This is a genomic window from Chloroflexus sp., assembly GCF_034431535.1.
Lineage (GTDB): Bacteria > Chloroflexota > Chloroflexia > Chloroflexales > Chloroflexaceae > Chloroflexus.
The window spans coordinates 1-40,880 of record NZ_DAOUDC010000010.1; the positions used below are offsets into that span (position 1 = coordinate 1).

The 40,880-nt window shown below is 59.8% G+C and carries 40 protein-coding genes; 12 read left to right on the forward strand and 28 right to left on the reverse strand.

What is annotated here, in order from left to right; genetic code table 11:
* Positions 1–915 (forward strand): methionine adenosyltransferase (gene metK, locus U9R61_RS02025; protein WP_322487157.1); only part of this gene is annotated, 915 nt, incomplete at its 5' end.
* A 107-nt stretch (positions 916–1,022) separates the two neighbouring features.
* Positions 1,023–1,889: a YitT family protein gene (locus tag U9R61_RS02030; RefSeq protein ID WP_322487158.1), complete on the forward strand. Its 867-nt coding sequence runs from the start codon at positions 1,023–1,025 to the stop codon at positions 1,887–1,889.
* Here the strand turns inward: U9R61_RS02030 and U9R61_RS02035 are convergent.
* From U9R61_RS02035 to nusA, 14 genes are all read right to left on the reverse strand, one after another.
* A complete protein-coding gene (locus U9R61_RS02035) occupies positions 1,873–2,124 on the reverse strand; it encodes a FeoC-like transcriptional regulator (RefSeq protein WP_322487159.1) in 252 nt (83 codons plus the stop codon). The genes U9R61_RS02030 and U9R61_RS02035 overlap by 17 nt on opposite strands.
* 35 nt (positions 2,125–2,159) lie before the next feature.
* Complete coding sequence (gene feoB / locus U9R61_RS02040; RefSeq protein WP_322487160.1) at positions 2,160–3,884, reverse strand: ferrous iron transport protein B; 1,725 nt, start codon at positions 3,882–3,884, stop codon at positions 2,160–2,162.
* Positions 3,881–4,414, reverse strand: coding sequence for a FeoB small GTPase domain-containing protein (locus U9R61_RS02045; RefSeq protein WP_322487161.1), 534 nt, complete (start codon positions 4,412–4,414; stop codon positions 3,881–3,883). Before U9R61_RS02045 ends, feoB begins: the two co-directional genes overlap by 4 nt.
* Positions 4,414–4,668 carry a FeoA family protein gene (locus U9R61_RS02050; protein ID WP_066788086.1) on the reverse strand — a complete coding sequence of 85 codons (255 nt, stop codon included), beginning with the start codon at positions 4,666–4,668 and terminating at the stop codon, positions 4,414–4,416. The genes U9R61_RS02045 and U9R61_RS02050 overlap by 1 nt, the downstream gene beginning before the upstream one ends.
* Positions 4,665–4,910 (reverse strand): ferrous iron transport protein A, encoded by a 246-nt coding sequence (locus tag U9R61_RS02055; RefSeq protein ID WP_322487162.1) that lies wholly within the window; start codon positions 4,908–4,910, stop codon positions 4,665–4,667. Before U9R61_RS02055 ends, U9R61_RS02050 begins: the two co-directional genes overlap by 4 nt.
* Before the next feature lie 525 nt (positions 4,911–5,435).
* Complete coding sequence (locus tag U9R61_RS02060) at positions 5,436–6,170, reverse strand: metal-dependent transcriptional regulator (RefSeq protein ID WP_322487163.1); 735 nt, start codon at positions 6,168–6,170, stop codon at positions 5,436–5,438.
* Between the two features lie 32 nt (positions 6,171–6,202).
* Positions 6,203–7,423 (reverse strand): alanyl-tRNA editing protein, encoded by a 1,221-nt coding sequence (locus U9R61_RS02065; protein ID WP_322487164.1) that lies wholly within the window; start codon positions 7,421–7,423, stop codon positions 6,203–6,205.
* 205 nt (positions 7,424–7,628) lie between these two features.
* Positions 7,629–8,507: a tRNA pseudouridine(55) synthase TruB gene (truB, locus tag U9R61_RS02070; protein WP_322487165.1), complete on the reverse strand. Its 879-nt coding sequence runs from the start codon at positions 8,505–8,507 to the stop codon at positions 7,629–7,631.
* Positions 8,500–9,504: a bifunctional oligoribonuclease/PAP phosphatase NrnA gene (locus U9R61_RS02075; protein WP_322487166.1), complete on the reverse strand. Its 1,005-nt coding sequence runs from the start codon at positions 9,502–9,504 to the stop codon at positions 8,500–8,502. The genes truB and U9R61_RS02075 overlap by 8 nt, the downstream gene beginning before the upstream one ends.
* On the reverse strand, positions 9,501–10,121 hold the full coding sequence (locus tag U9R61_RS02080; protein ID WP_322487167.1) for a class I SAM-dependent methyltransferase: 621 nt from the start codon (positions 10,119–10,121) through the stop codon (positions 9,501–9,503). The genes U9R61_RS02075 and U9R61_RS02080 overlap by 4 nt, the downstream gene beginning before the upstream one ends.
* Positions 10,108–10,491 carry a 30S ribosome-binding factor RbfA gene (gene rbfA / locus U9R61_RS02085; protein WP_322487168.1) on the reverse strand — a complete coding sequence of 128 codons (384 nt, stop codon included), beginning with the start codon at positions 10,489–10,491 and terminating at the stop codon, positions 10,108–10,110. The genes U9R61_RS02080 and rbfA overlap by 14 nt, the downstream gene beginning before the upstream one ends.
* 76 nt (positions 10,492–10,567) lie before the next feature.
* Entirely contained in the window at positions 10,568–12,790 is a 2,223-nt protein-coding gene (gene infB, locus U9R61_RS02090) for a translation initiation factor IF-2 (protein ID WP_322487169.1), read from the reverse strand.
* Between the two features lie 127 nt (positions 12,791–12,917).
* Positions 12,918–13,244 carry an RNase P modulator RnpM gene (gene rnpM / locus U9R61_RS02095; RefSeq protein WP_322487170.1) on the reverse strand — a complete coding sequence of 109 codons (327 nt, stop codon included), beginning with the start codon at positions 13,242–13,244 and terminating at the stop codon, positions 12,918–12,920.
* 4 nt (positions 13,245–13,248) lie between these two features.
* A complete protein-coding gene (gene nusA / locus U9R61_RS02100; protein WP_322487171.1) occupies positions 13,249–14,577 on the reverse strand; it encodes a transcription termination factor NusA in 1,329 nt (442 codons plus the stop codon).
* Positions 14,578–14,728: 151 nt separating this feature from the next.
* Here nusA and U9R61_RS02105 point away from each other — a divergent pair, with 151 nt between their 5' ends.
* The 3 genes from U9R61_RS02105 (at position 14,729) to gyrB (ending at position 17,791) form a co-directional block, all read left to right on the forward strand.
* The gene (locus U9R61_RS02105; RefSeq protein ID WP_322487172.1) at positions 14,729–14,992 is read left to right on the forward strand and encodes a hypothetical protein; all 264 of its coding nucleotides are present in this window, start codon (positions 14,729–14,731) and stop codon (positions 14,990–14,992) included.
* Complete coding sequence (locus U9R61_RS02110; protein WP_322487173.1) at positions 14,967–15,809, forward strand: hypothetical protein; 843 nt, start codon at positions 14,967–14,969, stop codon at positions 15,807–15,809. The genes U9R61_RS02105 and U9R61_RS02110 overlap by 26 nt, the downstream gene beginning before the upstream one ends.
* Before the next feature lie 71 nt (positions 15,810–15,880).
* A complete protein-coding gene (gyrB, locus tag U9R61_RS02115; RefSeq protein WP_322487174.1) occupies positions 15,881–17,791 on the forward strand; it encodes a DNA topoisomerase (ATP-hydrolyzing) subunit B in 1,911 nt (636 codons plus the stop codon).
* A gap of 56 nt (positions 17,792–17,847) precedes the next feature.
* On the opposite strand, the gene U9R61_RS02120 is transcribed toward gyrB, so the two are convergent.
* On the reverse strand, positions 17,848–18,861 hold the full coding sequence (locus U9R61_RS02120) for a DUF4349 domain-containing protein (protein ID WP_322487175.1): 1,014 nt from the start codon (positions 18,859–18,861) through the stop codon (positions 17,848–17,850).
* A gap of 180 nt (positions 18,862–19,041) precedes the next feature.
* Here U9R61_RS02120 and U9R61_RS02125 point away from each other — a divergent pair, with 180 nt between their 5' ends.
* Entirely contained in the window at positions 19,042–20,790 is a 1,749-nt protein-coding gene (locus tag U9R61_RS02125; RefSeq protein ID WP_322487176.1) for a DUF3352 domain-containing protein, read from the forward strand.
* A gap of 62 nt (positions 20,791–20,852) precedes the next feature.
* Here U9R61_RS02125 and U9R61_RS02130 read toward each other — a convergent pair whose 3' ends face one another.
* Both U9R61_RS02130 and U9R61_RS02135 read right to left on the reverse strand, forming a co-directional pair.
* Positions 20,853–21,221: an Ig domain-containing protein gene (locus U9R61_RS02130; RefSeq protein WP_322487177.1), complete on the reverse strand. Its 369-nt coding sequence runs from the start codon at positions 21,219–21,221 to the stop codon at positions 20,853–20,855.
* Positions 21,222–21,235: 14 nt separating this feature from the next.
* The gene (locus tag U9R61_RS02135; protein ID WP_322487178.1) at positions 21,236–21,739 is read right to left on the reverse strand and encodes a hypothetical protein; all 504 of its coding nucleotides are present in this window, start codon (positions 21,737–21,739) and stop codon (positions 21,236–21,238) included.
* A gap of 579 nt (positions 21,740–22,318) precedes the next feature.
* On the opposite strand from U9R61_RS02135, the gene U9R61_RS02140 reads away from it, so the two are divergent.
* On the forward strand, positions 22,319–24,589 hold the full coding sequence (locus U9R61_RS02140; RefSeq protein ID WP_322487179.1) for a xanthine dehydrogenase family protein molybdopterin-binding subunit: 2,271 nt from the start codon (positions 22,319–22,321) through the stop codon (positions 24,587–24,589).
* A gap of 96 nt (positions 24,590–24,685) precedes the next feature.
* On the opposite strand, the gene U9R61_RS02145 is transcribed toward U9R61_RS02140, so the two are convergent.
* Positions 24,686–25,261, reverse strand: a complete 576-nt coding sequence (locus U9R61_RS02145; RefSeq protein ID WP_322487180.1) for a DinB family protein — start codon at positions 25,259–25,261, stop codon at positions 24,686–24,688.
* 57 nt (positions 25,262–25,318) lie between these two features.
* A complete protein-coding gene (locus tag U9R61_RS02150; RefSeq protein WP_322487181.1) occupies positions 25,319–26,686 on the reverse strand; it encodes a dipeptidase in 1,368 nt (455 codons plus the stop codon).
* 79 nt (positions 26,687–26,765) lie between these two features.
* On the opposite strand from U9R61_RS02150, the gene U9R61_RS02155 reads away from it, so the two are divergent.
* The 3 genes from U9R61_RS02155 to U9R61_RS02165 all read left to right on the forward strand — a co-directional run bounded on the left by U9R61_RS02155 (position 26,766) and on the right by U9R61_RS02165 (position 30,052).
* A complete protein-coding gene (locus tag U9R61_RS02155; protein ID WP_322487182.1) occupies positions 26,766–27,539 on the forward strand; it encodes a TspO/MBR family protein in 774 nt (257 codons plus the stop codon).
* Between the two features lie 670 nt (positions 27,540–28,209).
* Complete coding sequence (locus U9R61_RS02160) at positions 28,210–29,196, forward strand: hypothetical protein (RefSeq protein ID WP_322487183.1); 987 nt, start codon at positions 28,210–28,212, stop codon at positions 29,194–29,196.
* 148 nt (positions 29,197–29,344) lie between these two features.
* Positions 29,345–30,052, forward strand: coding sequence for a PHP-associated domain-containing protein (locus U9R61_RS02165; protein ID WP_322487184.1), 708 nt, complete (start codon positions 29,345–29,347; stop codon positions 30,050–30,052).
* A gap of 93 nt (positions 30,053–30,145) precedes the next feature.
* Here U9R61_RS02165 and U9R61_RS02170 read toward each other — a convergent pair whose 3' ends face one another.
* The 9 genes from U9R61_RS02170 to U9R61_RS02210 all read right to left on the reverse strand — a co-directional run bounded on the left by U9R61_RS02170 (position 30,146) and on the right by U9R61_RS02210 (position 39,418).
* Entirely contained in the window at positions 30,146–32,044 is a 1,899-nt protein-coding gene (locus U9R61_RS02170; RefSeq protein ID WP_322487185.1) for a hypothetical protein, read from the reverse strand.
* 230 nt (positions 32,045–32,274) lie between these two features.
* Positions 32,275–33,102: an SDH family Clp fold serine proteinase gene (locus tag U9R61_RS02175; RefSeq protein WP_322487186.1), complete on the reverse strand. Its 828-nt coding sequence runs from the start codon at positions 33,100–33,102 to the stop codon at positions 32,275–32,277.
* A 21-nt stretch (positions 33,103–33,123) separates the two neighbouring features.
* A complete protein-coding gene (locus U9R61_RS02180; RefSeq protein ID WP_322487187.1) occupies positions 33,124–33,822 on the reverse strand; it encodes a rhomboid family intramembrane serine protease in 699 nt (232 codons plus the stop codon).
* Between the two features lie 40 nt (positions 33,823–33,862).
* Positions 33,863–35,464 carry a H(+)/Cl(-) exchange transporter ClcA gene (gene clcA, locus U9R61_RS02185; RefSeq protein ID WP_322487188.1) on the reverse strand — a complete coding sequence of 534 codons (1,602 nt, stop codon included), beginning with the start codon at positions 35,462–35,464 and terminating at the stop codon, positions 33,863–33,865.
* A 36-nt stretch (positions 35,465–35,500) separates the two neighbouring features.
* A complete protein-coding gene (locus U9R61_RS02190) occupies positions 35,501–35,962 on the reverse strand; it encodes an SRPBCC family protein (RefSeq protein ID WP_322487189.1) in 462 nt (153 codons plus the stop codon).
* A gap of 17 nt (positions 35,963–35,979) precedes the next feature.
* Entirely contained in the window at positions 35,980–36,867 is an 888-nt protein-coding gene (locus U9R61_RS02195) for a family 16 glycoside hydrolase (protein ID WP_322487190.1), read from the reverse strand.
* Positions 36,868–37,058: 191 nt separating this feature from the next.
* Entirely contained in the window at positions 37,059–37,238 is a 180-nt protein-coding gene (locus U9R61_RS02200; protein WP_322487191.1) for a hypothetical protein, read from the reverse strand.
* 114 nt (positions 37,239–37,352) lie between these two features.
* The gene (locus tag U9R61_RS02205; protein ID WP_322487192.1) at positions 37,353–38,615 is read right to left on the reverse strand and encodes a hypothetical protein; all 1,263 of its coding nucleotides are present in this window, start codon (positions 38,613–38,615) and stop codon (positions 37,353–37,355) included.
* 59 nt (positions 38,616–38,674) lie between these two features.
* A complete protein-coding gene (locus tag U9R61_RS02210; protein WP_322487193.1) occupies positions 38,675–39,418 on the reverse strand; it encodes a VOC family protein in 744 nt (247 codons plus the stop codon).
* Positions 39,419–39,529: 111 nt separating this feature from the next.
* Here U9R61_RS02210 and U9R61_RS02215 point away from each other — a divergent pair, with 111 nt between their 5' ends.
* On the forward strand, positions 39,530–40,522 hold the full coding sequence (locus U9R61_RS02215; RefSeq protein ID WP_322487194.1) for an MDR family oxidoreductase: 993 nt from the start codon (positions 39,530–39,532) through the stop codon (positions 40,520–40,522).
* Positions 40,519–40,880: N-acetyltransferase family protein (locus tag U9R61_RS02220; RefSeq protein WP_322487195.1), on the forward strand; the 362-nt coding region annotated here is incomplete at its 3' end. The genes U9R61_RS02215 and U9R61_RS02220, both read left to right, overlap by 4 nt.

The window sequence follows — 40,880 nt, forward strand, 5'->3', positions numbered from 1 at the left end:
CAGGTCGCCATTGCAGCGCAAAGCCCCGACATCGCCATGGGCGTCGATAAGGCGCAGGAGTTCAAGACCGGCGAGATGAGCGAAGATGAGATCGAGGCGATCGGCGCCGGCGATCAGGGCATGATGTTCGGCTTCGCCTGCGACGAGACGCCTGAGCTGATGCCGGCCAGCATTGCGCTCGCTCACCGGCTGATCCGCCGGCTCGAGCGGGTGCGCAAAGACGGCACCTTGCCCTACCTGCGCCCCGATGCCAAGTCGCAAGTGACGGTTGAGTACAGCTTCGGTAAGCCGGTGCGGGTGGATACGGTGCTGATCAGCAGCCAGCACGCACCCGATATCACCCAAGAGCAAATCCGGGCCGATCTGATCGAGCACGTGATCAAGACCGAAGTGCCGGAAGCGTGGCTTGACACGCAGACCAAGATCTTCATCAACCCGACCGGGCGCTTCGTGATCGGCGGCCCAATGGGAGACAGCGGCCTGACCGGACGCAAGATTATCGTTGATACCTACGGCGGCGTGGCCCGCCACGGCGGTGGCGCCTTCAGCGGCAAAGACCCCTCGAAGGTCGATCGCAGCGCCGCCTACGCCTGCCGCTGGGTGACCAAGAACATCGTCGCCGCCGGCCTTGCCCGCCGCGTCGAGCTGCAAGTGAGCTACGCCATCGGCGTTGCCCGCCCACTCTCGCTCAACGTCGAGACCTTTGGCACCGGCGCGGTGGCCGATGAGGTGATTCTGAAGGCGGTCAACGAGGTGTTTGACCTGCGGCCCGGCGCGATCATCCGCGACCTCGACCTGCGCCGCCCGATCTACCGCAAGACCGCAGCCGGTGGGCACTTTGGCCGCACCGACATTGATCTGCCGTGGGAGCGCACCAACCGCGTGGAGGAGTTGCGCCGCGCGGCTGAGTTGTAGTGCTGACAGGGAAAATTAACGCAAAGACGCAAAGGGTTGTTAGTGCGTAAAAGCGTGCTTTTACCCGCTTCCATCCCTTTGCGTCTTTGCGTGCATAAAGGTGTGACATGACCGCTTCATCGCACTGGCGGCGGATTGCCAGCACTATGTACGACTACGTTTTGCTTACGATTGGCGCGCTGCTCAGCGCCACTGCCGTGCGCTTCTTTCTAGTGCCGAATCAGGTGGTGAGCGGCGGCATTACTGGCGTGGCCCAGTTGCTGAACACCTTCCTCGGCACACCAGTCGGCGCGGTGGTGCTGATCCTCAACGCACCGTTGCTCATTGCCGGCTGGCGCTACCTCGGCGGGGCGGTCTTCGGCGTGCGCACGTTTTACACGGTGGTGGTGATGTCGCTGGCGATCGATGGCCTCGCCCCTTTTGCCCGCCCGATCACCAACGATCCGCTGCTGTACAGCCTCTACGGCGGCCTAATTGACGGCTTGGGGATCGGGTTGGTCTTGCGCGCACGCGGCACCACCGGCGGGAGCGATATTCTCGCCCGTCTGATCGAGCGGCGTTTTGGCATTCAACCGGGTCGCAGCTTGTTAGGCTTCGACACCATGGTCTTTACCGCGGCCCTGTTTAGCTACGGCCCCGAAAAGATTCTGTACGCGCTGCTGGTGGCGTTTACCTCTAGCCGGGCGATTGACACGGTGCTGGCTGCCGGCAAAGGCGCGCGGCAGGCGCTGATTATCACCTCTACCCCAGAACCGATCCGGCAAGCCGTGCTCCACCGGCTCGGTCGCGGCCTTACCCAACTCGAAGGTATTGGCGGCTACACCGGCATGACGCGGGCCGTGTTGCTCTGCGTGGTGGCCCGCACCGAAATTGGTGCGCTCAAGAATATCATTAGCACGGTTGACCCCGCCGCCTTCGTGATTGTCGGCGAGGTCGACGAGGTGATCGGCGAGGGGTTTAGTCGATCAACGTGATCATGCGTGGGCCGGCACTGCGAAACGGGCACCCCTGCGGATAAGCGTGGCACGTACAGCCGACCCCGCCCCCACTGCAACCTAGCACCGCTGTATCGCGCAACCGACCTTTGCGCACCCAAAACGCGATCATCCCCTCAAGCGCGCTCGGTTCGATCTGCAAGCGCTGGCTGAGTTCGGCCAGCGACAACGGTTGTTCGGCTTGTTCGAGCATTTCGAGGATTTGATAGAGCATTGACGCCTCACCCTAGTTGTTCGCGCAAGAGCGGTTTACACGCCGATCACGCGCCCGCCTTGGAACACGATCAACGCCACCAGCCACGCAATCGCAAACTGGCCCAGCAAACTGGTCAGCATCCAGCGCAAGCCGAACTCGTGCCGGCTAGCCGCTAGCGTCGCCACGCACGGCGTATAGAGCAAGACAAAGACGAGCAAGGCGAGCGCCGCCGCTGTCGCATGCCCGTTGCTGCTCGCAGCTAGGCCAGCTTGGATCGCCGCCGCTAAGCCGTCAGCCACCGGCTCAGCTTCCGCTACGCCGAGGTTGATCCCGATGATCCCCGGCAACGCGCGCAGCGCATCGCCCATCGCCGCGCCAAAACCGGTGACAATCGCCGCCGCATCTTCATCCAACGATGGCGGCGCTGCCGTCTCGGCGACCGCATCCTCTCCCACATACACCTGCGTCAGCGTGCCAACCACCACCTCTTTCGCGATCAGGCCGGTTACCAGCGCGCCGCTGCTTTCCCAATTGCCAAAACCGAGCGGCGCAAACACCGGCGCCACTGCGTGGGCCAGCGTAGCAAAGGCGCTTTGATCAACCGGCGTCGCGGCAAATTGGCCATTGCCGCGCGCCGGGATCGCCAGCAACAGCCAGATCACGACGCTCGTCGCCAAGATCACCGTACCCGCCTTGCGCACAAACGCCGCGGTGCGTTCCCACATCTGCCGCCAGATATTGCGCAGGGTGGGCACGCGGTACGGCGGCAGTTCGAGCACGAACGGGGTTGGCGGCTGGCGCGCGAACAGAGTACGGCGTGCCAGCGCCCCCACCCCCACCGCCACCACAATACCGGTGAGGTACAACCCGAAGATTACCTGCCCGGCGTAGGCGGGGAAGAAGATCATCGCAATCAGCACATAGACCGGCAGCCGCGCGCTGCAACTCATAAACGGCACCAGCAGACCGGTGAGAATGCGATCGCGGCGGCTATCGAGCGTGCGAGTGGCGTAGATCGCCGGCACCGAGCAGCCAAAACCGACGATCATGGGCAAAAAGCTCTTGCCGTGGAGGCCAAACAGCCGCATGACCCGATCCATCACAAAGGCGGCACGGGCCATGTACCCCGAATCTTCCAAAAGCGCTAGCGCAAAGTAGAGGCTCAACAGCACCGGCACAAAGGCCAGCACCCCACCCACCCCGGCAATCACGCCATCGATCAGCAGCGCCGCAAACCAGCCGCCGCCGGCACCAACCATACCCAGCAACGCGCTCACCCAACGGCTGAGCGGGCCGCTCACCACGCTATCGAGCCAATCAACAAACGGCGCCGCGACATCGGTGGTTAGTTTGAAGACCACCCACATGACGGCCAGAAAAATGGGAATGCCGAACCAGCGATGCGTCACGATGCGGTCGATCCGGTCAGAGAGCGTAGCAGGCGGGGTCGCCGGACGAGTCACGGCGCGCGTGGCCACCTCGTGGACGAAGCGGTAGCGCTGGTCAACCATCACGATATCGAGCTCATCGCCATAGATCGTGCGCAGCCGCTCAAGGCTGTCGTTCAGCACCGCAACCACGGCGCTGCCGCCGTGGGCCTCGATCGCGGCCAGCAGCGTTTCATCGCCTTCCAGCACCTGAATCGCCAGCCAGCGCGCCGGATAGACAGCCAACGCTGGCGTTTGGGCGAAGAGTGCCGCCAACTGCGCGATCTCGCGCTCGACCGGCGCAGGATAGGAAAAAGGAATCTGCAGCGCAAACCCGGCCACCGTCGTCATACTTCCACCTCACGCGCCAGCTCGTTCTTGGGCAGAGCAGCCAAACGCTCAGCCATCGCCACTTTCAGCGCCGGCAGACCATCGCCGCGACCAGCCGCTAGCGCCACCACTGGCACCCCCAAACCATCGGCCAGCGCCGCGGTATGAATGGTGATACCGCGCGTTTTGGCGATGTCGATCATATTCAACGCCACCAACAACGGTACGCCAGTTTCAAGCAATTGGGCCGTCATGTAAAGGTTGCGTTCGAGATTCGCGGCATCAACCACGTTCACCACCAGATCGGGCCGCTCGCGGACAATAAAATCACGCGCGATCTGCTCTTCGAGCGAACGGGCGGCCAGACTGTAAGCGCCAGGCAGATCGACCACCGTCACTGCCATTCCCTTCAGCGTCAAGCGCCCCTCTTTGCGTTCGACCGTCTTGCCCGGCCAGTTGCCGGTGTGCTGATTGAGGCCAGTCAGCGCATTGAAAATCGTACTCTTGCCCACGTTCGGATTCCCAGCCAAAGCCACCAATGCCGCCGCCATCAGCAAGCCCCCTGTTCAACCACCGTCACCAACAACGCATGGGCCAGCGGGTACTCCAGCGCCATCCGGGTATCACCGAGAGCGATCATCAAAGCACTACCGCTATCCGCCACTACCGACAGCTCAATACCGGGCACAAACCCCAACTCAGACAAGCGCCGGCTGATGCGCTGGCTGCTTTGAATCCCAACCAACTTCGCACGAACCCCGTGATTGACAAACCGCAACGGAATCGGATGGCTCGTCTGTTTCATTGCTTCAGCTCCACCTGAATCGAACGCGCATCGGCCTTGCGCAACGATAACCGATAGCCCTTCACCGTCACCTCCAGGGGATCGCCGAGCGGCGCAACGCCGCTCACGATCACCGTCTCGCCGGTAATCAGCCCCATATCGAGCAAACGGCGGCGCAGCGCGCGATCACCCTCGATCCGCACTATCACCGCCGGTCGGTCACGCGCCAGTTGGTCGAGGGTCATCGTGGTCGCGGTTACCATAACGTTTTGGTACTCCTGAGTATAAGTCGAGGAAAATTTATGGTACGCCTTAACTCTTATACCAGACGCGCCGGTGAGGAGAAAAGTGAGAAATCGGCAACTGTGGGGAAAGAAATATGACTCTGCGTGCGGTAACCCGCTTGCCCCCTGTCATTGCACGCCGCCGGAGGCGGCGAAGCAATCCCCTACAAGCACGGGAGCGCCTCCTTTCCGCCGAAGGAGGAGATTGCTGCGGGGGAGGGCATCCTGCACAGGATGCCTACGCGCCTTCGCAATGCCAGCAACACATCCCGTACAGCATTCGTAGGCACCGCAGCGGGAAATTGCTTCGGGCGCTGGCGCGCCCTCGCAATGACAAACGCACCCCCGCACAATGACAGCATGACGCGCCGCCGCTCTCCTACTGTCATTGCACGCCGCCGGAGGCGGCGAAGCAATCCCCCACGAGCACGAAAACGGCCCCTTTCCACCAGCGGAGATTGCTGTGGAGACGGGATGTCACGCTACACGGGCTTACCCCACCCCCTACCCAACCGGCGGGCACTCGTGGAGTTCACCGCGCACACAAGCCCAAAATGCGCTACACCGCCGCCAAGCGGCCCGCCGATCGGCGGCGGGGACCGCCATCATCACCCGCGCCGCGAGCAAGGGCGCAAGGGCGAGTTGGTGTTCGCCAGTTTGCACCAACACCGATTGATCGTCACTGACCGCCAATACCTCGACGGTAGCGCCGGGAGCCAACCCTTGCCGGGCGAGAAAGGCAGTGGCTGCCGGTTCCGCGTCAATTGCTGCGATCACGCCGTGCGTGCCGGCGGTGCAGGCAGCGAGCGGTTGCGGCATTGCTTCGGCATCGATCCGCGTCGCGGGGTCGCGCTCCAGAAATGCTTTCAATGCCGCATCGAGCCGCTCTGAGGTGATATGTTCGAGTTGGCACGCCAGCACATCGGCCTCTGCCGGATCGATGCCGAGGTTTTCGACCAGAAAAATCACCCACATCCGCCGGCGCGAGAGTATCCGCTGCGCCCATTCTTCACCATCGGGGGTGAGCGTGACGCCGCGGTAGGGCTGATAGCAGAGCAAGCCGCGTTCTTGTAAGCGATGGCACATTTCGTTGGCCGAGACTTGCGACACCCCGAGCCGGCTGGCCAGCACCGACAGCGGCACCGGCTGATCGGGCGCTTTGCGCAAGAGGGCCGTCATCACCAAATACATTTCGACACTTTCGCTCATCGCTTGCTCCGCCATGTTTAGGTTAGCCATAACACCTAGCCTTATTGTACCACAGAGCAATGCTAAGCGGCTTGTTCCGCCATCGCCGCGATTGCTGCGGCCAGCAGGGTCGGTTGGCCGCCGCCGCCTTGAGCTATGCGGGCATTGCCGCCGCCGCGCCCGCCCAACACTGCCATCCCCGCCGCGAGGATCGCGCGCGCGTCGGCGTTGGTGTCGGGGTGGCAAGCGACCACCACTTGCACTCGTTCTTCGCCGCCGGCCACGATCGCAATGCCTCCCGGCAGCTCGGCGATGACGTTGGCAATGGCGCGCAGCCGGTCAACGCTGGCGGTGGGCAGCGTGGCCGTCACGACCCGCCGCCCGTTGATCAGCGGCGCCTGAGTGTACCATTGCGCCGCGCGCAGCACATCGAGGTCGCGTTGGGTCTGCCTCAGTTCGCGTTGCAACGCCTGTTGCGCCTCTTGCAGGCGAGCCACCGCCGCCGGCAGTTCAGCCCAGCCCACGCTGAGCGTCGCCGCCGCAGCGCGGGCCACCGCATCACGTTCACGCAAGGCCGCGACGACGCGCCCGCCGCAAGCAAACTCCACCCGGATCATGCCGCGTTGCCGTGACCACCCTAGCACTGCAATCGCGCCGACTTCGCCGCTGCGAGCCGGGTGGGTGCCGCCACACGCCGAATGGTCAATGTCGCCGATGCTGACCACCCGCACCGCACCGCTCACCGCTGGCGGCTTGCGCAACGGGATACTGGCGAGCTCGGTTGGGGTGACAAACCGGGCGTGTACCGGCAGGTTCTGCCAAACCGCCGCATTCGCCCACGATTCGGCGGCGCGGGCTTGCGCTTCGCTCAATTCATCCACGGCCAGATCGATGGTGACACTGCGCTCGCTGAGGTGGAAGGAGACCGTCGGCGCGTTGCAGGTGGCAATGAAAGCGGCGGTTAAGATGTGCTGGCCGCAATGCTGCTGCATGTGATCAAACCGGCGTTCCCAGTCGATCTGGCCGGTGAGGGTCGCACCGAGCGCTGGTAGCTCAGCGCTCGCCGCCAGCAGATGCCAGACCACGCCGTTATCGCTCTGCACATCGCGCACCTGCCAGCGGCGCACAGCGGCAGCGTCGTACAACCCGCCGCGGACAGCCGGCTGACCGCCGCCTTCTGGGTAGAAGGCGCTGCGATCGAGCGCCAGCGCCAGCTGGCCATCGCGTTCGGCGACCGCAACCACCTGCGTGGTAAACTCGGCGAGGTATGAGTTGTCGTAGTAGAGGCGGAGGGTTTCGTTCATGGGTTGAGTAGTTTCAAGAAAATTCAGTACGCTTATTGATGATAACAGAAATGCGGCAGTGAAACTGCCGCACTCCATAATATAGCAGGCTCACATCTCTCGCAGCAGTGGCACTGCTGCACGCCATATAGAGGTTGCCTCCATTCTGGATTGCCGCAATAGAACTGCCCCTACTCTCCAACCCCTACTCTCCAACCCCTACTCCCTACTCCCCGTTAAACACCTTCACCGGCTGCCAACAAGCGCCGTCGCGCTGAAGCAACGCGATCAGCCTACCGGCGGGGTCATGAGCGCAGGCGCGTTCATCAGCGGTCGCGCCGGCGGGAATGGCCATGCCGTGCCGTACCCGGCGGGCATGGGCGTCATCGAGCTGCAGGATCGGCCAGTCGAGCAGAGCGGTTTCCGGCGGCAAGAGGTGCTGCAGCAGCACGGAACGATCGGTTAACGCAGCAAGCGGCACGGATTGTTCCAGCCGGAACGGGCCGACGAACGTGCGTTGCAGTGCAGCCAGATGCGCGCCGCACCCCAAGGCGGCGCCAATATCGCGAGCCAGCGCGCGAATGTAGACACCTTTGCCGCATGCAACTGCAATCGTCAGATCGGGCGGCATCCACGCCAGTAATTCAAGCCGGTCAATTTGCACTAACCGCGGCGCAAGGGTCACTTCATTGCCAGCGCGAGCCAGCGCGTAGGCGCGTTGGCCGTCAATATGGAGCGCGGAAAACGCCGGCGGCTGTTGCAGAATCTCGCCTTGAAACCGGTCAAGCACCGCCGCGATCTCAGCTTCGGTCAATACCGGCACCGGTCGGGTTGCCAGCGGCTCACCTTCGGCATCGTCGGTGGTGGTCTGCACGCCAAGCCGCACCACTCCCACGTAGCCTTTGCGCGCATCAACCAGTTGATCGATCAAACGGGTTGCACTACCCAACGCCACCGGCAACACCCCGGTCGCCGCCGGATCGAGCGTACCGGCGTGACCAACCTTCACGGCCCGCCCCACCAACCGGCGCACTCGCGCCACCACATCGTGCGAGGTCAGGCCAGCCGGCTTATCGACCACCATAAACCCAACCACCTCAGCCATGCCGCTGCCGCTCCACCGCCTGCCGCAAGGCCGGCAACACCGCCGCCACTGCCGCTTCGAGACTCATCTTCAGCATCGCCCCCGCCGCCTGCCGGTGACCGCCGCCGCCCCACATCTGCGCCACCGCGGCCACGTCAACACCGGGCACCGAACGCAAACTAATCTTGACCGTGCCGTCAGGGCGCTCACGGAAAAGGACACACGCGCGCATGCCGGCCACCCGCTGCAAGCGGCTTACCGTATCATCAGTCGCCTGCTCATCAGCGCCACTAGTGCGCAACATCTCCTGCGTCACCACCGTCCAGAAGATGCCATCTTCCTGCTGCAAATGAGCCATCGCCATACCGGTCAAGCGCAACGTCGCCGGCGGGATCGAGAAAAAGACCGCATCAATCACCCGCTGCTTATCGGCCCCAGCCTCGAGCAAGGCTGCGGCCCGGCGCAGCGTCGCCGGATTGACGTTCGGTGTTTGGAAACTCTGAGTATCGGTCATCATGCCCAAAAACAGGCAAGTCGCCGCGTCAGGCGAGAGCGGCCAGTCAAGCGCAACAAACAGATCAACCAGCACCTCGGCGCACGACGGTTCATGTGACCGGATCAAGCTCACCGTACCGCCGCCGTTGTTGGTAGCGTGATGGTCAACAATAATCAGCGGACGGGACAGCAAGGCCTCTTGGTGCTCATCGTAGATCGCGCCGGCCCGCGAGAGATGGGCGACATCGACCATCCAGATCAAGTCGCACTCAGGCAGAGCCTCGCCCGCTTGATAGACGTGCAACGCATCATAACCGGGCAACGCAGCGCAATAGTCGAGCGGCGGCGATGCCGCCAGCGCAATCGTCTCCTTGCCCAACGCGCGCAAGACATGTATTGTGCCCAACAACGACCCGATCGCGTCACCATCAGGATTCACGTGGCTCAGCAACAAAATGCGCTGCGCCTGCGCCAGCGCATCGCGGATCGGGCCGGCAGCCTGTTGCGGATCAGCGTAGATCATAACCCTCCGGTCGTAGACGCCGGCGCCACAATCCGGTAGACCGAATGGCCGGCGCGCTTCTTGATCTCCTTCAAGCGCAGATTGTGGCGCGGCCCCAGCCGTGGAATGAGATGGTTCAGGCCGCTCACCACCACAAACCAATACTCACCGCCGGGGCGCAACTGGCGCAGCGGCGCCAACACAAATTCGTGTTCGATCGCGTAGTCGCCGATTTTAGCCGGAATGTTCGAGACGATCAAATCGTAGGGGCCGGGAGGCGCATCGCTCAGGCCCACGCTCCCCAACACGCGCACATTCGGCGTCGCATTCAACGCAGCGTTATGACGGGCATAGCGCACCGCCAGCAGGTCTTTATCCACCAGCGTCACATCGGCATGGGGAAAGCGGCGGGCAAGGCAGATCCCGATCACCCCGCAGCCGCAACCGAGGTCGAGGATGCGTTGCGGGTCGGGTTGCGCCGGTTCGATCAGGCGCAAGAGCAGATCAGTGCCTTCATCGACTTGAAACGACGAAAAGATGGTATGGCCAACATCGAACGCAAACTGCTGGCCGCGCAGGGTATAGGCAATCCGCTTCTTATAGTACGGATCGAACGAAACGGCATCACTGCTCATCATCAAGGTTCGGCGGATTGACTAACCGCTCGTGCTGGATTTCGCGGAACACCTGCTCAAGGTGCATACTGTAATCGAGCGATGTGTCTTGGATAAGACGCAATTCAGGAATAAAGCGCATATAACCCATCTCATCGGCCAAGCGCTTGCGCAAAAAGCCACGGGCATGGTTGAGAGCGGCCATGGTCGCCTCGCGCTCTTCCGGCGTGCCCATGACCGAAATGTACACTTTCGCGTGCTGCAAATCGGCGCTCACGTCAACGCGAGTCACCGTGGCAAACCCAACCCTTGGATCTTTCAACTCTTTCTGGATCACCTCGCCGAGGATACGTTGCATCGTATCGGCGACTTGTTGCAACCGTTGTTTTGACATAGGCCAAACCGCTTTCTAGGGGGCAGGTATCGTTATCGTGCTGCTATGCCCCCATAGGCATAGCAGCGCGATGCCCCTACAGCGTTGCCGCGACCTGTTCTTGGCGATAGAACTCAAGCGCGTCACCGGCTTCGATATCGTTAAACCCTTCGACGATCAAACCGCACTCGTAGCCGGCAGTCACCTCGCGCACATCATCCTTAAAGCGCTTGAGCGACGAAATCTTGCCGTCGTGGATGACCACGCCACGGCGCAACACCCGCACATTCTGGCCGGTGCGGGTAATCTTGCCGTCGGTGACATAGACGCCGGCGACAATCTCGCGGGTCGGCAAACGGAAGGTCGTGCGCACCTCGGCATAGCCCTCGACCACCTCTTTGAAGGTCGGCGCGAGCATACCGGCCATCGCCTTCTTCAAATCATCTTGCAGTTGGTAGATGATATTGTAGAAGCGAATATCAATCCCGTGCTGCTCGGCGTGGCGACGGGCCGCCGGGTCAGGCCGGGCATTAAAACCAATGATAATCGCGTGGCTGGCCAAGGCAAGGTTAACATCACCCTCGGTAATTGCCCCCACGCCGCGGTGAATGATGCGCGTCTGCACCTCATTCTGCGATTGGTTCAACTGCTCGATCAGATGCGCAATCGCATCGAGCGAACCCTGCACATCGGCCTTCAAGATCAGGTTCAGCTCCTTCACCTGACCCTGCTTCACCTTGCCAAACAGCTCTTCGAGGCTGGTGCCGCGCGCGCTAGCCGCCATCGCCTCAGCGCGCTGCTGGCGCTGGCGCTGCAAAGCGATTTCACGCGCCACCACCAGATCGTCCATCACCTGCAAGATATCGCCGGCCTGCGGCACTCCTTCCAGACCAACAACCTCGACCGGCGTCGAAGGTTCGGCGTGGCGCAGACGCTTGCCGCTATCGCTAAACATCGACTTAATCTTGCCCGCGACGCTGCCCACCAGCACGTTATCTTCAAGGTGGAGCGTGCCATTCTGGATCAACACCGTCGCCACCGGACCACGGCTCTTATCGAGCTTCGCCTCGATAATCGTCCCCACTGCCGGCGCATTGGGATTCGCGCGCAGATCTTCCAGATCGGCCACCAGCAAAATCATCTCCAACAAGCCATCGATATTCAGCTTCTGGCGAGCCGAAACATGCACGCACGGCACATTACCGCCGTATTCCTCAACAATCACATCAATCGCCGCCAACTGCTGCTTAATCCGGTCAGGGTTCGCCGTCGGCAGATCGATCTTATTAATCGCCACAATCATTGGCACACCGGCGGCCTTGACGTGAGCGATCGCCTCCTCGGTCTGCGGCTTCACGCCATCGTCGGCGGCTACCACCAGCACCACAATATCGGTCACTTGAGCGCCGCGGGCGCGCATCGCGGTAAACGCCTCGTGGCCGGGCGTATCGAGGAAGGTAATCTTGCGATGGTTGACCTCGATCTGATACGCACCGATATGTTGGGTAATCCCGCCGGCCTCACCCTCGGCCACGCGGGTCGAACGGATCGCATCAAGCAGCTTGGTCTTACCGTGGTCAACGTGGCCCATAATCGTCACCACCGGCGGACGCGGGCGCATCTCTTCCGGCGGTTGGGCCTTCAACACCTCTTTAATATCGTCGACAATGCCCGCCATCTGTTCGGGCACAATCTCAGTCGTCTCAATACCAAAATCGCTAATAATCAACGCTGCCGTCTCATAATCAATCTGCTGATTGATATTCGCGATCATTCCGGCCTTTAGCATCGCCTTCAAAATATCGGAAGCGCCAATCCCGGTCGCTTCCGACAACTCACGCACCGTCATCACCGGTGGCAACGCGACCGGGCCGCGCGGACGCACGACTGGACGCGCCGGCGGCGGTGTTTGCGGACGGCGCAGGGCGCTATCGCGCTCGCGCTCGCGTTCTTCGGGTTGCGGACGGCCACGGGACTGCGGCGAGCGGCCACCACGGGCACTCGTACCGCCACGGGCCGGTGCAGGCGGCGGAGGGGTGCTGCCGCCACGAGGCACCGGTGCGCCGCCACTCCGAGGGGTGCCGGCAGCGGGCGGCGAACCGCGCCCAGACGACGCCGGCGGCGAACCGCGCCCAGACGGCGCTGGCCGCCCGGATGGCTGATTCGCCGGTGGTCGGTTCCCTCCTGCCGGCGGGTTCGGGTTACGGCCCACGCCACTCGCCGGAGCGCTATTCGTTGTCCGGCTACCGCCCTGCTGGCCGGCGCCGCGGCCACTGCCCGTTCCCGTACCGCCTGTATCGCGTCGTGGTTTATCACTCATTATCAACTCCCTTTCTGGGGAGAGCATCCCTCAAGCAGACGTTCTCCCATTAAGCTTAGGCGCACGGACATCAACGGCGCCGGCGGCAGCAAGCTTTCATACAGGCGCCAATGCAGCCGAACACGTCTCAAGAAGACGCCGTTGACATGGTCTCCTGAAGTAATTGCCGCCCCATCTGTTCAATCATCGCCCGATCATCGGGATGCAGCGCAGCAATCTTCAACGCGCGCTCCACCGCATGGCGACGCAAAGCCTGTGACCAGCACTCAGGGTTACGGCAAAGGTACGCCCCGCGTCCGGGCCGTTTACCGGTTGGATCGATCGTCACCCGCCCGCTCGCATCGCGCACCAAGCGGATCAGCGCCCGCTTGGCATCGCTTTGCCGGCACACAATGCATGTGCGTTGCGGCACATGGCGCGGACGCGCCACCCCTGACTTGGCTTGAGCCGCCATCGTCTCACTCCTCACCGGGCGAAGCCTGCCCGCCTTCCAGCAAGATATAGGAAGCGAACAGGCGATTGTTGTAGTAGATAAAGATCTTCTGCGAGGCAGCCCGCACCTGTACCGTCTGGCCAACCAGATCATTGCCCAGCGGGCCATAGCAGTGACCACGATAGCGGATCATGCCATCGGCCTGCACCACCCGCTGCTCAACCGGCGCGCTCGCCAATTCGGCCTCGATCGCCATCTGTTCGGCCTCAGCTTCGGCGCGCGCCTCGGCAGCGGCCCGTTCCTCCTCAAGCAACGCCGATGCGCTCTTGATATCGATCCGCCAGCCGGTCAACTTCGCCGCCAACCGCACATTCTGGCCTTCCTTGCCGATCGCCAGCGACAATTGCTTATCGGGCACAATCACCAGCGCGGTATGGTCGTGATCGTTCAGATGCACCTCCACCACCTGCGCCGGCGAGAGCGCATTGGCAATATACTCGCGCGGATCGGACGACCACTGCACAACGTCGATCTTCTCGCCATTCAGTTCATTCACGATATTCTGAATGCGGATGCCGCGCATCCCCACGCACGAACCGACCGGGTCGATCCCTTCTTGGCGAGCGGCGACAGCGACCTTGGTGCGCAGACCGGGTTCGCGCGCCACCGACTTAATCTCAACCGCACCGTTGTAAATCTCCGGCACTTCCATCTCGAACAGGCGGTTGATCAGATTCTTGTGCGCGCGCGAGGCGATCAGGCGCGGGCCACGATCATCCTTCTTCACCTCCACCAACAGCACCTTCAGGCGCTGGCCATGGTAATAGCGATCGTTTGCGACCTGCTCTTTGGGCGGAATAACGGCCTCTGCCTTACCCAGTTCGAGAATGACATTGCCGCGCGGGCCGTTATTGCGCTGCACGGTAGCAGTCAGCAACTCGCCCTCACGATTCTCGAACTCGCTATAGACGTAGTTGCGTTCGATCTCTTTAATCCCCTGCAACACCACCTGCTTGGCGGTTTGGGCCGCGATCCGGCCAAAATCGCGCGGCGTACTCTCGACCAGCACCGTCTCGCCGATCTGAGCATCGGGTTTAATCCGGCACGCCGCGGCGAGATCGATCTCAAACCGCTCGTCATACACCTCATCAACCACCTGTTTTTCGGCGTAGACCCGCGCCACCCCGCTCACCGGATCGAGTTTCACCGTCACCTCGACGGTTGGCGGATTAGGACCGAGCAGGCGCTTATACGCGCTGACCAGCGCCCGTTCCATCACATCAATGATGGCCTCTTTCGGAATACCGCGTTCGGATGCAATCTGAGTAATCGCCGCGTAAAAATCGCTTTTCATCGCTGTAACTCGCCTGACAATAAGAAAAGTGGGTATGACCCACTTTCCACTCGAACAACGCAGACTGCTGCGCCAGACCGCTGCGATCGCAGCGGAAGCGGCTTTCTAGCGGTACTCACAGACGGTTCATCGCGCTTCCCTGAACGGCCTGATGAGACTGTCGCCCATTTCGACAGCAGCGAGTGTCAAGCAGGCGGTTGCCCATGCCCACGGTTGGGGCAACCTGACTCTACACGTCAAGTATATCACCACCGATCGGCTTTTGCAAACCGTTTTTGAACGGATTTTCGCCTCGATCATCGAACATTTGTTCGAAAATCAGCGACGCCAGCGGGCGATCTGTGGTATAATAGCGTGTGATGATGCGATCACCTATGCGAGCGAGACGCATGCGCCAACCATTCTACGTTATTGATGCCTTGGCTGCCGGTTACGCCACCGTTCACCGCCAGCCATTCATATTGCTCTTCTCGATCGGGTTGAGCGCATATCTCTGGCTCGGCAGCGCAATCACGTTGGCGCTCCCTCTAGCCAGTGATCAAAGCATCATTGCACAGTGGCTCGGCACCCTACACGCGATTGATGCGCGTACTCTGCTCGTGATCACGAATCTGATCCCGCTCCTCACGCCGGGGGCGGAAGCCTTCACCCCACCGCCGCTCGTGCTCTCAACCGGGCAGTTTGGGTTGGCGGTGATTGGGTTAAACGCCATTGCGCTCGTGCTTAGCAGCGTCTTTCTAGCGTCGCTCCGCCAACTCATGCGCCAAGAGCAGCCATGGCTGCAAACAACGTTGGCGCATAGCGTCGCGATCGGCATCCGGCTCGCTGGTGCAGTTGGCGTTGCGCTGAGCATCGTGGCGCTGCCGCTCGCGCTCAGCATCGTAATTGTATCGATCATGCCGGAAACAATGCCCTTCTTCTTCACCGGCTGGATTGCGCTCAGCCTGATCGGTCTAGTCATCTTTGGCTTCACGCCTGAAATTATCACACTCCAGCGGCACGGGCCGCTTACGACATTGCGGGCGAGCTGGCAATTCGCCCGCCGGCGCTGGTTTTCGATCGCAACCTTCTTAGCCATTTGTACGGTGATCGAGTTTGGGTTCGCCAATCTGTGGCGAGCACTAGCGATGCAGCCGGGATGGTTAGCGCCGGCGATCGTCGGCAATGCCTATATCGGCAGCGGCTTGCGCGCCGCACGCTTGCAGTTTTACCGGTATTACGCCAAGATGTAACGCCAATACCGTTCTTCACGAACCGAGGCGCGCTGAGCGCTTCGCCATATCTTGCTGAAGGAACACAAACGATGACGAACGAGACTCCGGCAACCTACGACGAAAGCCAGATTCAGGTGCTGGAAGGCATGGAAGCCGTCCGCAAGCGCCCCGGCATGTATATCGGCCCCACCGACATCAACGGCCTGCACACCATGGTGCGCGAGGTGGTTGACAATTCGGTGGATGAGGTGATGGCCGGGCGCGCGACCAGCGTTAGCGTCACCATTCACCGCGACGGCTCAGTGACGGTCAGCGATGACGGCTCCGGCATTCCGGTCGGTATTCACCCCAAAGAGGGCATCAGCACCCTCACCCTAGTCATGACCCGCTTGCACGCCGGCGGCAAGTTTGGCAGCGGCGGCTATAAGGTCTCGTCCGGTCTGCACGGCGTCGGTGTCTCGGCGGTCAATGCCCTTTCCGCCTATATGCGGGTGGATGTCTACCGCAACGGACGCCACTACTACCAAGAGTACCGCGCTGGCGTGCCGGTGACTGATGTGATCGATCTCGAATCGACCGACCGCCACGGAACCACCACCCGCTTTTTGCCCGATACGTCGATCATTCAAACGCTCGACTATAACTTTGATACGCTCGCCCAACGCTTCCGCGAGATGAGCTATCTCAATAAGGGGCTGCGGTTCAAGTTTGTCGATGAACGCACCAATCGCGAGCTCAATTTCTACTTTGAGGGCGGGATTGTCTCGTATGTCCGCCACCTCAACAAAGACAAGGTGGTACTGCACCGCCAGCCATTTTACGTCGAGCGCATGGTTGATGAGGTGATGGTTGAGGTGGCGTTGCAGTACACCGATTCGTTCGATACTGACAATGTCTACACCTTCGCCAACAACATTAACAACTCGGATGGCGGCGCGCACCTGTCGGGTTTCCGCACTGCGCTGACCCGCGTGATTAACAACTATGCCCGCGCTAAAGGGTTGCTGAAAGAGAACGAGAGCAACCTGACCGGCGATGATGTGCGCGAGGGCTTGACGGCGGTGATCAGCGTCAAGCTGAAAGACCCGCAGTTTTCGTCGCAGACCAAAGAAAAGCTGGTCAGCCCGGAAGCGGCCAGCGCGGTGGCGACGGTGTTCGGCGACGCCTTCAGCGCATGGCTCGACGAAAACCCCACCGAGGCGCGGCGGATTATCGAGAAGGCGATTGCGGCGGCCCGCACCCGCCTTGCCGTGCAGAAGGTGCGTGAGACAGCACGCAAGAGCGCGATGGAAGGCTTTTCACTGCCCGGTAAGCTGGCCGACTGCTCAGACCCCAATCCGGCCCGTTGCGAGCTCTATATCGTTGAGGGTGACAGCGCCGGCGGCACGGCCAAACAGGGGCGCGACCGCCGCTTTCAGGCGATTCTGCCGCTGCGCGGCAAGATTCTGAATGTCGAGAAGAGCCGGCTTGACCGCATGCTCTCGAATGCTGAGGTGCGGGCTCTGATCACGGCCATCGGCGCCTCGATCGGCGATCAGTTTGATCTGAGCAAGTTGCGCTATCACCGCATCTTCCTGATGACCGACGCCGATGTAGACGGCAGCCACATCCGCACGCTTTTGCTCACCTTTTTCTTCCGTCATATGCGGCCACTCATCACCAACGGCCACCTCTTCATCGCCCAACCGCCGCTCTACCGGATCAAGCACGGGCGCGAGCAGGTCTATACCTATTCCGACGCCGAGCGCGACGCTTATCTGAGCAAGCTGCCGCCCGGCACCAAGGTCGAAATCCAGCGGTACAAAGGGCTGGGTGAAATGAACGCCGAACAACTCTGGGAGACGACGATGAACCCGCAGAACCGGGTTATCTTGCAGGTGACGCTGGAAGATGCGGCCCGCGCTGATGAGACATTCACGATGCTGATGGGTGATCTGGTGCCTCCCCGCCGCCGGTTCATCCAGACCCACGCCAATGAGGTGGTGGAGCTGGATATTTGATGCGACGGCGGCTGAGGAAGAGACGACCCGCCATCTCTTCCCCAGCCACCAGCCGCTTATCCATCAACACGTTTGGTTTCAGCGCCTGCCGGATGATACGCTGATTTACGCTCAGCCTGCCACGCCCTTGGTTGCATCCGGATCAACCAAACGAGCAATAGCACGGGAATGATCCAGACTGGCAACCAGACGCCGAGGACAATCAGGAAGTTAAGAATATTTTGGACGAAGGTTAAGAGGAGGGTCACTTGCTCGCGCAAGACTTTACCCGGATCCCAACCGTCTTTCGGCGGTTCAGGCGTAGGCACAGGCGGGATCGGGCGTAGTTCGACGGTAATAGTCGAGTAATTAGTGTTCTGTTCGAGATAACGCATGCGACCCTTCACCTGCTCGATTTGCCCCTGCACCGCGCTAATCTCTTGATTAAGACGCAGCGTTTCGTCGAGCGTTCCCGCGCGTTCCAGCAACGCTGTCAAGCGCGCATGGGTCGCTTCGAGATTACGCAACCGCGATGCAAGATCAACATATTGTTCGGTCACGTCCTCCCCATCGACGGTACGGCTGATCACACGACTGGCAACACCCTCGACATCGGCCAACACCCGCTCGAACTGCTCGAACGGCACCCGGAAAGAGACATACGACATCTTTTGGTCGCCTTCGCCAGTTGTGCTCACGCGCAGAATGTAGCCACCCACTCGATCAACCGCGTCCCGCAGCTTGGCTTCAGCCTGATCAACTGAAGCAACCTCGATCACTAGATTGGCATTCAAAATCACCATCCGCAAGCCGTACTGCAATTGGTTGCCCTCAGCCGGCGCATTGGCGCTATCACCGGCGTTACCGCCTCCCGCCTCGACAGCCGCATTTGATGCTGGAACAACCGCTTCCGCACGCATCGCCTCGCTTGGCCCGCCGCTCATCCAAGCACCTTGTGGCGGCGCTACGGGCGCTGCAACACCCTCAACTGAAGTAACAGACTGCTGCGGCGACGCTGCCGGCGCTGGCGCACCACATGCCGCCAACCCAAAAGCCGCCACCACCAGCACAATCATCACCAGCCGTGCCATACGATGACCTCCTCGAACCTGAGAATCTGCTGATAATCAGTGTTTGATTAGAGAAACGGCACAGGGCGGGATTTGGTTCCCGGTCAAATGATGAAACTTTTCCTCAGCAGGTGCGTAAGGTATAGTGGGCAAGAATCCCGTATGAGTCGACCACGGTTATGCCAACCAAGGAGGAGGTTCATGACCGCACTAGACCCGTTTTCGTTGCCGCCAGCGCCACCTGCCGAACGCCGCAGCTCATTGCTGCTGATCATCGGCGGTGGGATTGTTGGGTTGCTCTTGATTGTGATCGGCACCAGCACGCTGGCGTTCACCCTGCTTGGTCAGCGGGCTAGCGCCATCCCCGAACTGTTGCCAGCGGAAACCCAAATCTACGCGGCGATCACGCCCAATCTGAACGATCTGCCCAACATTGACCGGCTGCGGCGGGCATTTCCCGAAACATTCGACTACCAGAACACCGACGAAACGGCGGACTTTCTGCAAGAACGTTTCGGCGTGACCTTCGCCGAAGACATCGCGCTGTGGATCGGCGCCGAAGCGGCGGTGGCGGTCTATGGCTTGCCGATCAATCAGCTTGGGGGAGCCATGGGCGAATCGGCCAACCCGCTCAATCCGCCGGCCACGCTCGACCCGCTGGAAGATGTTGACCTCAGCAACGCCAATGTGCTCTTGATCACAGCCGCCCGCGATCAACGGGCCGCGCAAGCCTTCCTCGACAAACAACGCGCTTTTCGGGAAGGACAGGGTGAGCGTTTCACCAGCAACACCGCCGATGGGGTAACAATCTACGCCAGCGAGAGTGACGAAACGCCATTTGCTGCTTTTGCGCTGGCGCGGAATATGGTGGTGTTTGCCAACAACGCGGCCAGCATCACGAAACTGATCGAACAGCGCAGCGAGAACGCGCTAGCCCGCAACGCCCAATTCCAAGCGGTGACCCAAAGCTTGCCGGATGACCGGATTGGCACGATCTACATCGCGGGGGAAGCGCTGACGCGCTTTTTTGACAGCTTATTCGAGGCAGGCTCACTTGATGAGAGCAACCCCGCCATCGCCGATGCCCGCTCGGCGACGCAGGCTATGCAAGGCGTTGGTTTCACGATGGCGGTGATCGATAGTGGGTTGCGCTTCGATGCGGTCACTGTTTTTGATCAAACCCGGTTAAGCAGCGAACTGCGCGAACAGCTCAGCAGCTTTCGCCCGACCGTCTCGCCCGAACGGGCCGGCGAGGTTAGCAGTGCGGCGATCGGCGTGTTCAGCTTCGCCATTCCTGCCGATTGGGGCAAGCGGCTGCGCGAACAGCTCGATTCGGCGCCTGAAACCGCCAATACGCTCCGCGATCTCGAAGATAATCTTGGTATCGATCTCGACCGTGACCTGTTTAGCTGGTTCCACGGCGAAGGGGTAATCGCCATGTTGCCGGACGAGAGCGCCGAGGCGCCGGTAGGAGGGTATTTCGCGCTGCGCGTGTCTGATCAAGCTGCCGCCGAGCGCGGCATGCAACAGTTGAGCGAACTAGCCGAAGACCTCACCGGGATTCGCTTCCAAGCAACTTCGCTCGGGCGCACACAGGTGCAAGCGGTTGAAGAGGGTGATCTCTTTTTTGGCTACGGCTTCAACGGCAACGATCTGGTAATCGCCGTGGGCCGGCAAGCGATGGAAGCAGCCTTCGGCGCGGAACAGAAGCTGGTCAGCTTTGCCACCTACACCAATGCACTGAAGGCGTTGCCGTCACCCAACAGCGGCATATTTTACGTTAACCTCAATGCCGCCCGCGATCTCGCCAACCGGCTCGGCAGCGATCCGGTTGATCCCGATACCGAACAGCGGCTAGCGCCATTCCGCGCTATTACCAGCAGCGGCACCGTGGGGATCGACAATCGCGGCGCAGTGCGGGGGACGTTGTTGTTGAGTATTGAGACGTAGTGATGGGGAAATGGGGAGGAGGGAGTGGGGAATTGCTACTTCCCCACTCCCGGTTGCGGTTCCTATTTCGTGATCATGGGAACGAAGACCTCCCAGCGCGCGCGAGTCACAGTGATGGTAAAGCGTTGCTCGGCGCTCAAACCGCTGTTATCGATCACCCGCAATACCACTTCATAAGCGCCCGGTGTCGCTGGAGTGCCGGTTAGCCTTGCTGTGCCATTGCCGTGATCGGTGAGGGTTAACCATACTGGCTTGGTCGGCGCACTGATCGTCAACACATCGCCAGTATCGGGTTGGCCGCCCTGCGCATACACCCCGCCCCCGAAGTCGGTGCTCCGGTTCCCCACAATGACACTTGCCTCCACCATCCCGGTCGTACTGACCAGCGCCACGCCGCCGCCATGACCGCCCGACTCCTTCCCCTGCACCATCGCTCCGCTCAGCGTCAGCCCCCCACCCACACCCAACACGCCACCACCATAGCTGTCGCCCGGTTCCCCACTATCACCACGTTCCGCACTACCGGACTCCCATTCATCACGTACACCCCGCCGCCGCGATCCTGCCCGCTCGCACTCCCATCCGCTTGGTCAGCGGGCACCACAACCCCGTCCAACACCGCCGTTGGCCCCGCCCCGCTCACCACCACGTGGTACGCATTCGCCCCCCGGATGTCTTGCCACATCTCTGTAATCCCATTCCCGTCCGTATTCACATCGTTCCGGTTAATATCCGCGCTCAGCACCGTCACGTTCGCCCACCAGTCCCGCTGCGCCCGGCTCGTCTCCGCCCCCGCAAACCTGCCGTAGACTGCTACACCATCCTTCAGCACAAACGAATCGATGCGATTGGCGCCGGGATAATACACACCGACTTGCCCCCACACTTCATCACCAGCTTGCGCCTGATGTAATGCCGTCGGCAGCGTACACCCATTTGCCCACGACAAACAATCACCGGTTCTAGCCACTACTAGAGCAGCATAAAGAATACGGCCTGTGTCAGTGAACACAACTTTGGCGCCACCAGTATGATTCACAGCGATAGCGTTCGTGGTTCTACTGCTAGCATTTATCGGCAAGAAATTGAATGACGCTGTAGCCTTCGCTACTACGTACAGGTTCAGGGTAAGCGCAACGAGCAGGATCAACACTGCACGACCCACAAAGCGCGGTTTCATAGCGATCTCCTCGGCATCAATTGCAATGCGGCGTAGAGAGACCAGCTATTGTTGTGGACATTGAAAGGGACAAGCCACTAAAAATCTATTAGCAGTGATTTGGTTATAATTCACAATATCCATTAACAAAAGCAGTTATTTCGTAAGCTCAGGCAATTCTTCCGCAACTTATTGCAATATGACAACGTGTTTATTGTAAGCAAAACAACAACAAATATCATTTCTTTTACTAAACATGAAATAATCTTAAAAACAAAAAACTAACCGAATAGCTGGCATCGAACGCCACGTGGCGCAAGTGGCAACTATGGTATGATGGGGCAATGCACGAAACCAGGGAGCACTTGTATGACCACTTCCCCCACCTACCATTACCTTGGCAAAGGGCGTAAATCGGTTGATGGGATCGAGAAAGTGACTGGACGCGCCCGCTATGCCGGCGATGTGCATCTGCCCAGTCTGTTGCACGGCAAATTGGCGTTGAGTATGTACGCCCATGCCCGCATCGTTAACATTGATACGAGCGCGGCCCGCGCCGTGCCCGGCGTGGTGGCGGTGCTAACCGCGGCGGACTTGCCCAGCCGTGGTCGCCAACCTTCATCGCGCCAAACCACCACGCTGGCTGATGGAGTGGTGCGCTACCGTGGCGAGCCGGTGGCGCTGGTGTTGGCGACGAGTCTGGCCGCGGCTGAAGATGGCTTGGCCGCGTTGCAGATCGACTACGAGCCGCTGCCCGGCCCGGTTACGCTGGAAGCGGCGCTCGATCCGGCAGCGCCGGTGATCTGGCCGCAGGGTGCGCCGCAGGGTGATGCCGACCTGACGGCTGCGCACGCGGCGGTGGCCCGCGGTGACGATCAGTCGGATCACGAGGCGTCAAACATCCACGAACACAAACAGTTTAGCCGGGGTGATGCACTGGCGGCCTTGGCCGCCGCCGACGTGATAGTAGAGGGAACCTACCGCACGTCGATCGTGCATCAAGGCTACCTCGAACCGCACGCCGTCGTGGCCGACATTGATCCGGTGCGCAAGCAGCTCACGCTCTACACCAGCACGCAAGGCCAGTTTGGCGTGCGCGACGAAGTGGCGCGGTTGCTGGGTCTCCGCCCTAGCCAAGTGACCCTCATCCCGATGACGGTTGGCGGCGGGTTTGGCGCGAAGTACGGCATTCTCGAACCGCTAGCGGCAGCGGCGGCGCTCGCCGTGGGCCGGCCCGTGCGGATCACGCTCGACCGCAGCGAGGATTTTCTCACCACGACCCCCTCGCCAGCCAGCACGATCACGCTCAAGCTCGGCGCGACCCGTGATGGTACGCTGACCGCGCTGGTGGCCGAGATCGTGAACGACAACGGCGTGTATCCGTTTACCTTGGGTGGGATTATGAGCACGCTGCTCGGCGGCTACTACCGCTGTCCCAACGTCCAGATCGACGTGATCGAGGTGCTGACCCACAAGCCGCAAGCCGGCGCCTACCGCGCTCCCGGTGCGCCACAGGTTACGTTTGCGCTCGAATCGGCGATGGACGAACTGGCCCGTAAGCTCGATCTCGATCCGCTGGAGCTGCGGCTGCGCAACGCGGCTACCACTGGCGATCCGATGGGCAATAACGATCCCTGGCCATCGATGGGGTTGACCAAGGTGCTCGAAGCCGCCGCCAACCACCCGCTCTGGCGCGAACGCCAGCCGGACAGCGGGATTGGGTTGGCAATTGGCGGCTGGCCGTGCGGCATGTCACCGGCAGCGGCAGTCTGTCGGCTTGGCTCCGACGGCATGGTGCGGGTGCATGTCGGCTCGGTCGATATTTCCGGCGTCAACAGCAGCTTTGTGCTGGTAGCCGCCGAGATTCTAGGGGTGCCGCCAGAGCAGGTCGAGATTGTGGCCGGTGACACGCGCAGCGGGCCGTTTGCCGGGCCGAGCGGCGGCAGCCAGATTACCTACAGCGTGGCTGGCGCAGTGGCCGCTGCCGCGCGCGAGGCGCGCCGGCAGTTGTTGGAAATGGCCGCCGATATGCTCGAAGCGCGGGTTGATGACCTCGACATCCGCGAGGGGATGGTGCAAGTCCGCGGCGTGCCCGGTCGCACCATCCCGATTGGCGAAGTTGCCAAACGCGCCGAGGAGCAGGCCGGCGGGCCGGGGCCGATTGTGGGTGATGGAAAAGCCGCCCCCGCCGAAAATGCACCCGGTTTTGTCGCCCATATTGTGCAGGTTGAAGTTGATCGCGAGACAGGTCGCGTGAAACCGCTCCGCTATGTCGCCATTCAAGATGTTGGCTTCCCGCTCAACCCACTGATGGTCGAAGGGCAAATTCACGGTGGAGCGGCGCAAGGCGTGGGATGGGGTCTCTACGAAGCGCTGCGCTACGACGAGCGGGGTGAACTTCTGACTGCCAGCTTTATGGATTACACCTTGCCCCGTGCCACCGATCTCCCTACCTTCGAGGTAGTGTTGGTGCAGAACCCGGCGCCCAACGGCCCCTTCGGGGCGCGCGGTGTTGGCGAACCACCGATTACCGCCGGAGCGGCTGCCCTCGCGAACGCCATTCGCGACGCGACCGGCGCTCGTCTCTACGAGTTGCCGATGCGCGAGGAAGTGGTGTGGCGGGCGATCAATAGCGTGTGAGTACGTTAGCCGGCGTCTATCCGGCGGATAACCACGTAACGCAACCAGAGCAGGTGTATGCTGTACTGTACACCTGCTCGCCAAGCTACGATCACGCTACCCTATACGCGCAGCCCGCGCCTGCCGTATAATCTCTTCAATCTGACCGAGATGGTCATAGGCGTGGGCAAGGCCTAACGCATAACGACCACGCGCATCAACCGGCGGCGCACCGGGCCATGGCTCAACCTGATAGTCGAGATGGGGCCGATCAGGCCACATCTGCAATGAAGCGTGCAGCATGCGTCGGCTCTCAGCCAAACGCTGGCGCACCTGCGCCATCGCCGTCACCGTCTCCCATGGAACTTCGTAGCGTGAACGGCCATGGAACGGCACCCCACGAGCCATCTCGGCGGCAAGAAACGCCGATTCCTCACACGAAGCGGTAAGATGGACGATCACGTGGCCGAGCGTCCACGCCTGGTTTACGGCACCGGGATCACTGGCAAACGGATCGTTCGCGTTGGGATCGACCGGCTGGAAGGTAACATCAGCATCAACACAATCGGCAATGAGCCGTTCAATCGTGTCGTACATCTCATCAGTTTCGGCATGTAGGTCGGCCACCGTCATATCACCGACGATCTCTTGTATCGTGCGTTCACGACGGTACAGTGCATCATAATCGAGCATAAAGCACTCCTCTACATCCACCATCGCTCGTAGTAAAGAAAGAAGGTCAATTTACAGTTAGCGTCCCAAGCGTTCGAGAAGCTTACAGTAGGCGATCTGCCCTTTACGGAAGCTACTCAGGCGGAAGAATTCGTCGGGCGAATGCACCCGCTCGTCGTCGAGGCCGAAGGCAAAATTGCTGGTATAGGCACCTAATTGGCGCTGAAAGAGTGTACAGACTGGAATCGAACCACCGCTACGCACGTAATACGGTTCACGCCCGTACATCTCGACCAGCACCTCACGTACCGCCATATTGCCCGGATCGTCCTCAGGGATGAGGTAGGGATGGGCTTGGAACGCGAGCGGCGTGACCGTCACCGTCACTCCAGGAGGGGTATGGCGCTTGATGTGCGCTTGCAGCAGATCGAGAATGACCTGCGGATCCTGATCGGGCACCAGACGGCAGGTAATCTTGGCGTGCGCCTCGGCGGGTAACACCGTCTTAATCCCCTCTTGCTGGAAGCCACCCCAGATCCCGTTCACCTCCAGTGTCGGACGCACCCACTCGCGTTCGCGCGGTGTAAAACCGGCCTCGCCGAACAGTGCCGGCACACCAAGCGTCTCCTTCAACTTCTCCTCATCAAACGGAATGGCAGCAATCCGTGCCCGGTCTTCTGGCGTCAATGGGCGTACCTGATCGTAGAAGCCGGGGATCGTAATCATACCGTCGTCCGAGCGCATCGAGGCGAGGATTTGCACCAGCGCGTGGATCGGGTTTTGCACCACACCGCCGTACATTCCTGAATGCAGATCCATCTTCGCCGCACGGACATCGATCTGGATACCACAACCACCGCGCAACCCGACCAGAATCAGCGGCTGATCTTCGCTCCACTGACCACCATCGGCGCTGAGCACGAGATCGCAGGCGAAGCGTTCACGTTCCTGTTGGAGAAAGGCTGGAATCTGGGGGCTACCGATCTCTTCTTGCCCTTCGAGAAAAAACTTCACATTAACCGGCAACGCACCGTTACTGCGCAACAATGCCTCAACCGCCAGAATCGGGATCAGCATATTCCCCTTATCATCACTCGCCCCTCGAGCATAAATCCGGTTGTTCTCGATATGCGGCTCGAAAGGTGGGTGCGTCCACAGATCGAGCGGATCGACCGGTTGAACATCGAAATGCCCGTAGATCAACACGGTCGGCTTACCCAGAGCATGCAGCCAATCGGCGTACACCACCGGATGCCCACCGGTCGGCAAAATAGCGACGTGCTCCATCCCGGCGGCGGTCAATCGGTTTGCTACCCATTCGGCAGCGTGCAATACATCATTCGCATGTGCCGAAATAGCCGAGATACTCGGAATGCGTAGAAACTCGACCAATTCGGCGAGAAATCGATCTTGATGTTCGGTCAGGTAGCTGTTCCAGTCTGGCATAGTAGACAACGCTCCTTTATAATGCAAGTAGGCGGACGCACAGCTTTCGCCCCGGTACCACCATTATAATGGAGATTTTATGGCGACATCGCTTGCGCGTCCAATATTTCAGATGCAACAGATCGGTGTCATCCTTGCACTGGCCGCTACCGTCATCCTCAACATCCTGGCCAACAGCTTACCGCTCAACGGTCAAACGACCGCTGCTATCTCAGATCGTTACCCTCTCTTGATTACACCGCCAGGGTATGTGTTTGCGATTTGGGGTCTCATTTACATCAGCCTCATCGGCTACGCCATCTATCAGGCCCTGCCAGGACAAGCCGGCAACCCACGTTTGCGCGCAGCAGCACCCTGGTTTTGGCTGAGCTGTGCCGGCAATAGTGCATGGCTGCTCTTTTGGCACTACAACATCCCCGTCCTCTCCTTCCCCGCTATGGCGACCGTCCTGATCGGTCTGATCGGAGTCTATCTCAACCTGCACAGTTCAGACACGATTACCAAGGGCGAACGCTGGCTGGTACGACCGGCGTTCAGTCTCTATCTTGGCTGGATCTGCGTCGCTACGCTGGTCAATGGCGGTGTGTTGCTGTACGAACTTGGCTGGCAAGATACGGGGGTTGGTGGCATTGTCAGCACTATCGTCTTACTGGTGCTAGCCGGTGGGCTAAGTTGGTGGTTTGCCCGACGCTGGCGTGATGGCGTGTTGCCATTGGTGATTGCGTGGGCCGCCGGTGGGATTGCGCTGAAGCAGGCAGCGATTGCGCCACTGGCTGTGGTTGCGTGGGGAGTGGCGGCGGCAGCATTTGCGGCAGCGTATGCTGCACAGAAAGGACAGACGCAGAGAGGGTAAAGGCGCAGAGACTCTTAACGCAAAGGACGCAGAGGGCGCAGAGAGGTTTTGGGGAAAGTGTCACCGCTTTCGCTGTCATTGCGAGGGGGCGTAACCCCCGAAGCAATCTCCCACGAGGGCGGGATCCACCTCTCACCGCAGAATAGCCTCAAAGATACCCAAACGACGCAAAAAATACGTGTTGTGGCTTTTCGTCAACCCCATCCCCGGCCTCTTCCCCACTGGGTTCACGGGCGGACAGAACGTATGAGCATAGATACCGTTGACGGCTTTGGGATGCGCCGTTTCGCCCTCACCCCCGGCCCCTCTTCCACTGGCGCAAGGATGTTTGTACACACGTTCGCTGTGCATAGATAAATTTCGCCCTCACCTCCGGCCTACCCTCCCTCAATGACGGCAGGAGAGAGGGCACTGTTACCGCAGGGTGCGCGGAGGATGATCAACATGCCCAAACTCTTTGCGCCCTCTACGTTCTTCGCGTCTTTGCGTTAAAACCCTTTGCGAGCTTCGCGCCCTTCGCGCCTTTGCGTGTAAGCCCTCTGCACCTTTGCGGCTATTGTTATGCCCCCAATCTCGTCAGCTTCCCGTAATCTGCTAGTTGGCAAGCCATCAGCACGATCATCGTTCGTAAGCGTGGAAACGTTGATTGTTCCTCACAACGGAGGCGCGTATGCCGATGATCAACCGCTCGTTGTACACTCCCTTCACGTTCGTCTTTGCCGGCGCGTTGGCGCTGATCATTACGACCTGGAGCTGGTCAGCCGGCGCGCAAACCGCCAGCTTAACCGTTTCGCCCGCCGTGGCGCGCCAGAATACGACTGTCACCCTCAGCGGCGGCGGCTTTTTGCCCGGTGAGACGGCCAGCATCTGGATTACTTACCCCGACTACACGGTCTATGGGGTGGCAGTGGTGACCATCGATGAACAGGGACGCTTTAGCCATCCCTACGTACCCGATTTTCTCGGCGCAACGTTCACCCCAACCGGACGCTACACCTATACGGCACGTGGCCGGCAAAGTGGACGTGAGGCGTATGCGAGTCTCGAGGTTGATATTGCTGTTGCACCCGGTGCTTCGTCTACCGTACAACTAACAGTTGATCGCGCGGTACAGGCACAAGGTGCGCTCTTTACGTTCAGTGGTAGAGGCTATCGCCCGGCTGAGCAAGTGGCACTGTGGATCCGTTATCCCAACAATGCCATCGCCGATCTCGGCACGCAGCTCGCCGATGGACAGGGTCGGATTGGCTTAGTGATCGCCAGCAACGGAATCCCGGTCGGTCGTTACGCACTGACAGCGCGCGGCTTGCAGAGTAACGGGAATGGGATTGTTGATTTTGAGGTGTTGCCCGGCGATACACTGCGCCCACGCGGAACCGCTGAATTGACAGTAGAGTCGGCTCGTCCGACCCAGCGTAGTGCACTGAGTGTGCGTGGCAGCGGCTTTCTACCCGGTGAAGTGATCACGGTTTGGGCCACCTTGCCCGACTATTCGACCGAATGGCTGGGTGATGTGACGGCAGCCGGCGATGGCAGTTTTGCCGCCGAACTGTACCTGAGCGAGCAAGACCCGGCGGGCCGCTACGCGATCAGCGCCTACGGCAACCGTAGCGAGCGGCGGGCAGTGGCCGAGTACACCTTGTTACCGGGGCGATAATAGCCACCGTAGCGAAGGCAGCGTATTGACCATGCTCTGCGACGCTTTACCTGCTCTTCATCTTGGCTTGACCTTGCCATGATGCTGGCTTCATCAAGTTAGGCTACACTCGCCACGGGATTGGTACCATGGGGAAGGAGTGTAACCCGTGACCTTGCTGTACAACGCTGCCGACCTTCACATCCATACGATAGCCAGCGACGGCACCGCCTCTCCCGAGGCGGTGTTGTCGTATGTAGCGGAAGAGACCGATTTGCGCGTGATTGCCATTACCGACCACGACACGCTTGAAGGAGCGTTCGTGGCACGTCGGTTAGCACCACGTTATGGGATAGATGTGATCGTTGGGTGTGAAATCTCAACCGCAATTGGGCATGTCTTGGCCCTATTTATCGAACAACCGATTCCGGCCGGTCTCGATCTCGCGACCACGGTGAACTTGATCCACAAGCAAGGCGGACTTGCATTTGCCGCACATCCCTTCGGCGCACTGGTCGCATCAGTAGGACGGCAGCATCTGCTTGGCCCTGAGCGTATTGATCTGGATTGGCACATGTTCGACGGTATCGAAATCTTCAACGCGAGCCTGTGGAACCCGGCCAACAACCGGCGTGCCGCGGAGAAAGCGCAAGCATTAGGATTAACTCCCATTGGTGGTAGCGACGCGCACGATCTGGCAATGATCGGCTACGGTCGTACCATGTTTGCCGGGACGAGCGCCGCCGATCTGCGGCGGGCATTGCAGCGCGGCGAGACACAGGTGGTCGGTCAACAGTGGGGGTGGCGCGGCGTGGTCGGCGCGCTGCGTGAACGGTTACGGCGTTGGAACCCCTTGTGGCCTGTGCCGGTTAGGTAATGTTACCACTGCCTCTCTGCACCTTTGCGTGAGCATCCTTCGTGCCCTTTGCGCCTTTGCGTCAGCGTTCGCGCACCAACGTAGTGACAAGTTTCACCGCGCCCATTCACCGATTGACGGGCCGGTTTCAAAGAAGATCGTCGGTAGCAGATCGAACTGCCGACTGAGCCATGGCAACGTGGTTTGCAGCAAGCGCCGACGCCAGCGAGTGGGGAAGAGAATACTGAACAAGGCCCGCGCCCGAGCTGAACGTGACGGTTGGCGACGAGCCAGTGCAACCAACCACGCTGCCAGCCGCACCTGCTGCCGAACCCAATGCGGCGCTCGCTCCCAACGATCCAGCAATGCGGTCAGCTCGGTGAGTTCGAGCGGTGGAAAGTCACTTCGCCCGCCCCACCGCTCAAGATGATACCGGATGGCCGCACGCAACCGTGTTCCCTCGCTGCGGAACAACGTGCGTAAGCGCACCGTATCAGCTTGCTCGCGTTGTACCATCGTCACAAACCGTAATAAACACGCTCGAGTGTGCCACGCAATCGTTAGCGCGTCAACCAGATACGCTAAGCTTGTCACGAGTTGTTGGGCAAGCAGATCGTCCGGCGGTGCATACATTGCCACCTGTTCGTACAGATGTTGCGCCTGCCGCACGGCTTGTGCCGACTGCGCAATTACCGGCTCGATCTCACCTAATGTCTCGGCAAGATAGACCCAGACCGGCAAGGCAGCGGTGGGGCGCATCCACCACACCCACAGCAACGACGGAACGACAATTCCACCGATCCGCTGCATGCCCGGCGCACGACCGAGGTACCAACCCTGTTCGATCAACCGTTCTGATTCCAGGTACGCAGTTGTCACTGCCCGGACAAACGCAGGATCATAGCCGCCTAATCGTTGATCAAACCATTCGCTCACAAACTGCTCGGCATCACATTCGGGATGCGCAGCAAGCGCGGCGGTCAACGCACTACCGGCTTCCGTCCACAGATTCCAGCCATCCGGCCCCACCGATGCCCCACCGCCACCCCAACCACCGGTGCTGTTCCATGCCCATATCCCCACACACTGCGGTTCGTGAGCAGCACGCCGGATAGCAGCACTGTGCAAGCCGGTCAAGCCGGACGGGACCAACCCAAACAGCTCGTATTCGCGCCGATTTTGTAACTCGACGATCTGGCGGGGACCGTGTAGGCCTAACGTCGGATTGGGCGGCAACAGCCGAAAGAAATCGGCCGGCGTATGCTTGATCGATACCAAGAGACGCGGATTACGCTGATCGGCAAACATCGCCGCGTAACGTTCAGGTGACCAGAGTAAATCGCCTGCCTCTCCAATCCCCAATGTCCACGTGCGGACAATGAGCTGACGATCAAACTGATCGCAGACCGGCAGCAGTGTGGCGATCAACCGGCGGATGGCAGCCACACGGTGATAGATCAAATGGCCGGTATAGCCGAGGCAATCGTGAGCACCACCGGTCTCACCAATTCGCACAATCACACCGCTGACCATCGGCAGCGCTGTGAACAGATCGATCAGAGCCGCCCGGTTCAACGCTGCCAGTTGTGGGTTGTCAGCCGCAATTGGCCCAACAACGTGGCGCAGGTCGTCGGTCATCCACTGCATATCACAGGTGACATAAACCTGCATCCCACGCTTAGCAGCATCGTCCAACAACGGCAGCAGAGCACGGCGGTACGCCAGCGCTCGGAGACGAAAGGGGCTATCGGGCGCATAGTATGGTTGGGGCGCGTGATCGAACGTCACCAAATGGGCCAGATTATCGATGACGATCCCGGTATAGCCCTGCGCCTGCACTGCCGCCATATATGCACGCGCCCGCGCGACACCGCACTGTAAACGTGCTTGATCAACATACGGCGGCGTTGGTAGATCAATCTGGCTAAAGGGAAATGACGACCAATTCCGCACCGGGGACGATTGGTCGTTGAACGGACCACTTATATCAACAAGACGAAGCGAGAGTGCCATTGTAGAACATCCGTTAGCTACGCTAAAGATACGTGTGGTGTGGACCTGACCCAGCAGCATCTGGCCCACACCCCATCAAGATTGTGTTAAGTGTAGATTATATCAACTTAACACAACAACTCAAGGGGAATAGTTGCATTGTTGGGGTAAGATTTTCCACACCATGTCCCACCCCGTTCCCGCGTATCGCGTGGACAGGGCGGGGAAGTGCAAGCGTGAGAAGAGAGGTTCTACAACCGATCAAGTTGACGTGACCGTGGTGCAGGAATATATTCGACCGAGGGGCGGCGTTGAGCCGTTTGCGGGTACAGGGCCATCATCTGATAGATCTCATCCGGCATATCGGTACTGATCGGCAAGCCCAATTCACGAGCTTCGCGTACCGTAATCGGGTAGTCGTGGGTCCAAACACCGCTGGCGAGTGTATGAGCGACCTCTTCCGCCTTTTCCACCGACATTTTATCACTGAGCAACTCACAAACTGTATGCTTGACCTGTCGGATCGCTTTCTCGGCAATATCGGCCATCATCAGCGTCTCATCATCGATCTCGCTAATCGGCTTACGCTCGAGCACGCGCAAAATCGACGCGGCCGGATGTTGACCTAACTGCGGATCGACCGGCCCCAGTACAGCATTCTCATCCATTACAATCTCATCGGCGGCGAGCGCTATCAACGTACCACCCGACATCGCATAATGTGGGACGAAGACCGTCACTTTAGCCGGATGCTTCTGCAACGCGCGGGCAATCTGCTCGGCGGCCAACACCAACCCGCCCGGCGTATGCAAAATCAGGTCAATTGGAATATCGCGGTCGGTCATTTTGATTGCCCGCAACACCGCTTCGGAGTCTTCGATGTTAATGTACCGTACCAACGGAAATCCAAGCAGACTCATCGTCTCTTGACGGTGGATGAGCACAATCACCCGACTTTTGCGCTTGCGTTCCAACTGTTCAAGCAGTCGCTGGCGTGCTACATCGAGCATGCGCTGCTTAATCACCGGCTGCAACGACGAGATGATGAAAAAGAGCCACAGCAGCGAGAAGAAATCCATACTTCACCTCTGGACAAACTATCACCATGGATAATACTGATCAAGATAGTAGCGCCGAATGTAGCGCTGCTGTCGAAAGATAGGGGCCAACACCAATCCGGCGGCAAAGCCGCCGATATGTGCCCACCATGCCACACCGCCCATCGCCTGCACATCGATCAAAATTGAAAAGACGCCGTTAGCCAATTGCGAAAGAAACCAAAATCCTAGATACACAACTGCCGGGATTTCAACAAACCAAGGTAAGAAGAAGATTGGGACAAGCGTAATAACCCGAGCCGAGGGATAGAAGAGCAGGTACGCCGCTAACACACCACTCAGCGCACCACTCGCACCCACCGTTGGAATTGGTGACGTTGGGTTAAAAAACACATGGGTCAATGCTGCCGCCACACCACAGAGCAGGTAGAAGATTAGGTAGCGCTGGCTACCCATTCGATCTTCAACATTATCGCCGAAGATGTAAAGCGCCAGCATATTGCTGAAGAGGTGAAACCAGCCGCCATGCATAAACATCGAGGTAAAAATGGTAAGCCACTCGGTCGGATCGAGCGGGTTGGTCAGGAGACGCACCGGTACTAAGGCTAAGCTATCAATCCATGCTTCGGCGAGCTGCGCATTACGCGCCATTAATAAGAAGACCACCACATTCGCTGCCAACAACGCCCAGTTAACCGCCGGAAACGAGCGTGAGGGGATCGTATCTTTTAATGGCAGCATATTGTCTCCTCTCGATATGCTATTATCATAATCGGTATGCTCAATGCGTTGCTCGGTTAGGAGCTGCACAACCGGCTTGCAACATCGCTAAACCATGGGCTGCCGAGGGCGCAACCAACACGGTGAGCTGCATATGTGGCTCGATCCGGGTATAGGCGGTCGCAATCCACTCACGATTTCCATCTCGACAACGAACAATGATACAGCCGGGAGGTAAGCCTAATTCGCGGATCGTGCGCCCGACGAAAGGCGCCTCGGGTGCTACCGTCAGCTCAACCACGACCGGTTCCTCCAATACATGGGCAGATGGCGTATGGCGCAGATCACGGCGCAAAAGTGCTTCGTAGATTGGTCGATCACGCAATACTTCAGCTACAGCATAGGCAAAAAAACAAGCCAGCAATAATGGGAGCAACTGATTATAGTTACCGGTCATTTCCGCGATGAGGATGATGCCGGTGAGTGGGGCCCGCACAATGCCGGTAAACAGAGCTGCCATCCCAACCACCCCAAAGACTTCGGTCTGCGGCGCTAAGAATGGTGCAATGCTATGCGCCGTCTCACCGACACCGTAGCCGATGAGCGCACCTAAAATCAGCAACGGCGCAAAGATACCACCCGGGGCACCGGTCGCATAACTCAGCATTGTCAGCGCAAAACGAACCGCAAGGAGGATAGGCAACAGGGTCAGATCAATCCGACCACGTAAGACATCTTCGGTAAAATGGTGACCACCCCCGATCAAGTTCGGATACCACCAACCAACTAATCCAACACACACACCGGTTAGCATCGTGTAGGCAAGTTTTTGGCGTGGCCGGAGCCGAGCAACCCCTTCCAGCATCGCCAGCAGCACCTTGTTAAACACGACCCCGGCTACACCACAGACTACGCCCAGCACGATAAACACCGGCAACGTACTGAGCGGCTGGATCGGATAATCAGGTATCGCAAAGACCGGCAATTGCCCGGTAAACAAGCGCGTGATGACATTCGCCACCACTGCGGCCACGAAAGCTGCACCAAACACCGACGGACGAAAGTCGCGCTGCAATTCTTCCAACACAAACACGAGACCGGCCAGCGGTGCATTAAACGCCGCCGCCAAGCCGGCCCCTGAACCGGCGGCAATAAGCGTCAAGCGCTCACGTGGACCGCTGCGCAACAATTCGGCCATCCCACCACCCAGCGCACCACCGATTTGCACACTTGGCCCTTCCCGTCCTAACGCCAAACCACCACCGATTGCCAACACACCACCGATTATCTTAACCGGAATAATTCGTCGCCAACGTAAATCGCGTAAGCGGTACAACACTGCCTCAATGTGCGGAATCCCACTTCCCGATGCCTCCGGCGCATAACGACGAGTCAGCCAGACAGCCAACGTCGCACCGGCAATAGCCCACACGACCGGGAGCAACCACCCTACCATCGGCGCTTGCCGGCTCCATTCGATCAGCTTGGTACGTGAACTATCACCGAGACCGAGTAGCCCGCGAAACAGCAAGGTCACGCTGCCAGAAAGGATACCAACCCCAATGGCGATAGGCAATAAACGCCGCCGCTGCTGACGCGAATCGAGAAATTCGGCTAACTCACCGGCAGTGACTTGCTCCTTCACCGTAGAAACAGAACTCATACCAATCTCCCTCCAATCAAGGATAGCTCGATACATCTAATGAACTATCTCACAGACCTGCTTCAACCGCTTCATCTGCACCTGCGCGTCAAACTTCATAAACGGAGCTATCGTCAGAGGCCAAATGATATCGAGACCGGGAATCTTCAACCGATATTCGATCCGATTGTGGATCAACGTCTGATCAGTCTGATTTTGCCAAGGCAACCACTGCCACGCATCGAAGCCTTCCCAAAACCCATCAAAAGCCCAGAGGATCAACCCCGGTCGCCGTTCGACAACAATGTAACCGGCTTCGAGCAGTGGCCCAACCCCGGTCAAACGCAATCGCCAACGCGCTCCGGTAGCAAAACTCCAGCCGTCGAGTGGTGCAAATTGCACTGCCGGTGACATCCAGCGCCGAGACAACGCTTCGTCGGTCATGACCTGCTCTACCCGTGCCATAGGCGCATTGACAATCACAAATTCCTCAAGCAGATAGGGAAACGGCGATTGCATTATGATGTTCCTTCCCATTACGGCAACGACCAGATCGCAATATTATCAAACTGCACCTCGACCCCACCCTCTGCACGGTAACACGCCGTCGAAACGCCGATCCGTCCGCTCGGATAGGTTGTGTCATTTACCTCATTGACCAGCACATCATTGATAAACATCCGAATCCGCTCACCCTGCCGTATCACACGCAGCCGGTTAAAGGTATCAACAGTCGTCAGCCGACGTGGATCACCTTCAGCGAGTACGACCGGATCGCCCGCTGCTGCAATGACCGAAAGCCGATAGTAATCTATGAACAACTCGAATTTGTAAAAGCCAACGTCTTTCTGGTGCGCAAACACCAACGCACAGCTCCCATCACCACCACCACGGGCGATCCGACAATCAACTTCGGCGATAAAATCGGTAAAGGAGCTGAGTTCGTACAACTCATACGATGTCCCTCGCCCCGTCCAGAACACTTTGAAGACACCGTCTTCGATAACGTCAAGTTCGACTTCTTGAAACACACCGGTAAACCATGCATTGCGGTTATCGACAAACTCATCGTAAAACACCCGACGAGCACCGGCAAACAGCGTAGCAATCTCTATCTCAAGCGCATGCGCGGTCTGCGTCACGATCTGGATGGCTTGCGCAGTACCCGCCTGAGCTGTCCGGATCAACGTGGTTGCTTCAAGTGGGGTAGGTTGGCCAGCAATACCCGTAACCGGTGTCGCCGTGGGTAAGATACCGGTGATAGCTGTGGTTGTCGCCGGTGCTAAGGCAATCGGTGATGGCGAACCGGCTACCGACGATGACTGCGTAAACGTACAGCCAACACCACCGCCGACCAGTACCGGTGCGATTACTGCCAAGAGGATGAACCACTTGGCAGTAGCCAATATCCGCGGTACCGGCATCCGCGCACTACATTCGGTACAGTATCGTTTCTGCGTCGCCGGTGCTCCACATTGCAGGCAAACGCGAGGGTGAGCCATAGTCATCGACAATACAAACAAGAATAGGCGGTAGCGCAGCTCATCATTGTGCGGCGCTCCGCCTATCTTACATCACTTTTCACGATACAACTCAACAGCGTATCAACGGTCGCCTAGCCCAAACCATTCGTCTGCCACCACTGAACAGCCACACCTACTGCAGAAATCACCGCTGCAGCGAGTAACGATTCGCTCCATGCAAAGCCCAATCCAAAAACGGCGACGAAGAAGATGATGCAAAACACGATTACGAAGACGGTGATGTAAGGATGTGAGCGAATGAAGGATAGCACGCGATGATCCTTTCGTTCAGGTGGCTAGATAACAAGTTGGCAAATAGGTACACATTGCCTAACCGTAACCATTGTCACCATACTACCACACTCTCGCGACACCTATAGCCCATTTCACGCACCGGCTTTATGCACACCCGCTAAACTCCCGCCGGCCACACTCACCGGAAGGCCACTAGCAGCACGGTACGCCTCGACCACACGTTGCACCTCAGCCTCAGCATCCGAACGACCAAACACCACCAGCGTAGCCCGGGTAGCAACCACCGGTTGGCGAACGCCAAAAATTGCCGGCGCCACGAGTCGCTCGGCCAGTACGTCGGCATGTGGATCGGTCAACCCCAATGCCGCCTGCGACCAATGGCTCTGCGTGAGCAACTCACCGATCAACCGCACGTCATCTTCGCGCTGCGCACGATGAGCAGCGGCACGCAACAAAGCCAGCGCAATACGACCACGCTGCTGCTCTTCGAGCGCAAACATCGCCAAAGCCGCCAACGAACCGGCACCCTCGCCGGCAGAGTCGGTCACCGATAACCGTTGGCGCCCTCTGCGCAGAAAGTCGTTGAGGCCCATCGCAAGTAACGCAGCACCGGGTTCGGTAGACTCCCCGGCAAGTAACCGGTCGATCTTTGCAAACGCCGCATGTACCCGCGCCAGCGGCTGGCGCGGTTCATCACCAACGCGAATTGTCCAAATCGCACAACCGGCGGGGAGATGGACGCTGCCCCCGAGCTGCGCGCTGTGGGGCCAAACGGCCAACACCTCGTTTGCCGCCGCGCAGACGGTAGCAAATGCACCGATCAGCTCACCCCCACGCCGATCAAACCGGACCAACCCTTCGGCGCAGGTGATGGCAAGTTCACGTGGCGACAGATGAACGCCGTAAGCCGTCACTAATGCTTGTGCGACGGCAGCTATCACCGCTGCGGCCAGACCGGGCAGATTCGGGTTGAACTGGATCATCACCCGCGCACCGCCACCAAATCGCACAAACTCCTCGCGCATGAGGGCCACCCACGCCATCAGCGCCGGCCCCCACCACGGGCTACGCGGAGGTTGGTGCAAGTCAATCTCGGCGACGGCATCGGCGTATTCGCGTGGCCCGCTCGGCAGAAACAGGGCAGTGCAGGGGATTGAATCGGTGCGCTGACCAACCCGAAACCGAATGATCGGTTCCGGATCAGGCTGGAGCGCGACCATCACGCTAGGGCTGCCCGGCCATAACAACGAGAGGATGCCAACATCGGCAACCACGCCGCCAAACAGATCCACCCACCCCGGCGCTTGCGTCACCGTAATCGAACGGTCACGGTCGAAGAATCCGCCCCGCTCGGCATGGGCATAGTGGGTGAACCGGTCAAGATGATTGGACATGCAATACTATCCGTGATGATCGTATTCGTATGTACCGCCGCACGGCTGTGCGACGCTAGCTACTGCGCTGCCACAATCGTCGCCCCCAGCGACGCAGAAAGGTCGGGAAAGTGTACCCCCCGCAGTGTGATCGCGCAAATCCCCTCGCCGCGCCGGGTGAGGCGATCGATCACGTTCGGATCACCCGAATCCGGCCCGCGCAGCATGATTTCGCTCTCGCCGAGCGGAACGCGCACTTCGGCGGGAGCAGCCTGCGGCGTGATGCCAAGCAACGCCGCATAACGTCCGGCGCTCGCCACCGGATCGGTCACGGCGACGATCACCTCGGCGATGCCGCGCGCACCATTGCTGTGGCCCCAAAAATCGGCATCGGGCACCCGGTACGCCCGATCAGTGACATCACCGCAGAGGAACGGCAAATCGGGGCTCGGCGGCCACGCTGTTTCCCACGCGAGGCTGATGCCATCGGGCCGGATACGCCCGCCGGGAACCGGGCCGTTCATCATCAGGCCGCGATCAGCCGCGGCAGCAACCGCAATCGTGGTGTTGTTTGTCAAGAGGGCAAAATCAATTAACCCCGGCCCGGCCGCTGCATGCCGCCACCAGCGATGTTCGGGAGCAGGGCGGCGAAAGGCGAGCAGTTCAAGATACGTGCCATCGGGGAAGCTGATCAGCGCGTTGTGGGTCGCGCCATCGGCATGCTCGCCGCCGGGAGCAACGACAAAACCGGCCGCAGTGTAGGCCGCCACCGCCGACGATAACTGCTCCACCAAAATGACGATGTGATCAAGAGCATGAATCATAGCAACTCCGTAGCGAATAGGATTGCAACGGCCGGGTTTGGCAAAGGTAGCCGTGTTTATTATAATCGACAGTACAGCAAACGCGCACGATACAAGCAAGGGAGCCTACCAATGAGCGAAGAACGCTTTACCGCGCTGGTGGTGGAAGAAGGAGCCGATGGCCGGCGGGTTGAGTTTTGCGAATTGCCGTTGAGCGCACTACCCCCCGGCGAGGTGTTGGTCAAAGTGGCCTATTCGACGCTCAATTACAAAGATGGGTTGGCGATCACCGGCAAAGGCAAAATCCTGCGCAGCAGCCCGCTCGCACCGGGTATTGACTTTGCCGGCACGGTGATCGAGTCGTCCGATCCGCGCTACCAACCCGGCGATCAGGTAGTGCTGACCGGCTGGGGAGTCGGTGAGCGGCATTGGGGCGGGTTTAGCCAGTACACGCGGGTGAAGGGCGAGTGGTTAGTGCCGCTGCCCACCGGGATGAGCTTGCTGCACGCGATGACGCTAGGCACCGCCGGGTTTACGGCGATGCTGTGCGTGCTGGCACTCGAACGGCACGGGTTCATCCCCGGTCGTGAAGTACTGGTCACCGGCGCTGCCGGCGGCGTGGGCAGCGTGGCCGTGGCGTTGCTGGCCAAAGCCGGGCACAAGGTGATCGCCGCTACCGGCAGACCCCACGAAGAGGCCTACTTGCGCGAACTCGGCGCGAGCGGCATCCTTGACCGCAATACCCTCACCACCCCCGGACGCCCGCTTGAGAGCGAACGCTGGGGTGGCGCGGTCGATACCGTCGGCGGAGCGGTGCTCTCCGGCGTGCTGCGTTCGATGGCGATGCGCAGCACCGTGGCTATCTGCGGCAATGCCGGCGGCGCCGAGTTTACCGCTTCTGTCTATCCATTTATTCTGCGCGGCGTGACGATGACCGGCGTCGAGTCGGTGATGGTGCCGCGCGAAGAACGCCTTGCCGCGTGGGATCGGCTCGCTCGCGACTTGTCGCCAGAATTGCTCGACCGGATGACGACGGTCATTCCTTTTGCCGAGCTGCCGGCCTACGCCGAACAGATTACCAATGCCCAGACTCGCGGGCGGGTGGTAGTGGATGTGAACCGATGAGTAGTGTGCTCACTCGCGCTGCGATGCCAGCCGATGCGGCGGCAATTGCCGAGATTTACAACCAAGGCATCGCCGACCGCATCGCCACCTTTGAAACGCGACCGCGCACCGCTGAAGAAGTGACGGGATGGTTTGGCGATCGCTTCCCGATCGTCGTCACGATTATCAACGACCAGATCGTCGCCTTTGCCGCTACCTTTCCTTACCGGGCCCGCGAGTGTTACGTCGGCATCGCCGAATTCTCGGTCTACGTCGCCCGCGAATGGCGCGGGCGCGGGATTGGCCGGCTCACCATGCTGGCATTGATCGAAGCCGCCACCCGCGCCGGGTTCTGGAAGCTGCTTTCGCGGGTGTTTGT

Excerpts from the sequence above, each read along its gene's own strand:
- gyrB (WP_322487174.1), top strand. The coding sequence starts at position 15,881 with ATGACGAACGAGACTCCGGCAACCTACGACGAAAGCCAGATTCAGGTG.
- U9R61_RS02170 (WP_322487185.1), bottom strand. The coding sequence starts at position 32,044 with ATGGCACTCTCGCTTCGTCTTGTTGATATAAGTGGTCCGTTCAACGAC.
- U9R61_RS02175 (WP_322487186.1), bottom strand. The coding sequence starts at position 33,102 with ATGGATTTCTTCTCGCTGCTGTGGCTCTTTTTCATCATCTCGTCGTTG.
- U9R61_RS02060 (WP_322487163.1), bottom strand. The coding sequence starts at position 6,170 with ATGGCTAACCTAAACATGGCGGAGCAAGCGATGAGCGAAAGTGTCGAA.
- U9R61_RS02050 (WP_066788086.1), bottom strand. The coding sequence starts at position 4,668 with ATGAAACAGACGAGCCATCCGATTCCGTTGCGGTTTGTCAATCACGGG.
- U9R61_RS02150 (WP_322487181.1), bottom strand. The coding sequence starts at position 26,686 with ATGCCAGACTGGAACAGCTACCTGACCGAACATCAAGATCGATTTCTC.
- U9R61_RS02210 (WP_322487193.1), bottom strand. The coding sequence starts at position 39,418 with ATGATTCATGCTCTTGATCACATCGTCATTTTGGTGGAGCAGTTATCG.
- U9R61_RS02190 (WP_322487189.1), bottom strand. The coding sequence starts at position 35,962 with ATGCAATCGCCGTTTCCCTATCTGCTTGAGGAATTTGTGATTGTCAAT.
- U9R61_RS02110 (WP_322487173.1), top strand. The coding sequence starts at position 14,967 with ATGCGCCAACCATTCTACGTTATTGATGCCTTGGCTGCCGGTTACGCC.
- U9R61_RS02145 (WP_322487180.1), bottom strand. The coding sequence starts at position 25,261 with ATGCTCGATTATGATGCACTGTACCGTCGTGAACGCACGATACAAGAG.
- U9R61_RS02155 (WP_322487182.1), top strand. The coding sequence starts at position 26,766 with ATGGCGACATCGCTTGCGCGTCCAATATTTCAGATGCAACAGATCGGT.
- infB (WP_322487169.1), bottom strand. The coding sequence starts at position 12,790 with ATGAGTGATAAACCACGACGCGATACAGGCGGTACGGGAACGGGCAGT.
- U9R61_RS02075 (WP_322487166.1), bottom strand. The coding sequence starts at position 9,504 with ATGATCTACGCTGATCCGCAACAGGCTGCCGGCCCGATCCGCGATGCG.
- U9R61_RS02140 (WP_322487179.1), top strand. The coding sequence starts at position 22,319 with ATGACCACTTCCCCCACCTACCATTACCTTGGCAAAGGGCGTAAATCG.
- clcA (WP_322487188.1), bottom strand. The coding sequence starts at position 35,464 with ATGAGTTCTGTTTCTACGGTGAAGGAGCAAGTCACTGCCGGTGAGTTA.
- U9R61_RS02180 (WP_322487187.1), bottom strand. The coding sequence starts at position 33,822 with ATGCTGCCATTAAAAGATACGATCCCCTCACGCTCGTTTCCGGCGGTT.
- U9R61_RS02125 (WP_322487176.1), top strand. The coding sequence starts at position 19,042 with ATGACCGCACTAGACCCGTTTTCGTTGCCGCCAGCGCCACCTGCCGAA.
- U9R61_RS02215 (WP_322487194.1), top strand. The coding sequence starts at position 39,530 with ATGAGCGAAGAACGCTTTACCGCGCTGGTGGTGGAAGAAGGAGCCGAT.
- truB (WP_322487165.1), bottom strand. The coding sequence starts at position 8,507 with ATGGCTGAGGTGGTTGGGTTTATGGTGGTCGATAAGCCGGCTGGCCTG.
- U9R61_RS02080 (WP_322487167.1), bottom strand. The coding sequence starts at position 10,121 with ATGATGAGCAGTGATGCCGTTTCGTTCGATCCGTACTATAAGAAGCGG.
- U9R61_RS02055 (WP_322487162.1), bottom strand. The coding sequence starts at position 4,910 with ATGGTAACCGCGACCACGATGACCCTCGACCAACTGGCGCGTGACCGA.
- nusA (WP_322487171.1), bottom strand. The coding sequence starts at position 14,577 with ATGAAAAGCGATTTTTACGCGGCGATTACTCAGATTGCATCCGAACGC.
- U9R61_RS02030 (WP_322487158.1), top strand. The coding sequence starts at position 1,023 with ATGACCGCTTCATCGCACTGGCGGCGGATTGCCAGCACTATGTACGAC.
- U9R61_RS02035 (WP_322487159.1), bottom strand. The coding sequence starts at position 2,124 with ATGCTCTATCAAATCCTCGAAATGCTCGAACAAGCCGAACAACCGTTG.
- feoB (WP_322487160.1), bottom strand. The coding sequence starts at position 3,884 with ATGACGACGGTGGCCGGGTTTGCGCTGCAGATTCCTTTTTCCTATCCT.
- U9R61_RS02120 (WP_322487175.1), bottom strand. The coding sequence starts at position 18,861 with ATGGCACGGCTGGTGATGATTGTGCTGGTGGTGGCGGCTTTTGGGTTG.
- U9R61_RS02160 (WP_322487183.1), top strand. The coding sequence starts at position 28,210 with ATGCCGATGATCAACCGCTCGTTGTACACTCCCTTCACGTTCGTCTTT.
- U9R61_RS02195 (WP_322487190.1), bottom strand. The coding sequence starts at position 36,867 with ATGCCGGTACCGCGGATATTGGCTACTGCCAAGTGGTTCATCCTCTTG.
- rbfA (WP_322487168.1), bottom strand. The coding sequence starts at position 10,491 with ATGTCAAAACAACGGTTGCAACAAGTCGCCGATACGATGCAACGTATC.
- rnpM (WP_322487170.1), bottom strand. The coding sequence starts at position 13,244 with ATGGCGGCTCAAGCCAAGTCAGGGGTGGCGCGTCCGCGCCATGTGCCG.
- U9R61_RS02045 (WP_322487161.1), bottom strand. The coding sequence starts at position 4,414 with ATGGCGGCGGCATTGGTGGCTTTGGCTGGGAATCCGAACGTGGGCAAG.
- U9R61_RS02065 (WP_322487164.1), bottom strand. The coding sequence starts at position 7,423 with ATGAACGAAACCCTCCGCCTCTACTACGACAACTCATACCTCGCCGAG.
- U9R61_RS02130 (WP_322487177.1), bottom strand. The coding sequence starts at position 21,221 with ATGGTGCAGGGGAAGGAGTCGGGCGGTCATGGCGGCGGCGTGGCGCTG.
- U9R61_RS02205 (WP_322487192.1), bottom strand. The coding sequence starts at position 38,615 with ATGTCCAATCATCTTGACCGGTTCACCCACTATGCCCATGCCGAGCGG.
- U9R61_RS02105 (WP_322487172.1), top strand. The coding sequence starts at position 14,729 with ATGAGACTGTCGCCCATTTCGACAGCAGCGAGTGTCAAGCAGGCGGTT.